We start from the raw sequence: 56282 nt of genomic DNA on the forward strand, positions 1-56282 counted from the left end.
AGCGGTGGCCACAGCATGAACACACGGCCGTTTTTTTCGGCGCCTGAGGGTGATCACTCGGGCGTACCGATCACCGAAAACACCCTTGAGCGTCGCCCCGGCCGAGAAGCCCGGCAGCGAAAACAGTTCACGCACTGTGCGGGGAGATTTCATGTCATGATCCTGTCAGCCAAACGGAACCACTTTGGGCACGGCCTCGATGGCCGCAAGACACCGGGATTATGCGGGTCCGGGGCACTTTATGCCCATCAAACCACCCACACGATTCCGCGATGACCCAAAAGACCTTCTTCGGTCTGACCTACGAGGGCAGCCAGTCGGTGTTGATCTTCGTGCTGGAAAAGAAGCTCTCCGTCACGGTGCTCAAGAAGCTCACCAAGGACCTGGAGCTGGACAAGCATAGCAAGGGTGTGGTGTTCACCATCCCGCTGGAACACATCGCCGGTATCGACGTGGGCCAGATCGAGCGCTTCGAGGAGCGCATCAAGGACGAGATCTAGAACATTCATTGACAGGATTTACAGGATGAACAGGATTGTCTCTGGATCGGATATTTTTTAATCCAGTCAATCATGTGAATCCTGTCGATTTTTCCATTCGTGACAAGACCTGGTGGTGCCCCAGGAAAAGGTGAAGCCCATGCTCGTCAAGGACATCATGCAGCCCAAGGTGGTTACGGTCTCTCCGTTTGCCACCATCCGCGAAGCCATGCAGCAGATGAAGCGCCATGGCGTGAAATCCCTGGTGGTGGAGAAGAAGGATATCCACGACGCCTACGGCATCATCACCTACACCACCATCCTGCGCACCATCGTCGCCGAGGAAGGCGACATCGATCTCATCAACGTCTACGACGTCTGTTCCAAGCCGGTGATCTCGGTGTTCAGCGAGATGGACGTCAAGCACGTGGCCCGTCTCATGGTCAACCAGGGTTTCCGGCGTCTCGTGGTGCTGCGGGACAACGAACTGGAAGGCATCGTGACCATGAACGACATCGTCACGGCCATCCTGGAGATGGCTGAACACTAGGCGCCGTCGCCCGGTCTTCCCCCGGTGCGATTGATGCGCGCCACCTGGTCCCGGGAGTCCGTGTCGCCGTTGTAGTTCCATGAAGACACGGGGCAGCCCCGCTGCCCGCAACGGAAGCCCATGCCGTGAGCCGCAATGGAAGGTCCAGATCCCGGCAGTTGGCAGGCCGCGTCGCGCTGCGGATCGTCCTGATATACCTGGTCCTGGGCGTCCTGTGGATTGCCCTGTCCGACCGCGCCCTGGTCATGCTGGTGGATGATCCGGTGCTGCTCACCTGGCTGCAGACCTTCAAGGGCTGGGCCTATGTGCTGGTCACCGCGCTGCTGCTCTACGGCCTGATCGCCTGGCAGATGCACGTCCTGGCCCAGGCCAACGTGCGGCTCGAGGAGCGCGGGCGCCACATCGCGCGGCTCAACCGAGTTCACGCCATGCTCAGCGCCATCAATGGCGCCATCCTGCGCATCCGTGACAGTGATTCCCTGACGCGCGAGGCCTGCCGCATCGCCGTCGATACCGGCGGCTACGATCTGGTCTGGTTGGGTCTGGTGGATGCCGAGGGTCGGACCCTGCGCCCGGTGGCCAGCGCCGGTGATGCCCTGGCGTGTCTGGACGCTCTGTGCCTGCGCATCGCCCCAGACGATCCCGGGGTGCACGTGATGGCCGGTGATTTGCACGCGGGCCGTCCCTTCGTGATCAACGAGATGGTGGCCGTGCCGCCCATGGATGAATGCCACAGCCGCGCCGTCGCCCAGGGATTCCGGTCCATGGCCGTGGTCCCCTTCCTCAACGGGCCGCGGCTGATGGGCGTGCTGGGATTCCTCTCCAGGCAGGTGCCGGTCAGGGACGGGGCGGTGTTCGACCGGGATGAGCTTCAGCTGCTCACCGAGGTGGCGGCCGATACGGGCCTGGGTCTGATGATCATCGAGCAGGCCCAGGCCCTGGAACGATCCAGCCGCTTCGACCCGCTGACCGGGTTGCCCAACCGGATGCTTCTGGAGGAACGCATTTCCCAGGCCCTGCTGCGCGCCAGGCACCACCGTCGTTACATCGGCGTACTGGCCCTGGAGGTGCTCGGGCTGCGCGCCGTGACCGATTCACTGGGTCGTCAGCAGGGGGACCGACTGCAGCAGGCGGTGGCGAAACGTCTGCTCAGCCGCCTGCGCGAGGGTGACACCGTGGCGCACCTGGGCAATGGCGAGTTCGCACTGCTGCTCTGCGACCTGCGCATGGGCATGGATGTCTCGGAGGTGGCCGACAAGCTGCTGGAGCCCTTCGAGCTGGAGATGGGCGGAGATCTGCCACCGCTGCATGTGAAGCTCTCCGCCGGGGCGGCGGTCTTCCCGGGGGACGGGGAATCGGCGCCGGAGCTGCTGCAGCGTGCCGGGGTGGCCCTGCATGAGGGGGGCGCCCAGTCCCATGCCGGGCGCTGCGTGTTCTACGCGCCGGAGATGGATGAGCGCGTGCGGGAATACCACGGCCCTGGACAATGAGCTGCAGGGCGCCCTGCAGCGGGGCGAGATGCGGCTGTACTACCAGCCCATCGTCCGGATCCGGGGCGCCGAGGTGATCGGTGTCGAGGCCCTGCTGCGCTGGGAGAACCGCCGGTTCGGCAACGTCTCCCCGGCGCGCTTCATCCCCATGGCGGAACACTCGGGCCTGATCCTGTCTCTGGGCGAGTGGGTGCTGGAGCAGGCCTGCGCCCAGATCGCCCGCTGGCGCGGGGAGGGATGGCGCCGTCTGTCCATGAGCGTGAATCTCTCGGTCCGTCAGTTGCTTGCGCCGGGCTTCGAGTCCCTGGTGGCGAAAACCCTGGCCCGCCATGGCCTGGACAAGGACGATATGCCCCTGGTGCTGGAAGTCACCGAGACCGCGGTGATCGAGGACATGGAACAGGTCTCCGAGGCCCTGTTCCGGCTCAAGCGCCTGGGCATCGCCATGCATCTGGACGACTTCGGCACCGGCTATGCCTCCCTGAGCTACCTGCATCGTCTGCCGGTGGATGCGCTCAAGATCGATCAGAGCTTCGTGCGCGGGCTGGGTAGCGACCCGGTGGCGGAGAACCTGATCAGGACCCTGGTGGCCCTGACCGACCGTCTGGATCTGAGCCTGGTGGCAGAGGGGGTGGAGACGGAGCAGCAGCGGGACATGCTCAGGCAACTGGGATGCGACGTGGCCCAGGGTTACCTGTTCTCCCGCCCGGCGCCCGCCGAGGAGGTGCAACGGTTGTTTTCCACACTGGCCACCCGAGGCGGTTAGGCCTTCAGCCCTCCCAAGGCCCTAGGAGCCTGTCGGACTTAGGCTGCGCCTACTGCGCCGGTGGGAGAGCGGTCCTTTTTTCCGATCCTTTTCGTCAAATAGCGACGGCTATTCTCCTCAAACGATCGAAAAAATGGCCTCACTCTCCCACTCGGCTCGCTACGGGCACCTAAGTCCGACAGGCTCCTAGGCACAAACCCCCATGTCCGAGCCCGAGCCCGATTCCGATACCGCAGACACCCTGGAGACACTGGGCCCTGCCGTTTGCGGCGCTGCTGGCCACGTTGCTGCCCTGGAGGTTCGCCTTCGACGTCGGAATCTTCCGACGAACGGTTGCTGTATCCCGAGGCGCCGAATCCTTTGTCGTAGCCGAAATCCCCTATAATTTGTGAATTGAATCAACCTTTTCTCCCCGGGGATGCCGTTGTCACGGACGAAACTGCCCAAGATGCACACGCTGCTGGCGGCCGGATGGCTGGCCGTCTGTCTGGGACTCTGGGCGGGTCCCGCCGCTAAGGCCGAGTCCGCGGACATGCGCGTCGGACCGCCCACGTTGGGTGTTTTCCCCTACATGAGTCCCGCCGTGCTGGCGGCCCGCCACGGCCCCCTGCGGGCCTGGCTGGCCGAAGAACTGGACGCCCCGGTCAATCTGGTCACGGCCCCCGATTTCGCCACCTTCGCCCGTCGTACCTGCCGGGGCGATTACACGCTTGCCCTGACCGCACCCCACCTGGGGCGCCTGGCCCAGCGGGACTGCGGCCAGGTGGTGCTGGCGGTGACCGGTAACCGCTCCTCGGCGGTGTTCGTGGCGCGCCGTGATGCCGGGCTCACCAGCCTCGCGGACCTTCGCGGCCAGACCCTGCATGCCCCGCCTGAATTGGCGATCGTCCATCAACTGGGCGTGCAGGCGCTGAGCGAGGCGGGACTGGTGCCCAGCCGGGACCTGCGCGTCGAGACGGCGCAGTCCCACAGCAGTGCCCTGCTGGCGGTACTTCACCAGGGGGGTGTCGGTCTGGTGGGTCTGCCCACTTGGCTGGATGCCCAGCGGACCGGGCGGGGTGAGCTGGTGGAGGTCCATCGCACCGAGGAGATCCCGGGCTTCGTGCTGCTGGGCAACCCCACACGCCTGCCGCCCCAGCGCCTGATTGCCTTGTCCAGGGATCTGTTCGCCCTGCATGCCGAGCCCGCCGGCCATCGCTATTTCCAGGGGTCCGGCCTGGTCCGGTTCATGCCGCCTGACCCGGGGCTGCTGGAGGGGCTCGATCCCTTCGCGGACCGTGCCGCCCGCGTGCTGGGTGACGGCTGATGGCCCCCCTGTTCAAATGTGATGTCATTGCGCGCACGCTGGGCGTGCACGCCGACCGTCCCGGGGTGGTTTCATGAGCCTCTGGCATTGGCTCCAGGGGTCGCTGCAGCGCAAGCTCAGTGTGAGCCTGGTGATGATCCTGGTGTTGTCGCTGGGCCTGGCGGTATTCGTCGGCCTGCGACAGGTGGATCGCTTTGCCGAGGCGCAGTTTCGAGCGCAGCAGGGTGATCTGCCTCTCTGGGTCAACGCGGCCTTCAGTGCCCGGGTCTTCGAGCAGGACTACGCCGTGCTGGCAGACCTGACACAGCGCATGGTCGCCACCCCCGGCGGCGCGGTGGTCTACGTGCAGGTGGAGGACCTGTCCGGGCGCATCTACGCCAGCGCGGGTTCGGTATCTGACCGGGTGCAGGCCGGGCAGGCAGCGGAGTTCGGCCAGTCTTCCATACATCATGTCCATATACCGCTGAGTCTTGGCGGGATAGAGGTGGGACAGGTCTTCATGGGGCTGTCCACGGAGGCGGAAGAGGCGGCCCGCTCGCGCCTGCTGCGGGACAGTCTGCTGGTGGTCCTGGTGGTGCTGCCTCTGGGGCTGCTGCTACTGGGCACGGTTGGTCACCGCATGGTGAGGCGGGTCGCGCATCTGGCCGCGAGCGCCCGGGCCGTCAGTGCTGGTCAGTACGATGTGTCGCTCCCGGTCAAGGGGCATGACGAAGTGGCCCAGCTGGCCGAGGCGTTCCGGGCCATGATCTCCTCGGTGCGTACCCGGGAGACGGAGCTGACCGAAGCCCATCGTCAGGCCATTCGCCTCACTGAACTCGCCCGCCAGGAACAGGGGCGCCTGCGTTCCCTGCTCTCGGCCATGAATATCGGCGTGCTGTTCGAGACCCCGGACCACCGGGTGGAGTACTACAACCCCGCCTTCCTGACCATCTGGGGTATCGCCAGGGAGACCAATCTCGCAGGCATGCCCACCCGGGACGTGCTGGAACTGGCGGCCCACTACGAATCCCGTCCGGACCACAGCTCGCGTCACATCCTGCAGGTCATGGACACCCATGAATCCAGCGAGCGCTTCGAAACAGAGCTCAAAGACGGTCGCCTGATCACCCAGATCTCCTACCCGGTGCTGGACGAGAGCGGCAACAGCCTCGGCCGCCTGTGGATCTACGAGGACGTGACCCATGAACGTCAGACCGCCGAGCAGTTGCTCTACCTGGCGGAGCACGACGCGCTCACAGGCCTGTGCAACCGCCACTGCTTCGAGCAGCGCCTGGAGAAGGCCATGGCCTCCGCCCTGCGCCACCACAACCGGCTCGCGCTGCTGTACTTCGACCTGGACGAATTCAAGGCCATCAACGACAGCTTCGGTCATCGTGCCGGCGATGCGGTGCTGGTGCGTGTGGCCAGTGAGCTGATGCCGGTGGTGCGCGGTGGCGACATGCTGGCGCGGGTCGGCGGCGATGAGTTTGCCTTGCTCACCCAGATCGACTCCATCGAGGATGCCCGGCACCTCGCCGCCCGGCTGTGCAACACCGTGGCCAAGATCCCGTTCCGTTTCCGGGGCACGGGGGTGCGCAGCACCGCCAGTGTCGGCATTGCCGTGTATCCGGAGCACGGGGAGATGCCAGAGGACCTGGTGGTGCGGGCAGACATCGCCATGTACCAGGCCAAGGGTCTGGGCAAGAACACCTGGTCGCTCTATGACCCGGAGCGGGACCGTTCCGAGGCGGTGGCCGAGCGCCTGAGTTGGGGCGATCGCATCCGCATGGCCCTGGAGCAGGATCTGCTTTTGCTCCATTACCAGGGCGTCTACGATGCAACCACCGGGGAACTGGCGCATATGGAGGCCCTGGCGCGTATCCGCGACCCCAGGGATCCGGAGCAGCTGCTCATGCCCGGGCAGTTCGTACCCATCGCCGAGAAGTCCGGACTCATCCTGGCCATCGACCGGCGGGTGCTGGAACTGGGTATCGCACTGCTGGCCATGAACCCTGAGATGCCACCCCTGGCGGTGAATATCTCCGGCCGCTCCTTCGACGATCCGGCCCTGGCCGATACCATCCGTGAGCTGGTGCTGGGTCACCAGGTGGACCCAGCGCGGCTGATCATCGAACTGACCGAGACCGCGGCGGTGTCCGAAATCCAGGAGGCCCAGCGCTTTATCGAGGCCATGCACCGGCTCGGCTGCAAGGTGTGCCTGGATGATTTCGGCGCCGGCTTCTCCTCCTTTGCCTACCTCAAGTACATCGATGTGGACATGCTCAAGATCGACGGCATGTTCGTGCGCGACCTGCCTCGCAACAGGGAGAACCAGGTATTCGTGCGCGCCATGGTGGATGTGGCCAAGGGGCTGGGCAAGCGCACCGTGGCGGAATTCGTCGAGGACGCCGCCACCCTGGAGATGCTGACTCGGCTCGGCGTGGACATGGCCCAGGGTTATCACCTGCATCGTCCCGGCCCTGAGCTGTTGCGCAAATCCGCCTGATCCCGGGCCGCCTCGCTTGTACCCCGAGGGGTCAAGCGAGTATCTTCATCGCCATGAACCTTCACGAATTTCAGGCCAAGGCACTGTTCCGCGAATATGGCATCCCCGTGCCCGAGGGTGTGGCCGTGAGCGATCCCGCCGCCCTGGGCGAGGTGATCAGTTCCCTCGGCGGTGATGCCTGGGTGGTCAAGGCCCAGGTGCATGCGGGTGGACGCGGCAAGGCGGGCGGTGTGCGCCTGGTCAAGGGCTCCAGGGAACTGGAACATGCCGTGAGCGAACTGCTGGGTGGGCGTCTTGTCACCCACCAGACCGGTCCCGCGGGACTGCCCATCAACACCGTGCTGGTGGAATCCCTCACCGACATCGGCCGGGAGCTGTATCTGAGTCTCCTGGTGGACCGTGCCCGGCGCCGGGTGGCCATCATGGCCTCCGCCGCCGGCGGTATGGACATCGAGACCGTGGCCGCCGAGAGCCCCGAGAAGATCATCACCCTGCACGTGGATCCGGCCGCCGGCTACATGCCCTACCAGGGCCGCCGCGTGGCCTTCGCCCTGGGGCTCGAAGGACCGCAGGTCTCCGCCCTGGTGAAGCTGCTGGGCCAGCTCTACCGGCTGTTCGTGGACAGCGATGCGAGCCTGGTGGAGATCAATCCGCTGGTGGTCACCAAGGCCGGGGAACTGGTCGCCCTGGACGCCAAGATCAACCTGGACGACAACGGTCTGTACCGCCACCAGGAACTGGCCGAACTGCGCGACGAGACCCAGGAGGACCCCCGTGAGGCCCGTGCCCGGGAGCACGAGCTCAATTACGTGCGCCTGGACGGCAACATCGGCTGCATGGTCAACGGCGCAGGCCTGGCCATGGCCACCATGGACCTGATCAAGCTGCACGGCGGCGAGCCCGCCAACTTCCTGGACGTGGGCGGCGGCACCACCGCGGCCCGGGTGGCCGAGGCCTTCAAGCTGATCCTCTCCGACGAGGCCGTGAAGGCGGTGTTCGTGAACATCTTCGGCGGCATCGTGCGCTGCGACCTGATCGCGGAGGGCATCATCAACGCCGTGAAAGAGGTCCATGTGACCGTGCCCGTGGTGGTGCGACTGGAAGGCACCAACGTGGACAAGGGCAAGCAGATGCTGGCCGAGAGCGGCCTGAACATCATCACCGCCGAGTCCCTCACCGATGGTGCCAGGCGGGTGGTGGCGTCGGTCCAGTGAATTCAAAATTCAAGATTCAACATTCAAAGGAAAACGAGAGGACATGGAATGTCTGGTGCTCGATTCGAGGATCTTGAGGTCTGGAGACGTGCGAGGACGCTCACGGCTTCCGTCTATGCGTTGACGCGTGACGGTGCCCTTTTCAGCGATCAAGTGCTTTGTCGCCAGATGCGTCGCAGCGCGGTCTCGGTGATGTCCAACATCTCGGAAGGGTACGAGCGGGGTGGGAATCGCGAGCTGATCAATTTTCTGTCCATGGCCAAGGGTTCGGCTGGAGAATTGCGTTCCCAGATTTATATTGCTCAGGATGCGGGCCTGCTGGACACGCAGCGGGCCGGGCATTTGAGGAATGAATGTGTTGAAATCAGTCGCATGCTCGCCGGCTTCATCCGTTACCTGCAATCTGGCAGATATAAAGGTCACAAATACCGGATTCAGCAATCCCACCTTTGAATCTTGAATCTTGAATCTTGAATTGCGCGAGTCCCCACCATGTCCATTCTCGTCGATAGCCAGACCAAGGTGATCTGCCAGGGCTTTACCGGCAAGCAGGGCACCTTCCACTCCGAGCAGGCGATCGCCTACGGCACGCGCATGGTGGGTGGTGTCACGCCGGGCAAGGGCGGTCAGAAGCACCTGGACCTGCCGGTGTTCGACACGGTCCATGACGCGGTGCGTGACACCGGCGCCGAGGCCACCATGATCTACGTGCCGGCGCCGTTTGCGGCGGACGCGATCCTGGAGGCCATGGACGCGGGCATTCAAGTGATCGTGTGCATCACCGAGGGCATCCCGATGCTGGACATGCTGCGGGTCAAGGCGGCCCTGGCCCACAGCGACGCGCGCCTGATCGGACCCAACTGCCCCGGCGTGATCACCCCTGGCGGCTGCAAGATCGGCATCATGCCCGGCCACATCCACCAGCCCGGCCGGGTGGGCATCGTGTCCCGTTCCGGGACGCTCACCTACGAGGCGGTGAAGCAGACCACCGACGCGGGTCTGGGCCAGAGCACCTGCGTGGGCATCGGCGGCGACCCCATCCAGGGCATGAACTTCGTGGACTGCCTGGCGCTGTTCCAGGCCGATCCGCAGACCGAGGGCATCATCCTGGTGGGTGAGATCGGCGGCACGGCGGAGGAAGAAGCGGCCGCCTACATCAAGGCCCACGTCACCAAGCCCGTGGTCGCCTACATCGCCGGCGTCACCGCACCGCCCGGACGGCGCATGGGCCATGCCGGTGCCATCATCTCCGGCGGTCAGGGCACGGCGGAACAGAAGTTCGCCGCCCTGGAGGCCGCCGGCGTCTCCGTGGTGCGTTCGCCTGCCGAGATGGGCGAGCGTATGAAGACGCTGCTGTGAGCGGCGAATTCAAAATTCAATATTTAAAATTCAAAGGGAGGATCACGCCCGCGTTCTCCGTGACGGTCGATCGCGGCTGTGCCCGTCCTTTGAATGTTGAATTTTGAATATTGAATTGTCTTCCCCCATGACCGACACCCTGAAAATCGCCCTGGCCCAGGTGGACCTGCTGGTGGGTGACGTGGAGGGCAACGCCGAGCGCATCCGTGACTGGGTCTTCAAGGCCCGGGACGAACTGGGCGCGGACCTGGTGCTGTTCCCGGAACTGGCCATCACCGGTTATCCCCCCGAGGACCTGCTGCTGCGCGCCAGCCTGCACGCGCGCACCGAGCGGGCCCTGCACAAGCTGGCCCACGAGGTCCGGGGTATCGACGTGGTGCTGGGCGCGCCCGTGAGCGATGAGCGCGGCCTGCACAACAGCGCCCTGCTGCTGCGCGACGGCGCCATCGCCGCCCGTTACGACAAGCAGATCCTGCCCAACTACAGCGTGTTCGACGAGAAGCGCTATTTCGTACCCGGCCACGAGGCCTGCGTGATCCAGGTGCGCGGCGTGCCCCTGGGGCTCACCGTGTGCGAGGACATCTGGCAGCCGGAGCCCGCGGCCCGTGCCCGGGAGGCGGGCGCGCGTCTGATCCTCAACATCAACGCCTCCCCCTATCACCGGGGCAAGCGCGAGGAGCGCCTGCAGACCCTGCGCGCACGGGTGCGCGAAACGGGCCTGCCGCTGCTCTATCTCAACCTGGTGGGTGGCCAGGACGAACTGGTGTTCGACGGCCAGTCCCTGGTGGTGGGTGGCGAGGGCGAGGTGCGCCAGTCCCTGCCCGCCTGGCATGAGTGCCTGTCCCTGGTGATTGTGGACTGCCCGCCGGGCGATGCCCCGCTGCAGCCCCGGGCCGGTGAGCAGGCGCCGATTGCCGACGAGGCGGCCGAGCTCTACCAGGCCCTGGTGACCGGGGTGCGCGACTACGTCTCCAAGAACGGTTTCAGGGGCGCGGTGCTCGGACTCTCCGGCGGCATCGACTCGGCGCTGACCCTGTGCATCGCCGTGGATGCCCTGGGCGCGGACGCGGTGGAGGCGGTGATGATGCCCTACCGCTACACCGCCTCCATGAGTGTGGAGGATGCGCGCAGCCAGGCCCGCACCCTGGGTGTGCGTTACCGGGAGATCCCTATCGAGCCCATGGTGGAGGCCTTCCTGACGGCGCTCGCCCCGGAGTTCGAGGGCCTGCCCCGGGACACCACCGAGGAGAACATCCAGGCCCGTTGTCGCGGCGTGATCCTCATGGCCATCTCCAACAAGACCGGCCGCATGCTGCTCACCACCGGCAACAAGAGCGAGATGGCGGTGGGCTACGCCACCCTGTACGGGGACATGGCCGGCGGTTTCGCGCCGCTCAAGGACGTTTCCAAGCTCTGGGTGTTCCGCCTGGCGGAGTACCGCAACACCCTCGGTGCGGCCATCCCGCGCCGGGTGATCGAACGCCCGCCGTCCGCCGAACTGGCGCCGGGCCAGCAGGACTCCGACAGCCTGCCGCCCTACGAGGTGCTGGACCCGATCCTGGAGCGCTTCGTGGAACAGGATCAGTCCGTGGAGCAGATCGTGCGCGCCGGCTTCGACGAGGCCACCGTGCAGCGGGTGGCGACCCTGGTGCTGCGCAACGAGTACAAGCGCCGCCAGGCACCACCCGGCGTGCGGGTCACCCGCCGCGGCTTCGGCAAGGACCGGCGCTATCCGATCACCTCCGGGTACGGAAGATTGTTAAGTTGAAGACAGACACAAGCTGCCAGAGAAAAGAGCCAAGAGGGTCAAGCCCTTTGCCCTGGTACCTGGTAGCGAGTACCTTGTCCTGAACCAGACATCGTCAATTTGGGGTATGCGAACATGAAAAAGATCGAAGCCATCATCAAGCCCTTCAAGCTCGAGGACGTGCGCGAGGCGCTGATGGAGATCGGCGTCACCGGCCTGACCGCCACCGAGGTCAAGGGCTTCGGCCGCCAGAAGGGCCACACGGAGCTCTACCGCGGCGCCGAGTACGTGGTGGATTTCATCCCCAAGGCCAAGCTCGAGGTGGTGGTGGACGACGACAGGGTAGATGTGTGCGTGGACGCCATCGTCAAGGCCGCCCGCACCGGCAAGATCGGTGACGGCAAGATCTTCGTCACCCCGGTGGAGCGCGCCATCCGCATCCGCACGGGGGAAGAGGGGAGCGAGGCGATTTAGCAAGTGGTTAGTGGCTAGTGGCTAGTGGCTAGTGACAAGGAAAACCTTTGCTTCCCTGAGACCGAATCAGATCGAAGCCGCGGCTTTCCTTGCCACTCGCCACTTGAGACTTGCTACTTGTAAATCACCAGTTCATCCAGCCTTCTGCGCGGCGTGACCTCCGGCAGCTCCGCCGGATAACCCACGCACAGCAGCGCAATGGGGCGCTGCGTCTCGGGCAGGTCCAGCTGTTCGGCGACCTGCGCCTCATCGAAGTAACCGACCCAGGTGGAACCCAGTCCGGCGGCGACCACGGCCAGCTGCGCGTAGGCGCAGGCGATGGTGGCGTCCTGCAGGGCGAACAGGTCCCGTCCCCGTTCGCCGTACTTGCGTGCCGAGCGTTCCGCCTCGGTGCAGAACACCAGCACCACCGGGGCCTCGGCGATGAAGGCCTGGTCGTGGGCGGCCCGGGCGAGGGCGGCACGCAGGGCGGCGTCACGCACCGCCACGACGACGTAGGCCTGCAGGTCACCGGCCGAGGGTGCGGCGATGGCGGTCTCCAGGATGGCGTGAAGCTTTTCATCCTCCACCGGCATGTCCGCCTGGTAACGGCGGACCGAGTGGCGATGGCGCACGGTCTTGAAGAAGTCCCACATGGCCTGTGTCCTGTCTGGGGTTTCAGCGGTTCTGCAGTCGGGCGGCCCGTTCCGGATCGTTCAGGGCCAGGACCCGCAGGGCATCGTCTGCCAGGTCGTTCAGCTCCAGCTTGCGATAGGCGCGCACCATGACCTCCAGGGCGTCCAGGTTGGAGTCGGCCTCCGGGTAGGTCTCAATCACGGTGCGGGCGCGCTGGGCGGCGGCGAGCCACGCCCCGCGACGCATGTAGAAGTCCGCCACGTGCAGCTCGTGGGCCGCGAGCATGTTGCGCAGGTAGATCAGGCGCTGGTGGGCATCCTCGGCATAGCGGCTGTCCGGGAAGTTGCCCACCAGGGTGGAGAAGTCATCGAAGGCCTGGCGCAGGTGGGCCGGGTTACGACTGCTGGGATCCCGGGGGAACCAGCGCTGCAGGTAGCCCTGGCCGCGGTTGGCGTTTATCAGGCCCTTGAGATAGTAGGCGTAGTCCACGTAGGGATGACGCGGGTTGATCTGGATGAATCGGTCGGCGGCAGCCAGGGCCATCTCCGGCTCATCGGCCTTGTGATAGGCGTAGGCTACCTCCAGCTGGGCCTGCTGGGCGAAGCGGCTGAAAGGGAAGCGGGCCTCGAGGCTCTCGTAATATCCCACTGCCTGGTCGAAGTTGCCCCGGTCCAGGGCCGCGCGGGCCTCGGTGTAGAGCTGGCTCGCGGACCAGTCGCGGGTGGGATCCTGGCGGTTGGCGCCGCAGCCGGCGACCAGGGTGAGGGACAGCAGGGAGACGAGCAGGAGCAGGATGAACTGACGCATGGGTGTCATGGGGCACCGGGACTGGAATAATGGGCGGCAGTATAACAAGGGAAACGCTGAATAACTCGGCGTTTCCGCGCGCCAGGGACGGCCCGCCCGCGAATCGAACACCTAAGTGTTTGATTCGCGTAGCCGCGTCCGGGCGTGTACCGGGCGCGGCGCGCACTGAACAAGTCCTGGACGGACTTGTTCAGTGCTTCCCAACGAGAGGGCTGTGAGCTTGTCCGGAGAGCTTGAAATCATTCATTTACAGGGGGAAGTGCCCGAGGCGCTGTCCGGCCAGAGGTTGGACGCCGCCCTGGCGCGCATGTTCCCCAGCTATTCCCGCAGCCGCATCCAGCAGTGGATGGAGGCGGGCTGGGTGCGTGTGGACGGCGAGACGCCGCGCCGCCGGGACACCGCCCTGGGCGGTGCCCGGGTGGTGATCGAGGCCCGGGTGGAGGCGGCTTCCGAGGACCGGGCCGAGGACATTCCCCTGGAGGTGATCTACGAGGACGACAGTCTGCTGGTGATCAACAAGCCGCCGGGCCTGGTGACCCATCCCGCCGCCGGCAACCGGGAGGGCACCCTGGTCAATGCCCTGCTGCACCACGCCCCGGATCTCGCCGCGTTGCCCCGGGCGGGCATCGTGCACCGCCTGGACAAGGAGACCTCCGGCCTGCTGGTGGTGGCGCGCACCCTGGAGGCCCACACGGACCTGGTGCGCCAGCTCCAGGCGCGCACCGTGGGCCGGGAATACCTGGCCCTGGTGCAGGGCGTGATCGTGGCGGGCGGCACCGTGGATGCCCCCATCGGACGTCACCCGGTGGACCGCAAGCGCATGGCGGTGGTCGCCGGCGGCAAGGAGGCCATCACCCATTACCGGGTGGAGGCGCGCTTCCCCCACCACACCCTGCTGCGGGTGAGACTGGAGACCGGCCGCACCCACCAGATCCGCGTGCACATGGCCCACATTCATCATCCCATCGTGGGCGATCCGGTCTACGGCGGGAGACTGAAGGTTCCCGCAGGCTTGTCCGAGGCGGAGCAGGCGGTCCTGCGCGGCTTCCGTCGCCAGGCCCTGCATGCGGCGCGCCTGGAACTGGTGCATCCCGTCACCGGCGAGGAGATGGGCTGGGAGGCGCCCATGCCGGAGGACATGGCAAGACTCCTGCGGAGTCTTGAAGGATGAAGGTGGAAGGATGAAGGATGAAACAAGGCTCACCCCGATCTTCGTACCTGTCAAACCCCGCGGCAGGCCAAGCGTCTGAGGGCTCTTGGGTTTGCTTGATTCATCCTTCGTCCTTCATCCTTCATCCTTCATCCTTACCGTCATGGACTTCATTATTCCCAACTGGCCCGCCCCCGATCGTATCGGCGCCGCCTCCACCACCCGCCAGGGCGGCGTGAGCCGGCCGCCCTACGACAGCTTCAACCTGGGCGATCACGTGGGTGATGACCCCGCCGCCGTCGCCGCCAATCGGGCCCTCCTGGTGGACGCGCTGTCCCTGCCCGCCGATCCCCTGTGGCTTACCCAGGTCCACGGCACCACGGTGGTGGATGCGGCGCGCGGCACGGCCGGGGAGAATGCCGATGCGTCCGTGGCCTTCGAGCCCGGGGTCGTATGTGCGGTGATGACCGCCGACTGTCTGCCGGTGCTGTTCTGCGACGTGGCGGGGACGAAGGTGGGCGCCGCCCATGCGGGCTGGCGGGGTCTGCATGCCGGGGTGCTGGAGGCCACGGTGCAGGCCCTGGGCGGTGGCGAGGACCTGATGGTCTGGCTGGGACCTGCCATCGGACCCAGTGCCTTCCAGGTGGGCGCCGAGGTGCGCGAGGCCTTCCTGGACGCAGATCCGGGTGCAGCCGGGGCCTTCCGGCCCGATGGCGAGCGCTGGCGCGCGGACATCTATACCCTGGCGCGGCGTCGACTGGCCGCCTGCGGCGTCAGGTCCGTGCAGGGCGGTGGCCTGTGCACCTACGCCGAGCGCGAGCGCTTCTTCTCCTACCGGCGCGACGCGACCACCGGGCGCATGGCCAGCCTGATCTGGATCAGGTCCTGATCCACCTTCATCCCTGCATGACTTGAATTCCCGCCAGGCTTACCCATCTTAGGGGTATTGCCAAAATTGCCCTGCGAGAATTCAGCTCATGCGAATGGACAAGCTCACCAGCAAGTTTCAGATGGCCCTCCAGGATGCCCATTCCCTGGCCCTGGGGCGTGATCACCAGATGATCGAACCGGCGCACCTGATGATCGCCCTCCTGGACCAGGAGGGCGGCACGGTGCGGCACGTGCTGACCCAGGCCGGTGCCAACGTGAACCTGCTGCGCTCCCAGCTGGGGGAGGCCCTGGAGCGCCTGCCCAGCGTGCAGGGCGCCGAGGGCGAGGTGCATCTTTCCAACGACCTGGGCCGCCTGCTCAACGTCTGCGACAAGCTGGCCCAGAAGCGCAAGGACCAGTTCATCTCCTCGGAGCTCTTCCTGCTCGCCGCCCTGGAGGACAAGGGCAGCCTGGGTGAACTGCTCAAGAAGGCCGGTGCCGACAGGCAGGCGGTGGAGAAGGCCGTGGAGGCCATGCGCGGCGGCCAGCGGGTGGATGACCCCAACGCCGAGGAACAGCGCCAGGCCCTGGAGAAATACACCATCGATCTCACCGAGCGCGCCGAGCAGGGCAAGCTGGACCCGGTGATCGGCCGCGACGACGAGATCCGCCGCGCCATCCAGGTGCTGCAGCGGCGCACCAAGAACAACCCGGTGCTGATCGGCGAGCCCGGCGTGGGCAAGACCGCCATCGTCGAGGGGCTCGCCCAGCGCATCGTCAACGGCGAGGTGCCCGAGGGCCTCAAGCACAAGCGCCTGCTGTCCCTGGACATGGGCGCGCTGATCGCCGGCGCCAAGTTCCGCGGCGAGTTCGAGGAGCGCCTGAAGGCCGTACTCAATGACCTCTCCAAGCAGGAAGGCCGCATCATCCTGTTCATCGACGAGATCCACACCATGGTGGGCGCCGGCAAGGCCGAGGGCGCCATGGACGCGGGCAACATGCTGAAGCCCGCGCTGGCCCGCGGTGAACTGCACTGCATCGGCGCCACCACCCTGGACGAGTACCGCAAGTACATCGAGAAGGACGCGGCCCTGGAACGCCGCTTCCAGAAGGTGCTGGTGGACGAACCCTCGGTGGAGGACACCATCGCCATCCTGCGCGGCCTGAAGGAACGCTACGAGGTGCACCACGGCGTGGAGATCACCGACCCGGCCATCGTCGCCGCCGCCATGCTCTCGCACCGCTACATCACCGACCGCCAGCTGCCGGACAAGGCCATCGACCTGATCGACGAGGCGGCCAGCCGCATCCGCATGGAGATCGACTCCAAGCCCGAGGAGATGGATCGCCTGGAGCGGCGCCTGATCCAGCTGAAGATCGAGCGCGAGGCCCTGAAGAAGGAATCCGACGAGGCCTCCCGCAAGCGCCTGGATACCCTGGAAGGGGAGATCGACAAGCTGGAACGCGAGTTCGCGGACCTGGACGAGATCTGGAAGGCGGAGAAGGCCGCGCTCTCCGGCACTGCCCATATCAAGGAGGAGCTGGAGCGGGCGCGCCTGGAACTGGAGACCGCGCGCCGCGCGGGCGATCTCGCGCGCATGTCGGAACTGCAGTACGGGCGCATCCCGGAGCTTGAGAAGCAGCTGGATATGGCCGCCCAGGCGGAGATGCACGAGATGCGCCTGCTGCGCAACAAGGTGAGCGACGAGGAGATCGCCGAGGTGGTCTCCCGCTGGACCGGCATCCCCGTGTCCAAGATGCTGGAAGGCGAGCGTGAGAAGCTGCTGCGCATGGAGGAGGCCCTGACCACCCGGGTGGTGGGCCAGAGCGAGGCGGTTAAGGCCGTCTCCAACGCCATCCGCCGCTCCCGTGCGGGGCTGTCCGATCCGCGCCGGCCCAACGGCTCGTTCCTGTTCCTGGGCCCCACCGGCGTGGGCAAGACCGAGCTCACCAAGGCTCTGGCCGCCTTCCTGTTCGACACCGAGGAGGCTATGGTGCGCATCGACATGTCCGAGTTCATGGAGAAGCACTCCGTGGCCCGCCTGATCGGCGCGCCCCCGGGCTACGTGGGCTACGAGGAGGGCGGTTATCTCACCGAGGCGGTGCGCCGCAAGCCCTACAGCGTGATCCTGCTGGACGAGGTGGAGAAGGCCCATCCGGACGTGTTCAACGTGCTGCTGCAGGTGCTGGACGACGGCCGGCTCACCGACGGCCAGGGTCGCACCGTGGACTTCCGCAACACGGTGATCGTGATGACCTCCAACCTGGGCTCCCAGATCATCCAGGAGATGGCCGGCGAGGAGCACTACGAGGCCATGAAGGCGGCGGTCATGGAGGTGGTGGGCAGCCACTTCCGCCCGGAATTCATCAACCGGGTGGACGAGGTGGTGGTGTTCCATCCCCTGGGCCGCGAGCAGATCCGCTCCATCACCAGCATCCAGCTGGACGACCTGCGCAAGCGCATGGCCGAGCGGGATCTCAAGCTCGAGGTCTCCGAGGCCGCCCTGGATCGCCTGGGCGAGGCGGGCTTCGACCCGGTCTACGGTGCCCGGCCGCTCAAGCGCGCTATCCAGCACCAGGTGGAGAACCCCTTGGCCCAGGCCATCCTGTCCGGCCAGTTCCTGCCCGGCGACACCGTGCGCGTGGACGTGGCCGGCGACGGGCTGACGTTCTCCAAGGGGGGTTGAGGCGAAGAGCCGCAAGACCGAAAAGCCGAAAGCCAACCGCGAAGGACGCGAAGGTTTGTGCAAAGGACGCGAAGGAATTCTCTTCCACTAGAAGTCCTTGGCGCCCTTCGCGAAAACCCTTGCGTCCTTCGCGGACCCTGCGTTTTCCTTGTGTGAATTCCGCCCGCGCCGGCCATCTGTATTAGACTTGCCCGACCATTTAACCCGGGAGTCCGATCCATGAGCGATGATGCATTGCAGTTGTCCGGTGAACTGGTCCAGCGGATCCAGGACACCCTGTCCGCCAATGACCTCCGTTGCAAGGACCCCCTGGTGGCGGTGCAGTACCTGGCGGCGGTGACCGGTTACATGCTGGCCAGCCAGTCCATGGCCGAGGACCAGAAGCGGGACTACCTGGAGCAGCTCACCGGTTTCCTGCACCACGTGTTCAACGACGTGGTCTCCCAGCAGCGCAAGCCCGCCGCCCCGCCGGCCCAGGAGGCCTCGGGGGTCTGGAGGCCGGGGGACGCTTGATTGAAGTTGGAAGGGTGAATTGGGAAGTGGGAAGTAAAACAACTTCGCACTTCCCAATTCACCCTTCCTACTTGTTCTTCCTGCCCTTGTTGGTCCTCGCCAGTTCCCGCAGCATCGCCTCCTGCTCGTTGAAGGAGGGGATGTGCTTGCGCCCGGACTCGCCCGCATCCTTGCCCACGGGCTGGTGGCCGGCCCGTTCCGATTCCTTGATGCGCACGTATTCGTCCAGGCCCGCGTCGTCGTCGGTGTAGCGGCCCCGGAATCCCTGGGGCGGGCGGGCGCCGGGCTTGAGGAAGTGCTGCATGCGCAGGGCCTTGTTGTAGGCGGTCACACGCCGGTCGATCCACACCAGGTCGAAGGCGGCGAACAGCAGGGCCGGCACCAGGCCCGCGAGGATCCAGACCGGGCCCAGGGTCAGTGCCAGAGCCAGGCCCAGCAGGCTCAGGCCCAGGTAGGCGAACCCGCCCCGGCGCTCGGCCAGGTAAAAGCGGTGCAGGCCCAGGGGAAACAGCACCAGCAGGCCGTAGGCCACCGGGCGGCGTTTCATCTCCTGGGCCAGGGTCATGTTCAGGCGCTGCAGGCCGGCGCCTTCCAGGTCCAGTTTCTTCCAGGCTTCGCTCATGTGGGCTTGTATTCCGGGGCTTGGGGCGAGGGAGGAGTGTAGCGGTCGACGGCCCGTCTGCCCATTGACCCCGGTGGTTCGGCGGTTACTGTGGCATTGCCGTGCTTGCGGCTATGCTAATATTCAGCCGATTAACCATACTTATTGCCAAGCACAGGGTATCAGGGTCTTTCATGGCTGATCGCCGACTACAGGTCTTCTACACCGTGGCGCGTTTGCTGTCCTTCACCAAGGCGGCGGATGCCCTGCACATGACCCAGCCCGCGGTCACCTTCCAGGTGCGCCAGCTGGAGGATTACTTCAACACCCGGCTGTTCGACCGTACCCACAACCGGGTCAGTCTCACCGAGGCCGGGCGTACCGTCTACGAGTATGCCGAGCGCATCTTCGAACTCTACTCGGAGATGGAGAATTCGGTGCGTGAGCTGACCGGCGACGTGAGTGGTGCCCTGACCCTGGGGGCCAGCACCACCATCGCCGAGTACATGCTTCCCTCCCTGCTGGGGGACTTCAAGAAGAAGTACCCGGAGATCAACATCCGCCTCAAGGTGTCCAACTCCGAGGGCATCGTCTCCATGGTGGAGAACAACATCATCGACCTGGGGGTGGTGGAATCACCGGTGAGCAACCGCAACCTGCTGGTGGAGGTGTGCCAGCAGGATCAGCTGGTGCTGGTGGTGCCGCCGGACCATCCCCTGGCCGGGGAGAAACAGGCCACCCTGGAGCAGATCCTCTCCCAGCCGTTCATCTGCCGGGAGGAGGGCTCCGGCACCCGGGAGGTGATCGTGGAGTACATGGCCAGCCAGGGCGTGGACAAGAACGCCCTGGGGGTGTGCCTGGAACTGGGCAGCCCGGAGGCCATCAAAGGTGCCGTGGAGGCGGGCATGGGGGTCTCCATCCTGTCCCGGGCCACGGTGGAAAAGGAGCTGGCGCTGAAGCGCCTGGTGGCCATCCCCCTGGCGCCCCCCTTGGAGCGTCCCTTCTCCTTCGTGCGCCAGCGGCAGAAATTCCGCCTGCGGGCCATGGAAGAATTGCTGGAATTTGCACGCAATTATTGCCAGGTCCATGCTGGCGATCTCCCGCGCACCGACGCCTGATCCGGCGCATCCGCGACATTTGCACAGATCGCCACGGAGTCTTTGATGAAGAACTATCTGGTCGTTCAGCACACCTATTCCGAATTCCTCGGCCTGGTGGAGAGCCAGCTGGAGAAGCGTGACATCGGCTTCAGCTACTTCCGCCCCTTCGTGGGCCAGGAACTGCCCGGCTCCGCCGCCCAGTTCGACGGCCTGTGGCTGCTGGGCGGCGCCTGGCCGCTCACCGACGAGGAGCACAATCCCCAGGTGAGTGATGAGCTCAACCTGATCAAGGTGTTCCAGAAGGCCGGGCGGCCCATCGTGGGCCTGGGCATGGGTGGTCAGCTGGTGGCCATGGCCGCCGGCGGCACGCCGAAGGCAGAACCCATGCACACGGCGAAATTCGTCACCGCCAGCAAGACCACTGCCGGCGAGGGCGACCCTATCGCCGAGGAACTGGACGGGCGCCGGGTGCTGGTCATGTACAACGGCGACGTGGACCTGCCCGAAGGCCTGGAGCCCATCCTGGTGGACGAGGATGGCCACTGGCTGGCCGTACGCCCGGACCCGCTCAGCTATGGACTGCTGTTCCGCCCCGAGATGAAGCCCGGCATGCTGGAGGACATCATCATGGAGGCCAGGCACAACCCGCCGCCCCACATCGGTGAATTGCTGGGCGAGGCGCGCATGGAGTGGAGCCAGATGCAGGAGACCACCGCCCTGGTGCTCAAGGGCCTGGTGACCGGATTGTCCCTGATGCAGGAACGGCGCAAGATGCCGGTGTTCAATCTCAAGGTGGAGACCCAGTGATCCCATCCGTTGGCATGACGGCCGGCGCCGGCGAACAGGGCAAGCGCCTGCTCAAGCTGTTCCGCGAACTGTCCGAGGAACAGCAGCGCACCCTGCTGTCCTTTGCCGAGTTCCTGGCCAGCCAGGAGCAGCCGGCGCCGAAGGAGATCCCCGAGCCCGAAGCCATCCCCCGTCCCGAGGGGGAGAGCGTGGTCAAGGCCATGAAGCGCCTGTCCGCCACCTATCACATGCTCGACAAGTCCAAGCTGCTCAACGAGACCTCCGCGCTCATGGCCCAGCATGTCATGCAGGGCCGGCCTGCCCACGAGGTGATCGACGAGCTGGAGGTGGTCTTCGAGATGCACTACAAGCGCGTCACCGGGCGGGAGTAAGGACAGGTGATCGGGCCCCTGCGCGCGTGGTACGACCGGCATTTCTCCGACCCCCAGGTGGTCATCCTGGCCCTGTTGCTGATCTTCGGCACGGCCGTGGTGGTGTTCGCCGGGCGGCTCATCGCGCCGCTGCTGGCCAGCCTGGTCTTCGCCTACCTGCTGGAAGGCGCGGTGCAGAAGCTGCAGCGCTGGCACGTTCCGCGTCTGGCGGCCGTGATCCTGGCATTCGTGGTGTTCGTCACCCTGTTCATCATCACCCTGCTGGGTCTCATTCCGCTCCTGTCCCAGCAGATCACGCAGCTGGTGCGTGAACTGCCGGTGATGATCGCCCAGGGGCAGAGCGTCCTGCTGCAATTGCCGGAGCGCTATCCCCAGTTCATCTCCGAGGAGCAGGTGCGCGATCTGATCGTGGCCATCCGCGCGGAGACCACCCTGCTGGGCCAGCGCATGGTGAGTCTGTCCCTGTCCTCGGCCATGCACTTGGTGACCTTCCTGGTGTATCTGATCATCGTGCCCCTGATGGTGTTCTTCCTCCTCAAGGACAAGGAGGCGATCCTCGCCTGGATCACCGGCTTCCTGCCCCGGGACCGGGGCCTGGCCAGCGAGGTCTGGGCCGAGGTGAACGTGAAGATCGCCAGCTACGTGCGCGGCAAGTTCATCGAGATCCTGATCGTGTGGGCAGTCACCTTCGTGACCTTCACCCTGTTCGGTCTGGACTACGCCATGCTGCTGTCGGTGATGGTGGGATTGTCGGTGATCATCCCCTACATCGGCGCGGCGGTGGTGACCATCCCCGTGGCCCTGGTGGCCTATTTCCAGTGGGGCCTGTCCAGCGAGTTCGTCTGGGTGTTGGTAGCCTACGGCGTCATCCAGTTCCTCGACGGCAACGTCCTGGTGCCGCTGCTGTTCTCGGAGGTGGTCAACCTGCACCCGGTGGCCATCATCGCCGCGGTGATCGTGTTCGGCGGCCTTTGGGGCCTGTGGGGCGTATTCTTCGCCATCCCGCTGGCCACCCTCATCCAGGCGGTGATCCGTTCCTGGCCGCGGCACGGTGAGGTGCCGAGCTCGGAAGAAAAGGCCTGAAATTCCCTTTGCCGCGGAGACGCGGAGGCGCAGAGGAAAGAAAATGGACAGGATTAACAGGATTTTTCAGGATTGAAAGGCCACAGTATTTAATCCTGTAAATCCGCTTGTATCCTGTTAATCCTGTCCATTGTTTGAGTAGTTACTCTGCGCCTCCGCGTCTCCGCGGCAATCATTCCATCCTTACAGCCCATCCTTATAGCGTCGCCGACGCGTAATCCGCCAGCCGTGAACGTTCGCCCCGGGTGAGGGTGATGTGGCCGCTGTGGGCCCAGTCCTTGAAGCGGTCCACCACGAAGGTCAGGCCCGAGGTGGTCTCGGTGAGATACGGCGTGTCGATCTGGGCGATGTTGCCCAGGCACACCACCTTGGTGCCGGGGCCGGCGCGGGTGATGAGCGTCTTCATCTGCTTGGAGGTGAGGTTCTGGGCCTCGTCGAGGATGATGAAGCGGTTGAGGAAGGTGCGACCGCGCATGAAGTTCAGGGAACGGATCTTGATGCGGCTCTTGAGCAGGTCGTTGGTGGCCGCCCGTCCCCAGTCGCCGCCCACCTCGGACTTGGTGAGCACTTCCAGGTTGTCCATGAGCGCGCCCATCCACGGCGTCATCTTCTCCTCCTCGGTGCCGGGCAGGAAGCCGATGTCCTCGCCCACGGGCACCGTCACCCGGGTCATGATGATCTCCTTGTAGAGATTGTCCTCCAGCGTCTGGGCCAGGCCCGCCGCCAGCGTCAGCAGGGTCTTCCCGGTGCCGGCGGCGCCGACCAGGGAGATGAAGTCGATCTGCGGGTCCATGAGCAGGTTCAGGGCGAAGTTCTGCTCACGGTTGCGGGCGTTGATGCCCCAGACCGTGTGGCGCGGATTCATGTAGTCCCCGGCCACCTCGATCACCGCCTCCTCGCCCGTCACCTCCCGGACAATGGCGGTGAAGGGTTCCTCGCCCTCCAGGTGCAGGAACTGGTTGGGATGCCACTGGGTCACCATCGGCCCGTGCAGGCGGTAGAAGGTGCGGCCGCTTTCCTGCCAGGAGTCCATGCGCTTGCCGTGCTGTTCCCAGAAATCGGCGCTCAGTTCGCAGCGTCCGCTGTAGAGCAGGTTGACGTCGTCCAGCACCTGGTCGTTGTAGTAGTCCTCCGCGTGGATGCCGATCACCGCCGCCTTGATGCGCAGGTTGATGTCCTTGGACACGAGGGTGACGTCCACGTCCGGGCGCTCCTGCTGCAGGGCCAGCGCGGTGCCCAGGATGGTGTTGTCCGGGGTGTTGCCCGGCAGGCTGTCGGGCAGGCTCACGGGCATGGCGCGGGTCTGGAAGAACAGCCGGCCGCTGCTGCCGAATGAACTCTCGGCCAGGCTCTCGCTCACCAGGGGCAGGCCCTTGGCGATCTCCGCGTGGGTGGCGTCGGCCATCAGTTCATCCACGAAGCGGCTCACCTGGCGCACGTTGCGCGCCACTTCAGAGACGCCCTTCTTGCTGCGGTCCAGCTCCTCCAGGACCACCATGGGCAGGTAGATGTCGTGTTCCTGAAAACGGAACAGGGCGGTGGGGTCGTGCATCAGCACGTTGGTATCCAGGACGAACAGACGTTTGCCGCGGATTTCTTTCTTCACCATGGAAGGGCTCCTGGCTCTGTGTGCGTGGACTGTGGGTGCGTGGATACAAAAACGCCGCAGAACCCCGAGGGGCGCTGCGGCGTGTGGAACGCGTCGGGCTAGATCTGCGCGGGGTTCGCGGCATGTGCGGTGTCAAAGCTCCTTGATGGCCTCCAGGACCTCGTCTACATGACCGGGCACCTTCACCTTGCGCCATTCCCGGCGTAGTACGCCGTTCTTGTCGATCAGGAAGGTGCTGCGTTCGATGCCCCTCACCTGTTTGCCATACATGTTTTTCATCTTGATGACGTCGAACAGGGTACACAGGGATTCGTCCTCGTCGGAGAGCAGGTCGAAGGGGAAGCCGTACTTCTCCTTGAACTTCTCGTGGGACTTGAGGCTGTCACGGGAGACACCCAGCACCGCCACGCCCTGCTTGGCGAGCCTGGCGTACTGCTCGGTGAAGTCCTTGCCCTCGGTGGTGCAGCCGGGGGTGTCGTCCTTGGGGTAGAAGTAGATCACCACGTGCTGCTTGCCCTTGAAGTCCGAGAGACGCACGGTCTTGTCGCCGGTGGCGGGGCGTTCGAAATCCGGGACGGGCTTGTTGAGGGCGACTTGGGGCATGAGGGGCCTCTTCTGGTGTTGGTTGTCCAGGTGCTGGCAAGTGAGAAGTGTGAATTGGGAAGTGGGAAAGAAAGCCTTTACTTCGCACTTCCCAATTCACACTTCGTACTTGCTCATCCTTTGATCGGTTCGATCACCCCATCCAGGTTCAGTTCATCGCAGAAATCCAGGAAATCGTCCCGCAGGCTGGCGATGTGCTCCGTGGCGGGCAGTTCCACCGTCAGGTGGGCGGCGAACATGGGGGTGGCCGTGTGCGCCGCGTTGTAGGCGTGGGTGCTCATCTCCTGGATGTTGATGCCCCGGGCGGAGAAGAACCCTGCCAGCTGGTGCACGATACCCGGCTGATCCAGGGCCACCACGTCCACGCCGTAGGGCAGGGCCCGGGCGCTGGGGGGGCGTTGGGTGGTGCGCTGGCTGATGATCTCCAGGAACTGCTGCTTGCGCAGCTGGTCCAGGGCATTGTCGAGCTTGCTGAGGGTGTTCCAGTTGCCCGAGGTGAGCATGATCACGGCGAAATGACCGCCCAGCACGCTCATGCGGCTGTCCTCGATGCTGCAACCGCTCTCCAGTACCGCCTTGGACAGGCTTTCCACCAGGCCGGGACGATCCTCGCCGATGGCGGAGATGACCAGATGGGTGCTGTGCTTGGGGTCCGGTGTGCGGGTCATTGAGAATCTTCGGGCTCGGATGGAAGGTTGCTTAAGAGTATCAGTTCACAGACCCGGGGCGCCATGCCCGCCTGAACGGCCCGCGAACAGGGGTCTTGCTTGATCCCGCAGGGGTGCGGTGAGTACCATGTCCCACTTGGTCTGGCCTCGGAGGTTTCGATGTTTCACGGCAGTATGGTGGCCCTGGTGACGCCCATGGAGGCAGACGGTTCCGTCTCCGACGCGTCCCTGGCGGAGCTGGTTGAGTTCCACATTCAGAAGGGCACCGACGCCATCGTCGCCGTGGGCACCACCGGCGAGTCCGCGACCCTGGATTTCGACGAGCACTGCGAGGTCATCCGCAAGGTGGTGGATCTGGTGGCCGGGCGCATCCCGGTGATCGCCGGCACCGGCGCCAATTCCACCTCCGAGGCCATCGAACTGACCCGCTGCGCGATGCAGGCCGGGGCCGATGCCTGCCTGCTGGTGACCCCCTACTACAACAAGCCCACCCAGGAAGGCCTGTACCTGCACCACAAGGCCGTGGCCGAGGCGGTGCCCATCCCGCAGATCCTCTACAACGTCCCCGGCCGTACGGCGGTGGACATGCACAACGACACCGTGGTGCGCCTGGCGGAGATCTCCAACATCGTCGGCCTGAAGGACGCCACCGGCGACCTGGACCGTGCCCGGGACCTGGTGGCCCGCTGCGGCGAGAAGATCGACCTCTACAGCGGTGATGACGCCACCGCCATGGAGTTTCTGCTGCTGGGTGGCAAGGGCGTGATCTCGGTCACCGCCAACGTGGCGCCCGCCGAGATGCACCAGATGTGCGAGGCGGCGATGCGCGGTGATCGCGCCGCCGCCGAGGCCATCAATGCCCGTCTCGACCTGTTGCACCGCAACCTGTTTCTGGAAGCCAATCCGATCCCCGTGAAGTGGGCCCTGGAGCAGATGGGTCTGATCCCCCCGGGGATCCGCCTGCCCCTGACCCGCCTGTCCGAACGCTTCCATGCCCCCGTGCGCGAGGCCCTCGCCGCCGCGGGCATCACCCTCAACGCCTGATACCCGAATCCATGTCCCTGAAGCCCTTGCTGTCCAAGTCGTTCCCTGTCCTTGTCGTTTCCCTCCTGGTCATCAGTCTGAGTGCCTGCGGCATGTTGGGCGACCGACGCGATACCGCCCATCACGACGCCACCAGCGGCCGTGCCCTGGAGGTGCCGCCGGATCTGCTGCCGCCGGAGGTGGACGCCACCTACCGCATCCCGGCCCGGGGCGATGGCCGCGTCAGCGCCGTGGAGGCCGAGCGCCGTCAGCAGCCTTCGGGCATCCTGGGCGCCGGAGTCCCCGCCGATGGCACCGTCGCCGAGGTGGCGCCCCGCGAGCTGGGCGATGTGGCCGTGCGCCGCGACGGCGCCGTGCGCTGGCTGGAGATCCGCGCCGAGCCCGAGCAGATCTGGCCCTCGCTGCGCGCCTTCTGGCAGGCGCAGGAGTTCGAGCTGCGCCGGGACGAGCCGCGCATCGGCATCATGGAGACCGACTGGAAGGAGACCCGACTGGGCGCGCCCGTGACCGGTTTCCGGGCCACCCTGGGCCGCACCCTGGGCACCCTCTACGACGCGGGTCTCCGCGATCAGTACCGCGTCCGACTGGAGCGGGAGTCCGAGGGCGTGACCGCCCTGTTCCTGAGCCATCGGGGCGTGGAGAGCGTGGCCACCACCCAGGAAGGCGCCGGCATGCGCTGGGTGCCGCGGCCCGCGGATCCCGAACTGGAGGCGGAGATGCTCACCCGCCTGCTGGTGTTCCTGGGCCAGGAGGATGCCGCGGCCCGCACCGCCCTGGATGCGGCCGATCACGGCACCCAGATACGTGAGCGCGAGGTGGATGGCCAGCCGGGCATCGAACTGAGCGGCGAGTTCACCTCCGTGTGGCGCCGGGTGGGCCTGGCCCTGGATCGCGCCGGCCTGCTGGTGGATGACCAGGACCGTAGCCGTCGCGTCTTCCACGTGACCTACAACCCCGACACGGCCACCCAGAGCGGCTTCTTTAGCCGCATGTTCCGGCGCGAGACCCTGGACGCGGGCGCCCGCTACCAGATCCACCTGGTGCAGGAGGGCGACTGGACCCGGGTGACCGTACGCAGTCGCGAGGGCGAACTGCTGCGGGCCCCCGAGGCGCGCAACGTACTGGTGCGCCTGCAGGAAGAACTGCGCTAAGCCCGCCCTCATGGCGGCGGGCAATCCGGTTCGGGGCATCCGTTTCGCCTCCCTGGGCAGCGGCAGCCGCGGCAACTGCCTGGTGGTGCAGGCGGGCCGCACCCGGGTGATGGTGGACTGCGGTTTCTCGGTCGCGGAGACCGAGCGCCGCCTGGCCCGCCTGGGCCTCGCCCCCGAGGACATCGACGCCGTACTCATCACCCACGAGCACAGCGATCACGTGGGCAGCGCCGCGGCCTTCTCGCGGCGCCACCGCCGCCCGGTGTGGTTGACCGCCGGCACCTACGATGCCCTGCGCGATACCGACTTCCACGCCCTGCGCATCATCCATGCCCACGAGCCCCTGGCCCTGGGCGATCTCGCCATTGATCCCTACCCGGTGCCCCACGATGCCCGGGAGCCCTGCCAGTTCCTGTTCAGCGACGGCGACCGCCGCCTGGGCCTGCTCACGGATGCGGGCTCGGTGACGCCCCACATGCGCCGGGTGCTGGATGGCTGTCACGCCCTGCTGCTGGAGTGCAATCACGATGTGCAGATGCTCGCCACGGGCCCGTATCCGGAATCCCTGAAGCGGCGCGTGGGGGGTGACTTCGGCCACCTGGCCAACACCCAGGCCGAGGCCCTGCTGGCGGAGATGGATACCGGCCGGCTCACTCACCTGGTGGCCATGCACCTGTCCGAGAAGAACAACACCGAGGCCCTGGCCCTGGAGGCCCTGTCACGGGCACTGGGCTGTACACCCCAGTGGCTGGACGTGGCGCGGCAGGAGGAGGGGTTTGGCTGGAGGATGGCCTGAAGTCGGAGCCAAGGGGGGTAAGTACGAAGTGTGAATTGGGAAGTAGGAATTGAAGTAAGAAGTGGGAATTTGGAAGTGCGAAGTAATGGCCGTTAATTCCTACTTCCCAATTCACACTTCGTACTTAGCTGTCCTTGTCCTTCTCGATCAGCGCATACGCCGAGTGGTTGTGGATGGACTCGAAGTTCTCCGATTCCACCGCGTAGGCGCGGATGCGCTCGTCGGCGTTCAGGCGGGCGGCCACGTCGCGCACCATGTCTTCGACGAACTTGGGGTTGTCGTAGGCACGCTCGGTGACGTGCTTCTCGTCGGGGCGCTTGAGCAGGCCGTAGAGCTCGCAGGAGGCCTCGCTCTCCACCAGGTCGATCAGTTCCTCGATCCACACGAACTCGCCCACCCGGGCGTTGATGGTCACGTGGGAGCGCTGGTTGTGGGCGCCGTAGTCGGAGATCTTCTTGGAGCAGGGGCACAGGCTGGTCACCGGCACCACCACCTTGATGTTCATCTGTGCCACGCCGTCGTGGATCTCGCCGATGAAGCTCACGTCGTAGTCCATCAGGCTCATCACGCCCGAGACCGGCGCGCGCTTGTTGACGAAGAACGGGAAGTTCATCTCGATGTGGCCGGAGCCGGCCTCGAGGCGTTCGGCCATCTCGTGCAGCATCTGCTTGAAGGACTGCACGGTGATCTCGTATTCGTGGTTGTTGAGGATCTCCACGAAACGGGACATGTGCGTGCCCTTGAAGTTGTGGGGCAGGTTCACGTACATGTTGAAGCGCGCCACCGTGTGCTGCTCGGCACCGGTCCGGTCGCTCACCCGCACCGGGTGACGGATGTCCTTGATGCCCACCTTGTTGATGGGGATCTGGCGGGTGTCGGCGCTGGCCTGCACGTCGGGCATGCCGCCGGAGATGGCCTTGGGTGCGATGTTGCTCATGGGATTCGTTGTCCTCGGTGTGTCCGGGGCAGTGTCGCTTTCGACACTAGTCTTCAGTGTAACGGACGCAGGCCCGCTCGGTTTCCCACAGGGTCAGCGCGTGCATGCGCCGGTGCGGGCCGTTGATTCTTGCCGCCATCTCCCGGAAGAACCAGGCGGCGATGTTCTCCGCCGTGGGATTGACCTCGGTGAAGGGCTCCAGTTCATTGAGATAGCGGTGGTCCAACCGCCCGGCGATCTCCCGGGCGATCTGCTTGATGTCCCGGAAGTCCATGCCCATGCCGATGTCGTCCAGGCGCGTGGCGATCACCTCGGCCTCCACCTTCCAGTTGTGACCGTGCATGCGCGCGCAGGCGCCGGGGTAGTCCCGCAGCGTGTGGGCGGAGGCGAAGTCGGTGAGGACCTTGAGGGTGTATTGGGCGGCCATGTTTACAATGTAATAACTTAGCAAATTACTTGGAGATTACCCGAGTGGGCGCGGACTGGCAATCGTCACGCCCGGACCGGGACGGTACGTCGTCCAGGCGCGCGCGCACGGCCGCGAGGATGCCCTCGGCATCCAGGCCGGCCTCGGAGAGCAGTTCTTCCCGGCTGCCGTGATCCTGGAAACGGTCCGGCAGGCCCAGGTGCAGCAGGGGCACGCTGATGCCCCGGGCGGACAGGCTCTCGGCCACGGCGCTGCCGGCGCCGCCGGCCACCACGTTGTCCTCCAGGGTCACCAGCAGGTCGTGGCCCTCGGCCATCTCCCGCACCAGGGCCTCGTCCAGGGGCTTGACGAAGCGCATGTTGACCACCGTGGCATCCAGGGGTTCCGCCGCCGCCAGCGCCGCCGGCAGCACGGCGCCGAAGGCCAGCAGGGCGACGCTCCGGCCCTTGCGGCGCAGTTGCGCCTTGCCCACGGGCAGGGTGTCCAGGCCCGGATCGATGGCCGCGCCCGGTCCCTTGCCTCGGGGGTAGCGCACCGCCGCCGGGCCGTCCAGGTGAAAGCCGGTGCTCAGCATGCGCCGGCACTCGTCCTCGTCGGCGGGGGCCATGACGGTCAGGTTGGGCACGCAGCGCAGGTAGCTCAGGTCGAAGCTGCCCGCGTGGGTGGGGCCGTCGGGCCCCACCACGCCGGCCCGGTCGATGGCCAGCAGCACCGGTAGGTTCTGGATGGCGATGTCGTGGATCAGCTGGTCGTAGGCCCGCTGCAGGAAGGTGGAGTAGATGGCCACCACCGGCTTGAGCCCGTCGCAGGCCATGCCGGCGGCCACGGTCAGGGCGTGCTGCTCGGCGATGCCCACGTCGTGATAACGCTCGGGGAAACGCTGGGAGAATTCCACCAGCCCGGAGCCCTCGCGCATGGCCGGGGTGATGCCCACCAGGCGCGCATCGGCCTCGGCCATGTCGCAGAGCCACTGGCCGAACACCTGGGTGTAGCTGGGGCTGGAGGGCGCCTTGCCGGCGGCCAGTCCCTGGCTGGGATCGAACTGCCCCACGCCGTGGTAGCCGCAGGGGTCCTGCTCGGCGGGCGCGTAGCCGTGGCCCTTGCGGGTGACCACGTGCAGCAGGCGCGGGCCGGGCAGGGCGCGCAGGTTCTTCAGGGTCTTCACCAGGGACGGCAGGTCGTGGCCGTCGATGGGCCCGTAGTAGTTGAAGCCCAGCTCCTCGAACAGGGTGCCGGGCACGATCATGCCCTTCATGTGCTCCTCGGCGCGGCGCATGAACTCGCGCATGGGGGGCATGTGGTCCAGCACCCGCTTGCTGCCCTCGCGCACCGTGGAATAGACCTTGCCCGAGAGCAGGCGCGCCAGGTAGTTGTTCATGGCGCCCACGTTGGGGGAGATGGACATCTCGTTGTCGTTGAGCACCACCAGCAAGTTGGCCTTCTGGTCGCCGGCGTGGTTCAGGGCCTCGAAGGCCATGCCCGCGGTCATGGCGCCGTCGCCGATGATGGCCACCGCGTGGCGGTCCTCGCCCAGCTGCCGGGCGGCCAGGGCCATGCCCAGGGCGGCGCTGATGGAGGTGCTGGAATGGCCCACGCCGAAGGTGTCGTAGGGGCTCTCGGCGCGCTTGGGAAAGCCGGCCAGGCCACCCTTCCTGCGCAGGCCGGGCATGGCCTCGCGGCGGCCGGTGAGGATCTTGTGGGGGTAGCTCTGGTGGCCCACGTCCCAGACCAGGCGGTCGTCGGGGGTGTTGAACACGTAGTGCAGGGCGATGGTCAGCTCCACCGTGCCCAGGTTGGAGGCCAGGTGCCCGCCGGTGCTGGAGACCGACTCCAGCAGAAAGGCGCGCAGTTCCCCCGCCAGGGCCTGCAGCTCGGCTGCGGGCAGTTCACGCAGATCCGAGGGCGACCCGATGCGGGACAACAGGGGATAGGACTCAGGCTGGCTCATCAGGGGCTTGCACGACGGGAAAGGGGTCAATTATCGACCCCGCCGGGGGAGTCATGCAAGAAATGGGGGAGGCGTGAGGGGATAGTGTAAGGCGTAAGGGGGAGACGTGAGGAGTAGGGGTTTTGCGCCTCGCGCCTGTCCCCTCTCCCCTCACGATCAGTGAATGCGCTCGACGATATACCGGGCGATCCAGCGTAGCAGGTCCGCCTCTGCTCCGAAGCCCTCCAGGGCGCCCAGTGCCTGATCCACCAGTTGGCGGGCAGTCTGGCGGGATTCCTCCAGGCCGATCAGGGCGGGGTAGGTGGGCTTGTTCAGGGCCTGGTCGGCCCCCTGGGTCTTGCCCAGGGTCGCGGTGTCGCCCTCCACGTCCAGGATGTCGTCGCGGATCTGGAAGGCCAGGCCCACGCACTTGGCGAAGCGGTCCAGGTTCTCCAGGCGGGCCTCGTCCACCTCGGGCGCGCTCAGGGCCCCGAGCAGGACGCTGGCGCGGATCAGGGCACCGGTCTTGTGCACGTGCATGTCTTCCAGCTGGGCGATGTCCAGCTGCTTGCCCACCGAGCCCAGGTCGATGGCCTGGCCGCCGGCCATGCCCCGGGACCCGGCGGCACGAGCCAGGGTTTCCATCATGCGCAGGCGCCGGGCCGGGTCGTCGAGCATGTCCGGGTCCATGGACAGGATCTGGAAGGCCAGGGCCTGCATGGCGTCGCCGGCCAGGATGGCCATGGCCTCGTCGAAGGCCTTGTGGCAGGTGGGCTTGCCACGGCGCAGGTCGTCGTTGTCCATGGCCGGCAGGTCGTCGTGGATCAGGGAGTAGACGTGAATCAGCTCCACGGCGCAGGCCGGGCCGTCCAGCCGCTCGGGCGCCACGCCCAAGGCTTGGCCTGCGCCATAGACCAGCACCGGCCGCACCCGCTTGCCGCCGCCCAGTGCCGAATAGCGCATGGCCTCGTGCAGGCGGGCGGGGTGGGTGGTCTCGGAAGGGATCCAGCGGTCCAGGGCCTGTTCCAGGCGCGCCCGCAGGGCGGAGATGTGCTGTTCCATGTTTGTCGGGTTCATTCGCCGTCCCCATCCTCGGCATCAGGCGTATCCAGGGGCACTTCTTCCCCCTCACCGGTGAGCAGGCGCACCTTCTGCTCCGCCGCCTGCAGGGCCTGCTGGCACTGACGCGCCAGGGCGATGCCCCGCTCGAACTCGGCCAGGGAGGCCTCCAGGCTCAGTTCGCCCTGTTCCATGCGTTCAACCAGGGCCTCCAGTTCCCCCAGGGCCTGCTCGAAATCCGCCGGTGCGGAAGGTGCGTTTTTCTTGGCCAAGGTCAATCTCCGCTAAAAGGGTCTAGAGTATAAAGAAAGGGTCTCGGCATGACAGCCGGGCAGGCCCGGGCTTGAAATCAGGCCCGAATGCCACCAAGGAATCGGATGGCTTGTGAAGTCTCCTCTGCAAGTCCCCTCGGGACCGGCCGGAATGGGCCGTTGCCTGTTGACAGTGATTTAGACTTGGTCTAATTTATCGGCACGATTTAGAACGATTCTAAATCGTGCGTTTTCCCACTCAACCCACAGTTTGAAGATGGAGAACCACTATGGAACTCAAAGGCAGCAAGACCGAGCAGAGCCTGAAGGAGGCCTTTGCTGGCGAATCCCAGGCCAACCGCCGTTACCTGTACTTCGCATCCAAGGCTGACGTGGAAGGCTATAACGACGTCGCCACCGTGTTCCGCTCCACCGCCGAAGGTGAGACCGGCCACGCCCACGGCCACCTGGAATACCTGGAAGCCTGCGGCGACCCCGCCACCGGCCTGCCCTTCGGCAGCACCGAGGCCAACCTGAAGACCGCCATCGCCGGCGAGACCCACGAGTACACCGACATGTACCCGGGCATGGCCAAGACCGCCCGTGAAGAGGGTTTCGACGAAGTGGCCGACTGGTTTGAGACCCTGGCCAAGGCCGAGCGCTCTCACGCCAACCGCTTCCAGAAGGCCCTGGATTCCCTGGGCTCCTAAGCGGCACCCGCCAGGGCCGGTTCGCCGGCCCTGGTTTTTTCCCCTACAGAATTCATCCAAGGCAGCCAGCAAGAGAGGCCGAGATGTCCGCACCGATTGAAGGTCAGAGAGAAGGAAGCCTGGAAGCGCCCACCCGTCACCCCCTCAATTGGCGCGACCCGGAGTTCTACAACGAGGAATCCCTGTTCACTGAACTGGAGCGGGTGTTCGACATCTGCCACGGTTGCCGCCGTTGCGTGAGCCTATGCAATTCCTTCCCCACCTTGTTCGACTTGGTGGACGAATCCGAGACCATGGAAGTGGACGGCGTGGCCAAGGAGGACTACTGGAAGGTGGTGGATCACTGCTACCTGTGTGATCTGTGCTACCTGACCAAATGCCCCTACGTGCCCCCGCACCCGTGGAACCTGGACTTCCCCCACGTGATGCTGCGCGCCAAGGCCGTGCGCTACAAGAAGGAAGGCGCCAAGGCGAGCCACAAGCTCATGTCCTCCACCGACACGGTCGGCAAGCTCGCCGGCATCCCGGTGGTGGCCCAGGCGGTCAACGCCGCCAACAAGATGAAGCCGGTGCGCAAGGTGCTGGACAAGGTGATGGGCGTGCATCCCGACGCCATCCTGCCCGAGTACCACAGCAACACCGGGCGCAAGCGTCTGAAGAACCACAGCTCCAGTAACACGCCCGAGGCCGTGGGCCGGACCCGGGGCCAGGTGGCCCTGTTCGCCACCTGCTACGGCAACTACAACGAGCCGCACATCGTCGAGGACCTGGTCAAGGTCTTCGAGCACAACGGCATCCCCGTGACGCTCGCCGAGAAGGAGCGCTGCTGCGGCATGCCGAAGCTCGAGCTGGGTGACCTGGAGGCCGTCGAAGACGCCAAGAACCACAACATCCCGGTGCTGGTGAAGGCCATCGACGCGGGCTACGACATCGTCGCCCCGGTGCCCTCCTGCGTGCTCATGTTCAAGCAGGAACTGCCGCTCATGTACCCGAATGATCCGGACGTGCAGAAGGTCAAGGCGCACATCTTCGATCCCTTCGAGTACCTGATGATCCGGCAGAAGGAAGGCAAGATGAACACCGAGTTCAAGGAAAAGCTCGGCAAGATCGCCTACCACGCCTCCTGCCACCTGCGCGTGCAGAACATCGGCCTGAAGACCCGCGAGGCCCTGGAACTGGTGCCCGGCACCGAGATCGACGTGATCGAGCGCTGCTCCGGCCACGACGGTACCTACGCGGTGAAGAGCGAGTTCCACGAGATCTCCATGAAGATCTGCCGCCCGGTGGTGAGCCGGGTGCAGAAGGCCGAGGCGGATCACTACTCCAGTGACTGCCCCATGGCCGGCCACCAGATCGAGAACGGCCTGGACGGCGACATGGCCCCAGAGCATCCGCTGACCCTGCTGCGCAAGGCCTACGGTCTGTAAGGCGGGAAACGACGAGCAAAGGAGAAGACAGATGGCGAACGAAGGCTATCACGAGCCCATCGAGGAGCTGAGCGACGAGACCCGAGACATGCACCGGGCGATCGTCTCCCTGATGGAAGAACTCGAGGCGGTGGACTGGTATCAGCAGCGCATCGATGCCTGCAAGGACGAGGAACTCAAGGCGATCCTCGCCCACAACCGGGACGAGGAAAAGGAACACGCCGCCATGGTGCTGGAGTGGATCCGTCGTCGCGACAAGACCTTCGACAAGGAGCTGCGCGACTACCTGTTCACCGACAAGCCCATCACCGGCCTGGAACACGAACACAAGGGCTGAGGGCTGCCGAGCAGCGCCGATCGAACGGCCGGCCCGGAAGCGCCCTGGCCCCAAAGCCAACAATGAGGTGATTTCATGATGGACAAGCTGACCCGAGACGATCTGTATTCCCTGGAGAAGTATGCCGAGGTGCGCCCCCAGTTCCGCGCCGAGGTGATGAAGCACAAGCGTGACCGCATCGTCCCGGTGGGTCCCAACGTGACCCTGCATTTCGAAGACCGGCTGACCATGCAGTACCAGATCCAGGAGATGCTGCGGGCCGAGCGTATCTACGAGTCCGAGGGCATCATGGAGGAGCTGGAGGCCTACAATCCCCTGATCCCCGACGGCAGCAACTTCAAGGCCACCATGATGGTGGAATTCGATGACGTGGAAGAGCGCAAGGTCGCCCTGGCCAGGCTCATCGGCATCGAGGACAAGACCTGGGTGCAGGTCAGCGGCTTTGACAAGGTCTATGCCATTGCCGACGAGGACATGGAGCGGGACACCGAGGAGAAGACCTCCTCCGTGCACTTCATGCGCTTCGAGCTGACCCCCGAGATGGTCAATGCCGTCAAGTCCGGGGCCGCCATCAGCGTCGGTATCGACCATGACAACTACCGCCACCAGGTGGAACCCCTGCCCCAGGGTATTCGTGATTCTCTCGCCAAGGATCTGGCATAAAAAACTGTGGTGATTGGAGCACTGGAAGTCGGGGCCGTAAGGCCCCGTTTTTTTGTGTCAGTACTTTGTACTTTGTGCTTTGTACTTTGTGCTTTGTGTATGGCTTGGGCAAAGACCTGCCGAGGACGGGTAGTGATCAGGCGCGCTGGCGCGGTTTCATGCCGTGCTGGATGAGTCCCTGCAGCAACAGGTAGAGCAGCAGCCCATTGACCATGTGCCAGAGGAAATGGGTGCCGAAGGGCAGGGCGTTGCAGAGGAACAGGTCCGCGATACGAAACCCCAGGGACAGGGCGAACAGGCCGCTGCACAGGAGCAGGCGTTGCCACAGGGGATGCCTCCAGAGATGCAGCCACGCGGCCATGCCGAGCAGGAACAGCAGTACCGGCAGGTAGCCCACGGACTCGTTCAGAGCCCCCGCCGGCAGGATGCCCATGGTTGCCAGGGTCACGAGCTGGTAGAGGACGACCACGCCCAGGATCCCAAGCCAGGAAAGACCCGCGATGCGCCACAGGAAGCTGACGAGAAAGGTGTGGATGAACACCACGATGGGACCCGCATCCAGCAGGTAGGCCCAAGGCGCGGCCACGGTATGCCAGAGCAGACTGCCGACGCCGATCACGGCCACCAGCACGATCAGCGTCCCGATGTCCGGCTGGGACTTCCAGGAGGTGCCGGGCTGCCTGCGCCACGCACGCCAGGCCATCCAGGCGGCGATGAGGAAGGCGGCATTGGTGATGGCGTTGAGGGGCTCGGCCCAGAGCCCTTCGGCGCTTCGCTCGCAATATTCCGGCAGTCTCATGCCGCAGTAGAAGGGTGGTGAGACGTGCGGGCTAAAGGACCAGCTTCTCCTTGATCTTGTCCACGCCCGCCTTGGCGCAGGCATCATCCACCTCACCGCTCGGTCCACCGGACACACCGATGCCGCCGACGATGGACCCGGCCTGTTCGATCAGCACGCCGCCGCCGAGCACCACCACGCCGGGCAGGTCGCGGATGCCGCTGGAAGGCTGGCCTGGCTGGGAGATGTCCATCAGGTCGGTGGTGTTGGTGCGAAAGCTCACTGCCGTCCAGGCCTTGCCGATGGCCGTGTCAGGGGTGTGGGCGCCGGCGAAACGATCGCGCAGAAGCACCTGGACATTGCCGCCACGGTCCACCACCGCAACGGCCACCTGGACGTTCTGGCCGCGGCAGTGCTCGAGGGCCGCCTGTGCGGCCTCCAGGGCCACTTCGGGAATCAGCACGGGGTAACTGAAGGTGCCCCGTTCCTGGGCAATAACAGATGTTGATGCCACGGCCGCCAGGGCGGCTGAGATCAGCAGGGTGCGCATCATGGTCCTATCCTCCTCGTCGCCGGCAGGTGTCGGCGCATGCCAGGGAGTCTAGTCCCGATGATTACGGGCATCGCCGCATTGTGCGGGATTGTGAACGCTTACCACGGGTTACTTGATGCAAGTCAATTAGTGTGGCGGGCGGTGGAACTCAGAGGACGTCCAACGCCTGCTCGAGTCGCGACACCCCGATCACCTCCATGCCCTTGATGGGCTTGCGCGGCGCATTGCCGGCGGGGACGATGGCGCGGGTGTAGCCGTGTTTGGCGGCCTCCCGCAGGCGTTCCTCGCCGTTGGGCACGGGGCGGATCTCGCCGGCCAAGCCCACCTCGCCGAACACAACCAGTTCCTGGGGCAGGGGGCGGTTGCGGAAGCTGGACAGGGCGGCGACCAGCATGGGCAGGTCGGCGGCGGTCTCGGTGACACGTACGCCGCCCACCACGTTGACGAACACGTCCTGGTCGAACAGGGCGATGCCGCCATGGCGGTGCAGCACGGCGAGCAGCATGTTCAGGCGGTTCTGTTCCAGGCCCACGGTGATGCGACGGGGCTGGGCGGCGTGGCTTTCGGCCACCAGGGCCTGCACCTCCACCAGCAGGGGTCGGGTGCCTTCCCGGGTGACCATGACCACGCTGCCGGGCACCGGGTCCTCGTGGCGGGACAGGAAGATGGCCGAGGGGTTGCTCACGGGCTTCAGGCCGCTGTCCACCATGGCGAACACGCCCAGTTCGTTGACCGCGCCGAAGCGGTTTTTCACCGCGCGCAGGACCCGGTAGCGCCCGCCGGGATCGCCCTCGAAATACAGCACCGTGTCCACCATGTGCTCCAGCACCCGGGGTCCGGCCAGCTGGCCTTCCTTGGTGACGTGGCCGACGATGAACAGGGCCGTGCCGGTCTGCTTGGCGAAGCGCACCAGCTGGGCGGCCGATTCCCGCACCTGGGCCACGGAGCCCGGGGCGGACTGCAGCTGTTCCGTATAGAGGGTCTGGATGGAGTCCACCACCATGATGTCGGGGCGGGCCTGCTGGGCGTGCTGGATGATGCGCTCGGCGCAGGTCTCGGTGAGGAGCTTCAGGTCCTCGTAGGGCAGGCCCAGGCGCCGGGCGCGCAGGCTCACCTGCTGGGGGGATTCCTCGCCGGTGACGTACAGGCCGTTCATGGCACCGCCGTCCGCGCCGGTCATGATGGCAAGCGTCTGCAGCAACAGGGTGGACTTGCCGATGCCGGGATCGCCGCCGATGAGCACCACGGAGCCCTGTACCAGCCCGCCGCCCAGCACCCGGTCCAGTTCCGAGAGTCCGGTGCCGCTGCGCGGTTCCGCCTCCACCACCACGTCGCCCAGGCGGCGGATGGTGGCGGCCTCGCCGGCGTAACCGGCGAAGCGCGGGCTCGCCGCGGCCGCGGGCGCCGAGGCGATGGTCTCCTCCAGGGTGTTCCAGGCGCCGCAGTCGGCGCATTGCCCGCCCCACTTGGGGTGCACGGCGCCGCAGGCGGTGCAGTGATACTGGGTCTTCGCCCTGGCCATGGATCAGTTCGCCTCAGGCCCGCGGCCGGCCCGGTAGCCGGCCAGGCGTGGGCCGATGCGCGCGGTCTTCACGGCGTTGTTCTTCACCTGCACGATCTCGATGGGATAGCCGTCGATGAGCACGCTGGTGCCCGCCTCGGGGATGGTCTCCAGATGCTCGATGATCAGGCCGTTCAAGGTGCGCGGGCCTTCCAGGCTGAAGTGGGCGCCGATCATGCGGTTGAGCTCGCGCAGGTGCACGCCGCCGTCCACCACCCAGCTGCCGTCCTCCTGGGGCATGACGTCCGGGGACAGGGCCGCGGGGTCGGTGGTGAACTCGCCGACGATCTCCTCCAGCAGATCCTCCAGGGTCACCAGCCCCTGGATGTCGCCGTATTCGTCCACCACCAGGCCGATGCGCCTACGCTCGCGCTGGAAGTTGAGCAGCTGGCGGTTGAGCGGCGTGCCCTCGGGGATGAAGTAGGCATCGCGCAGGTTCTCGCGCAGGGTTTCCTTGTTCAGCTCCCCCTGGAAGATCAGCGGCAGGACGTTGCGCACATGGATGAAGCCCAGCACCTGGTCGATGTTGCCCTGGTAGACCGGCATGCGGGTGTAGCTGCCGGTGAACAGCTGCTGTTCGATGTCGTCCCAGTCGTCCTCCAGGTCGATGCCCTGGATCTCGTGGCGGGGCACCATGATGTCCTCCACTGTGGCCTTCTCCAGGTCCAGGATGTTGACCAGCATCTTCTGGTGCTTGCTGGGGATCAGGCCGCCGGCCTCGTTGACCACGCTGCGCAGCTCGTCCGAGCTGAGGGCATGCTGGTCGATGTCCTTGAGCCGCACGCCCAGTGCCCGCAGCAGGCCGTTGGCGATCAGGTTGATGACCCAGACCAGGGGATAGAGGATCTTGAGCAGGGGGGTGTAGACCCAGGCGGCCGGGTAGGCGAAACGTTCCGAGTGCAGGGCGCCCAGGGTCTTGGGGGTGACCTCGGCGAACAGCAGCAGGGCCAGGGTGAGCAGACCGGTGGCGATGGCGATGCCCACGTCCCCGTAGAGACGGAAACCGATGTAGGTGGCCAGCTGGGTGGCGAGGATGTTGACGAAGTTGTTGCCCAGCAGGATCAGGCCGATGAGCCGGTCCGGTTTGTCCAGCAGCCGCTGCGCCCGGCGCGCGCCCCGGTGTCCCGCCTGGGCCAGGTGGCGCATGCGATAGCGGTTGAGCGCCATGAGCGCCGTTTCGGAACCGGAGAAGAACGCCGAGCAGGCCAGCAGGGCGATGAGCACCGCGAACAGTGCGCTTAAGGGGATCTCAGCCAAGGCGGGGTGCGGGGGATTGGGCTATGCAGATCATTTAATCGATTCGAGGCTGATTATTCAAGAATTCAAAATTCAAAATTCAAAATTCAATGCAAGGTTGGAGTCTCGCCAAAGCGTTGGGACCAGAGCCTATTCCTTTGAATTTTGAATCTTGAATTTCGAATCGCCTCCTTATCTCCCCAGCACCAGTTCCAGCACCAGCTTGCTGCCGAAGTAGGCCAGGACCAGGGCGCCGAATCCGCCCAGGGTCCAGCGGATGGCGATGCGCCCGCGCCAGCCGAAGCGCCAGCGACCGAACAGCAGGGTGCCGAACAGCAGCCAGGCGGCGATGGAGAGCACCGTCTTGTGGGCCACCTGCTGGGCGAACAGGTCTTCCAGGAACAGGAAACCGCTCGCCAGGCTGGCGCTCAGGAACACGAACCCCAGGCCGATGATCTGGAACAGCAGGCTTTCCATCATGGCCAGCGGCGGCAGGGCGCGGATGAAGCCCCGGGGGTGATGGTTGTGCAGGTGCTTGTTCTGGATGGCCAGCAGGATGGCCTGGATGGCGGCGATGGCCAGCAAGCTGTAGGCCAGCAGGGAGGTCAGGATGTGGATCTGCAGGCCGGCGGGCAGGGCGGTGGCGGTGCCCGTCCCGCCCAGGCTCAGTTCCAGGGCCAGGGCCAGGGCGGCGAAGGGCAGCAGGATGATGCCCAACAGTTCAAGGGGGTGGCGCAGGCTGGCGATCCACAGCAGCAGGGCGATGAGCCACGCGGACAGGGACAGGGCGTTGAAGAAGCCCATGTCGATGCCGCTGGGGCTGAAGGCGTCGCCGTAGATGGTGGCGCCGTGCAGCAGCACCGCCAGGGCCCAGACCGCGAGGACCGGCCAGCGGGCGGGCGGTTGCGGCTCGTGCGCCACCTTGCGGCGCAGGCGCAGGGCCAGCATGAGGCTGGCGCCGAGGTAGAGCAGCGTGGCGATGAATCCGGCGATCATGGACATGGAGCGGTGCGGGGTCCCTGGGTCATGGCGTGGGTCGAGGCGAGCCTTGAGGTCAAGGAACGGATGATTGCACAGGCTCGGCCGCGGTTGAAGGGTGGTCAGGGTGTCGAGTGGCTCACAGACTTGGCACTTTGCCCGTCTAGTGCGACCTGTTGCGTGGCCATGACAAGAAACTGCGTGCTACTTTGTCTCAATTCCTAATAACAAGCTCCGGCGCCGGCGTCTTTTCCGGTGACCCCGGGCGGATCGGTTGCAGGATCATGGCATGCGCGTAGAGGTGCTCGGTTGCAGTGGCGGGATCGGCGGTGGCCGTAGGACCTCGGCGCTGCGTGTGGATGACGACATCCTGCTGGACTGCGGCACCGGGGTGGGCGACCTGTCCCCCGACGAGCTCAGCCGGATCCGCCATGTGTTCCTGACTCATCCCCACATGGATCACGTGGCCTGTCTGCCCATGCTGGTGGATACCCTGTTCACCCAGCTCAAGGAGGCGCCGCTCACGGTCTATGCCACGCCGCCGTGCATCGAGATCCTGCAGGCACACATCTTCAACTGGCAGGTCTGGCCGGATTTCCAGACCCTGCCGGCCCCGGACTCCCCGGTGGTGCGCTTCCGTCCCGTGGAATGGGGCGAGACCGTCACCCTCGGCTCGCGGCGCATCGATGTGCTGCCGGCCACCCACACCGTGCCCGCCTGCGGCTACCGGGTGGAGGGCAACGGCGGGGCCTTCGCCTATACCGGTGACTGCACCAGCAACGACAGCCTGTGGAAGGCCCTGAATGCCCACGACCACCTGGACCTGCTGGTGGTGGAGTGCGCCTTCGGGGACAGCGAGATCGATCTCGCGCGCCGGGCCGGACACTACTGCCCCGAGCTGCTGGTGCATGATCTCGCCAAGCTGGGTCATGACCCGCGTATCTGTATCACCCACCTCAAGCCGGGAGAGGAGGCGCGGGTGTTCGAGCAGCTGCGCAGGCGGGCGCCCCAGCGGGCCCTGCTGCAGCTTCGCGGGCGCGAGGTTTTCCAGCTCTGACGCCTCACATATAATATCTCCCCCGGCGCTCCTGCCGGATAACGCATTCACGGCGGCCACCTGGGTCAACTATCTGGGCCAGGCTGGCCCCGATCCCGGGACCGATCCCCATGTTCGAGAATCTCACCGAGCGCCTGCAAGGCACCGTCAAGCGCCTGCGCGGCCAGGCACGCATCACCGAGGACAACATCCAGGACACCCTGCGCGAGGTGCGCATGGCCCTGCTGGAGGCCGACGTGGCCCTGCCGGTGGTGCGCGAGTTCATCAGCCGGGTCAAGGAACGCGCCCTGGGCCAGGAGGTGCTGTCCAGCCTCACCCCGGGCCAGGCCCTGATCAAGATCGTCAACGACGAGCTGATCAGCGTCATGGGTCAGGCCAACGAGTCCCTGCAGCTCAACGTCCAGCCCCCGGCGGTGATCCTCATGGCCGGCCTGCAGGGCTCGGGCAAGACCACCACCACCGCCAAGCTGGCGCGTCTGCTCAAGGAGCGCCACAAGAAGCGCGTGGCGGTGGTCAGCTGCGACGTCTACCGCCCGGCGGCCATCAAGCAGCTGGAGACCCTGGCCGGCGAGATCGACGTGGAGTTCATCCCCAGCTCAGGCGGCGAGGACCCGGTGGCCATCGCCAGCCGCGCCCTGGACCAGGCCCGCAAGAAGTTCTTCGACGTGCTCATCGTGGACACCGCCGGCCGCCTGCACGTGGACGCGGACATGATGGCCGAGATCCAGCGTCTGCACACCGCCGTCTCCCCGGTGGAGACCCTGTTCGTGGTCGACAGCATGACCGGCCAGGACGCCGCCAACACCGCCAAGGCCTTCAACGACGCCCTGCCGCTCACCGGCGTGGTGCTCACCAAGGCCGACGGTGACGCCCGGGGTGGTGCAGCCCTGTCGGTGCGCCAGATCACCGGCAAGCCCATCAAGTTCCTGGGCGTGGGCGAGAAGACCGGCGCCCTGGAGCCCTTCCACCCGGAGCGGGTCGCCTCGCGCATCCTGGGCATGGGCGACGTGCTCAGCCTGGTGGAGGAGGCCACCCGCCAGGTGGACCAGGACAAGGCGGCCAAGCTGGCCAAGAAGCTCAAGACCGGCAAGGGCTTCAACCTGGAGGACCTGCGCGAGCAGCTGAGCCAGATGCAGAAGATGGGCGGTATGGCCTCGCTCATGGACAAGCTGCCCGGCATGGGTCAGATCCCGGAGGCGGCCAAGAAGCAGGTCAACGACAAGGAGCTGGGGCGCATGATCGCCATCATCAACTCCATGACCCCCGGCGAGCGCCGCCACCCGGACCTGATCAAGGGCTCCCGCAAGCGCCGCATCGCCGCCGGCTCCGGCACCCAGGTCCAGGACGTGAACCGCCTGCTCAAGCAGCACATGCAGATGAGCAAGGCCATGAAGCAGTTCTCCAAGGGCGGCATGGGCAAGCTGATGCGGGCCATGAAGGGCAAGCTTCCCGGCGGTGGTCTGCCGTTTTAAACAAGAGTCGAATATGACAACCCTCTTGTCTCCTGGATCTTGTATCTTGCCTCTCCAATCTGTATATTTGCGCGTTTCTCCGGGCTGGGGTCTTTTCCCCCGTTCCCGGTTGCGTGCAGACACATTATTTAAGGCGTATAGCTGATGGTAACGATTCGACTCGCCCGTGGCGGTGCCAAGAAGGCCCCCTTCTACCACATCGTGGTCACCGACTCCCGTAGCCCCCGCGACAGCGGCTACATCGAGCAGCTGGGTTACTTCAACCCCGTGGCCCGTGGTCAGGAAGTGCGCCTGCACATGAACCAGGAGCGCATTGAGCACTGGGTGTCCAAGGGCGCCCAGACCTCCGAGCGCGTGGGCAAGCTGCTGGCCGAGTTCCGCAAGCAGAATCAGGCCTGACAGGCCTGGACGCCGCGCACGCCGGCATGGAACGGCGTTCCATCGTGCTGGGCCGGGTGACCGGCCTTTACGGCGTTCAGGGCTGGGTCAAGGTGTTTTCCGAGACCCGGCCCCGTGAAGAGATCGTCCGCTACAACCCGGTCCTGCTGGGACACGCGGGGCAGTGGCGGGAAACCCGGGTGGTGGGCGGCAAGGCCCACGGCAAGGGTGTGGTGATGAAGTTCCAGGGTTGCGAGGACCGCGACGCGGCCGCGGCCCTGATGGGGCAGGAGATCGCCGTCTGGCGTGAACAGCTGGCGCGACTGCCGAAGGGCGAATACTACTGGGCCGACCTGGTAGGGCTCGAGGTGGTCACCACCGGGGGCGAGTCGCTCGGTGTGGTGGACAGCCTGTTCGAGACCGGGGCCAACGATGTGATCGTGGTCAAGGGTGAACGGGAACGGTTGATCCCCTACGTGCGCGGTGAGTTCGTCCGCGACGTGGACCTGGAAGCCGGCACCCTGACGGTGGACTGGGACCCGGAGTTCTAGTGTCCTGAGTCAGAGATTCGTTGCATTTCAGCGGGCCTGTACGGGATGCGCGGCAAGGCGCTCGAGCGAAGGACGGGCAGGCCCATTCGAGCGAGAGCAACGCGGCCGAGCACCCGTACAGCCCGCCCGTAGGGAGCCCCGCACAAGACCCAATGCGGCGTTGCGGTCCTTGCCAAGGGCTTGCCATTGCCTGCGGCCCGCGCCTTGCCTTGGGTCTTGTGCGGGGCTCTGAAATGCAACGAATCTCTAACTCAGGACACTGGGCCCGTGCGCATCGACGTGGTGACACTCTTCCCGGATCTGGTGAACTGCGTCTCGGGATGCGGGGTCACGGGACGGGCGGTGGAGCGGGGCATCCTGGACCTGCACTGCTGGAACCCGAGGGACTACACCGAGGACCGGCACCGCACCGTGGACGACCGGCCCTATGGCGGCGGCCCCGGCATGGTGATGAAGGTGGAGCCCCTGCGGCGCGCCATCCGCGATGCCCGGCAGGCGGACCCGGTCCCACCCCTGGTGGTCTACATGAGCCCCCAGGGACGCAGGCTCGACCAGGGCGCCGTGCAGCGGCTGGCCGATCTGCCCCGGCTGATCTTGATTGCCGGACGCTACGAGGGCATCGACGAGCGTCTGGTGGAACTGGAAGTGGATGAGGAATGGTCCATCGGCGACTACGTCCTCTCCGGCGGCGAACTGGCCGCCATGGTGGTGATCGACGCTTGCGCCCGGCTGTTGCCGGGGGCGCTGGGCGACGAGGATTCGGCGCAGCAGGATTCGTTCATGACGGGCCTGCTGGACTACCCGCACTACACGCGCCCGGAGGTCTACGAGGGGCGGGGTGTGCCGCAGGTGCTGCTCGGCGGACATCATGCCGAGATCGAGCGCTGGCGGCGCAAGCAGGCCCTGGGCCGGACCTGGCAAAGGCGCCCGGACCTGCTGGAACACAGGGTTTTGGACGAGGCGGATCAACGCCTTCTGGATGAATATCGACGCGAGCTCGCAGATGCGGATCGCAGCAAGCAGTGACTGACAGGGGTCAAACCATGAGCAAGATCATTCAGCAGCTGGAAGCGGAACAGATGAACCGCGAAGTGCCTGACTTCACCCCCGGTGACACCGTGGTGGTGCAGGTCAAGGTGAAGGAAGGCAACCGCGAGCGCCTGCAGGCCTTCGAGGGTGTGGTCATCGCCAAGCGCAACCGCGGCCTGAACTCCGCGTTCACCGTGCGCAAGATCTCCCACGGCGAGGGTGTGGAACGTGTGTTCCAGACCTACAGCCCGGCGGTGGCCGAGATCCAGGTCAAGCGTCGCGGTTCCGTGCGTCGCGCCAAGCTCTACTACCTGCGCGACCTGACCGGCAAGGCTGCCCGCATCAAGGAAGACATCAAGCGCGGCTGATCCCGAGCCCACCGTAAAAAAACGCCCCGACCGGGGCGTTTTTTTTGTCCGTAGGGTTTGCAATCCGTCCATGGTCGCTGCCACGTTGTGGGTTATGCTTTTGACCACTGACCACTGACCACTGACCACTGACCACTGACCACTGACCACTGACCACTGACCACTGACCACTGACCACTGACCTGTGTCCATGCCACGCCTCCTGCTGCTACTCCTGATCCTCCTGACTCCCCTGTCCCATGCCGACCCGGTCGTCGACGAAGCCATGGGACTTGCCCGTCTGGGAGCCGCCGATCTGGCCCTGGCCATCTTGGATCGCCACCCACCGGATCGCCTGACCCACCCGGACCGCTGGATGGCCAGGGAGCGGGCGCGTCTCGAGATCCTGGGCATGGAGCAGCGCTGGCAGGGGGTGGTGGACCGTGCCGCACGCCTGCCGGCCGGTCTGCCCCGGGAGTTCCTCATCTGGGCCCGGACCCGGGAGGCCCATGCCCTGCTGTCCCTGGGGCGTGGCGAGGCGGCCCGCTCGGTGCTGCGGGACCTGATCTGGTTCTCCGGGGATGCGGTCAGCGAGGCCTGGCTGGATGCCTGGCGCGGCATGCTGGCGGAGAGCTACTGGCAGGACGGGCTGGGTGACGATGCGCTTTCCACGCTGCGCCGCTGGCGCCAGGATCGGGGCGAGGCGGCGCAGATCCCGCTGCAACTGGAGGCCCGTGTACTGCTGGACCAGGGGCAGGGCGAGGAGGCGGCGCACATCCTGGAGCGGGAAACCGGCCACGAGGCCCGCGCCCTGCGGGCGCTGGCCTTGCTGCGCACCGGCAGCCGTCCCGCCGAGGATCTGCATCGGAGCATGACCCAGGCGGCGGCGACGGCGGACCTGCCCGCCCCGGATCGTGCCCGTTACCTGGCCGTGGCCGCCCTGGCGGCCGCCGAGACCACGGACCTGGCGCGGCGCGTGGAGGCCCTGGAGCGGGCCTTCGCCGTGCAGGGGCGACTGCCCCGGGAGGAGCAGATGCTGCGCCTGGACAAGGATGCCCTGTGGCTGGCCTATCTGGACCTCGGGGAATCCCTGGGCAACGAACGCCAGTTGCTGATCGGCGATGACGACGCCTGGTTCGCCCTGGCGGACAGCCTGGGCAGCCGGTCGAGGATCCAGGCCCGGGCCCTGTTTGCGGTGGTGGGTGTGCGTGGCGTCGATCCCGAGGGTCGCGCCACCGCCCACCGGCGCCTGGGTGAAAGCCTGCTCGATCGGGATGACGGCGCCGAACTGATGGACGTGCTCTACCTGGAGGGCGGGCGCTTCCCGACCCCAGAGGACGTGCCCGCCCCGGTGCGTCACCTGCTGGCCGAGCACGCCGTGGACCGGGGCGATCTGGATACCGCTTCACGCCTCATGGCGGGACTGTCCCGGCCGCCGGAAGGGGTGGACGGCTTCGAATGGGGCCTGCGCCGGGCCCGGGTGCTGATCCTGGGGGGGCAGGAGGAGGCGGGCATCGACGCCCTTTACGACCTGCTGTCCGGGGTGCGGCAGTTCGACGCCGAGCGGGCCGACCGGTTCCTTCAGGTGCTGTTCGATCTGCAGACCCTGCGCCGTCATGATGCCGCCGTGCACCTGTTCCGGGCCGTCGCGCCCCGGCTTACCGACGCCCGCCAGGCCCGGGAGGTGCTCTACTGGGAGGCGGACTCCCACCAGGCCCTGGGCCAGCACGAGGAGGCGGCCCGGCTGTACCTGCGCTCGGCGGGGCTGGGGGACGGGCCCTGGGACCCCTGGGGCATGACCGCCCGGTTCCAGGCCGCCGGGGCCCTGGCGGAGGCGGGGCATGTGTCCGATGCCCGTGCCCTGTACCTGGACCTGCTGCGGGTCACCCGTGAGCCGGAACGCCGTGTGCTGCTGCGTCAGCGCCTGCAACAGCTGGACCTGCGCTGAGTCCCCATGTTTGCCGGGGTCATGATATGCGTTCATGCCCTCGGATGGCGCCGCTGGTCTGGCGTCTCGGCATCAGCTAAAGATTTTCCCTGGTTGTGCCGATAGCATGAGGTACACAGAACACTAACGATCCCCCGGCGTCTGCATCCGCACGGATGGCGCAAAAAACGATGGGGGACAGACCACCGGAGTCCGACATGTTCAGCGCCCTCGCCAGGTTGTCCATCCGCTTCAAGCTGCTGGCAGGTTTCGCCTTCGTCCTTGCCATCCTGCTCATCGTCTCCCTCATCGGTCTGCGCGGTCTGCAGGCTACCCGGGTCATGGTGGACGAGATGGTGGGCGAGGTGCAGCCGGTGACCCTGGCCGCCATGGAGGTGGACAGCGCCCTGCACAACGCGGCCTCCTCCCTGGGCTTCTACCTGATGAGCAAGGAGGACGTGCATCGAGACGCCTACGACGCCAACTTGGCGCGCCTGAGGGAGGCGGTATCCGGCCTGGCGTCCGCCCCCCTGGTGCAGGCCGATCCGGAACTCAACCGGCTTGTGACGGCCATCGCCGCGGAGGCCGAGTCCTTCATGGGGTACCGCGACGAGATGGTGGCGGTGGCCACCGATCTCAGCCTCAACATGCCCGCCATGGAGATCTCCGCGGTCCGGCTCAACCCGTTTGCCCAGGAGTACCTGCAGAACATCTCCCAGATGGCGGCCACGGAGATGAGCGAGGATCTCAGTGAGACACGCAGGGAGCTGTTCAACGACTTCCACGAGGTGCGTTACGGCATGAGCAACATCATGGCCGGCATCCGGGGATTCGTCGCCTTCCGCGACACCGCCTCCCGCGAGAACACCCAGCTGTATCTCAATCGCAACCGCAGCCTGCTGCAATCGATCCAGGAGCGTGGATTCCTGCTCAACTTCGAACAGGAGATGGGCCTGGAGGAACTCGTTCGCCTTCAGGCCGAGCTGGAGGAAGGTCTGGCCGAATTGTTCCGTGTGCACGGCAGTGACCAGTCCCATCGCGATGCCTACCTGATCCGCACCCAGGTGGGTCCGCTGCTGTTGCAGAGCAAGGAGCGCATCAACGATCTGGTGTCGCGTCTGGAGGGGCGCATCCAGGTCACCAGCGAGGCCCTGGTGGACCAGGGGCAGACGGCGCAGCGCGTCATGCTCACCTTCCTGCTCATCGGCCTGGCCCTCGGCGTGCTGGCGGCCATCGTGCTGGCCGGCGCCATCGTGCGTCCCCTGCGCCAGGCCATCGTCGCCATGGAGGACATCGCCCAGGGCGAGGGCGACCTGACCCGCACCCTCAAGGAACAGGGCGGCCCCGAGCTGTCCGCCCTGGCGCGCGCCTTCAACCAGTTCGTGGCCAAGATCCGCAACGCCATGAGCCAGGTCACCGATGCGGTCTCCCAGCTCTCCAGTGCGGCGGAACAGATGTCAGTGATCTGTGCCGAGACCAACGAGGGCGTGGAGCGTCAGCGCAACGAGACCGACCGGGTCGCCACCGCCATGAACGAGATGTTCAGCACCTCCCAGGAGGTGGCCGGCAGCGCCGGTGCTGCGGCCGATGCCACCCATGCCGCCGATCAGGCCGCGCAGGACGGCGAGCGCATCGTCAACGAGGCCATCGCCTCGATCACCGACCTGGCCCATGAGGTGGAGAACGCCGCCGGCGTGATCGACAGCCTGGGTCAGGACGCGGAGAAGATCGACTCGGTGATGGATGTGATCCGCGGCATCGCCGAGCAGACCAACCTGCTGGCGCTCAACGCCGCCATCGAAGCGGCGCGCGCCGGTGAACAGGGCCGTGGCTTTGCGGTGGTGGCCGATGAGGTGCGCACCCTGGCCTCACGGACCCAGGAGTCGACCCGCGAGATCCAGCAGATGATCGAGCGCCTGCAGGCCGCTTCCCGCAAGGCAGTTGAGGTGATGGAATCCGGGCGCAAGCGCGCCCACGCCACGGTCGAGGCCGCCCACGGTGCAAAGACGTCCCTGGGCACCATCACCGGGGCGGTCAAGACCATCAACGAGATGAATACGCAGATCGCCGTGGCCTCCAGGGAGCAGAGCCAGGTGGCCGAGGAGATGAACCGCAACGTGGTCAACATCAGCGACGTGGCCGAGGTCAATGCCCGTGCCGCCGGTCAGGTGGCCTCGGCCACCCAGGATCTGTCCCGTCTCTCCGCCGAGTTGCGCGGGCTGGTATCCCAGTTCAAGCTCTAGCCCGCATATCTCACCGGTCGGACACCGGCGGACGCGAATCCTTCGCCTGCTTCCGCGATCCCGGTGAGATATGCGGGCTAGCAGGTTGGCTGGGAGATCACCATGGACCATGATGCCGTGATCCAGACGCCCGTCGGGCGTCTGGGCATTCGTTGCGATGGTGGCAAGCTGCTGAGCGCCATCGACTATCTTTCCGACACGACACCGCTTTGTGCGCCGCGTCATGACTTGTCCGCGGAAGTGGCGCGTCAGCTTCGTTGTTACTTCGACGATCCCGCGTTTCGTTTTGATCTGCCGCTGGCCGAGCTGGGTACGCCCTTTCAACGCCGGGTCTGGTCGGCCTTGCTTGAAATCCCTTGTGGTGAAACACGCAGCTACGGCGAGATCGCCCAAGCGCTTGCCAGTGGTGCGCGCGCCGTGGGCGGCGCCTGCGCGCGCAATCCGCTCATCATCGTGGTGCCCTGTCATCGTGTGGTGCCCGCGGGTGGCGGACTGGGCGGTTACGGAGGCAGTACGCGGGGTGCGGAGGTGGACATCAAGGCCTGGTTGCTGCGCCATGAGGCGCGTGATGCGAGAGCCTGCATTCACCGCGCGCACAAATAATTTCATCAGACAGCGAATAAATGCGGGGCTTGCAGCGTCATTGTGGTGTCGTGCTGCGGTGAATCGAGTGCTCACGCTATATTAGAAAATGCTGTTGTTTTTCTGTTTCTTGACATTGCACCAGTGCTTTATCAGGCTATAGCCCAGTCATGAGCAGGACGTATCGGGAGAGGGCACGCTCATGACTGCAAATAAGAAAACAGAAAGTTTTGGGAGGTTGGTATGCAAGTAGTCTGGGCTGTGTTCGCGGTGGCACCCACGCCATGCAGCGAGTGGTCCGCATCTTAGGCCGTCACTCCAACATTGTTTTCGTCACATAAAAACTGTGGCACGGCCAATCCAGGTCTCCTGTCCGTTTCAAGATCAACATGGAATGCAATCCTGGACCAGACAGGTTGTCTTGGGATGGTCATCCCTGCCGCGAACGAAGTGAATCTATAGATGGAGGTTTCCATGTTTAAGAAAGCCTTGCTGGCGTTGCCTCTGGCCCTGACCGTTGGGGTCTCGGCTCACGCTAAGGATCCGGTGGAAGTGCTTCAGGGGTTGATCAATTCCATCGACTCCCCCTACCTGACCCAGAGTGAACAGAACCTGATGATGATGCCGGACAACCCTGCCCTGTGGGTTGCCGAGGATGGCAGGGCGCTGTTCCACACGCCTCGCGGCCCCAACAACGTCTCCATGGAGGCCTGTGACTTCGGCAAGGGTCCTGGCGTGCTGGAAGGCGTGTATGTCGAGATGCCCCGTTACTTCGCCGATACCGGTCGCGTGATGGATCTGGAGACCCGCATCGTCCACTGCATGACCACCGTGCAGGGCTTCCCCGCCGATGATCCGGCCGTGCGTGCGCGTCATAACAACGACTCCGACCACATGAAGCTGCAGACCTACATCGCCAGCTACTCCAACGGCATGCCCTGGAATCCGCCCCTGAGCCATCCACTGGAGAAGGCCCTGCGTGACGCCGGTGAGCAGATGTTCTTCCGCCGTGCCGGTGCGCTGGACATGAACTGTGCCACCTGCCACAGCCAGACCGGCAAGCGCATCCGTGCATCCGTACTGCCCAACGCCAACGTGCCCCAGGAGTGGACCAAGGCCGTTTCCTGGCCCGCCTTCCGCGTGGGTCATGACCACGTGCGCAGCTCCCAGCACCGTGTGCGCGGCTGCTACTGGCAGATGCGTCAAGGCCAGATCGTGGCCGGTTCCGACGCCTCCATCGCGCTGATTTCCTACTGGACCGATCTCGCGCGCGGCCAGCCGGCCATCCTGCCTGACATGAAGCGCTGATCCCGGACGCAACAGGAGATAGAAAATGATGTTGATCAAGAAAACCACCCTTGCGGCCGGTGCCGCCGCCCTTGCGGCCCTGCTGATCGTTGGCTGCGCCGCCACCGATACGGCTGACACCGCCACGGCGGCCAAGCCGGACTACACCAAGATGAGCTCCAAGGAACTGGCCGAATACCTCATCTTCGAGGCCGGCGGCTTCCGTCTGGATCAGCCCACCCAGGAAGGCACCACGGTGCGCGAGCGTCAGACGCAGGACAACCTGCAGAAGATCTGCTCCGAGACCCGTAACCAGCCCTCCCCGGAGCAGGCCGGCCAGATCATCGCCGATGCCCGTGCCTCCATCACCTATCCCGAAGGTGGCATCCAGCTGGGTGACTGGCGCAAGGGCCGCGAACTGGCCTGGTCCGGTTTCGGCTTCCGCGTGGGCCACAACAACGACGACCACAGCCGTCGTGAAGTGGGCGGCAACTGCTACAACTGCCACCAGATGGCCACCGACCGTGTCGGCGGTAACCTGGGCCCCAGCCTGACCGGCTATGGCAAGAGCCGTGGCAACAACGACGCCACCCGTCGTTTTGTCTACGAGATCATCTACAACGCTCATGCCTACTTCCCCTGCACCAACATGCCTCGCATGGGTGCCAACGGGCTGCTGAGCCAGCAGGCGATTGCCGACATCATGGCCTACGTGCTTGATCCGGATTCCCCGGTCAACAAGTAAGCACCTGATGTCCTAGCTGTCGCTTCGGCGTTCAGCGAAGCCTTGAGGCCACCGGCGTCAGCCGGTGGCCTTTTTCGTTTCTGTGTCTCTGTACTGGACGTGAAAAATAAGTAATTAATCGAATACTTATTCTTGTTGACAAGATCCGGCGTTGGCGCATATTGATGCCACCGCTGTAACCGGGCCTCGCTTCAGTTCGAGGCTCTTGCTGCGGTTGCTCCGTCGGCAGGACGTGGTTTTCTGTCGGTGGTGTGACGACTGTGGTATCCTCGACAGTGCTGTCCCCCCCCCGTTCTGCCTCAACGAGACCCGGCCCGCCCCAGGGACCGGGAACTTGTGCGGTGCACATCATCCCCCTTAACCGAAGTCACCGTTGTGGTGGAGGTTTTTCCATGATGAAGAAAGTGTTGCTGGCCTTGCCCGTGGCCCTGGCGATCGGCGTCGCGGCCCATGCGCAACCGGCGAAGGATCCCGTGTTGGTGCTCGAGGCGTTGATAGGCAAGGTGGATTCAGCCTACCTGACCCAGAGCGAGCAGAACCTGATGATGATGGCGGACAATCCCGCCCTGTGGACCATGGAGGATGGCAAGGCCCTGTTCCACACCCCCCGGGGCCCGAACAACGTCTCCCTGGAAAGCTGCGATTTCGGCAAGGGCCCGGGCGTGCTGGCGGGTGCCTACACGGAACTGCCCCGCTTCTTTGCCGATACCGGGCGGGTCATGGACCTGGAAAGCCGCCTGGTGCATTGCATGATGACCCTCCAGGGCTTCCCAGCCGATGACCCCGCGGTGCGCGTGCGCGACGGCTCCAACTCGGACCACATGAAGCTGCAGACCTATATCGCTGCCCAGTCGAGTGGCATGCCCTGGAATCCGCCCATGAAGCATCCCCTGGAGAAGGCCATGCGTGATGCCGGCGAGTACATCTTCTATCGCCGCAGCGGCACCATGGACTTCAACTGTGCCACCTGCCACACCCAGACCGGTAAGCGCGTGCGCGCCTCGGTGCTGCCTAACTCCAGCATTCCAGAGGAGTGGACCAAGGCAGTCTCCTGGCCTGCATTCCGCGTGGGCCACGACCACGTGCGCAGCAGCCAGCACCGGGTGCGTGAGTGTTACTGGCAGATGCGTCACGCGGTGCCCATCGGCGGTTCCGATGCCACCATCGCGCTGATCTCTTACTGGACCGATCTCGCGCGCGGCCAGCCGGCAATCCTGCCTGACATGAAGCGCTGATCCCGACGCAGACTGGAGACTTGATATGATGACCCTGAACAAGACCCGCTTTGCGGCCGGACTAGCCGCGATCACGCTGATGCTGCTGGTCACTGCCTGTGCTGGACCCGAGTCCGGCAAGGCGGATGCATCCGGCAAGGTCGACTACACGAAGATGAGCGCCAAGGAACTGGGCGAGTACCTGATCTTCGAGTCCAACAGCTTCCGCCTGGACATGCCCACCCAGGAGGGGACGACCGCCCGGGAGCGCATGATGCAGGATGACCTGCAGATGCTGTGCTCCCAGACCCGCAACCAGCCCAGCCCCGAACAGGCAGGCCGGATCATTGCCGAGGCGAGGGCCTCGATGAAGTATCCGGAAGGTGGTATCCAGCTGGGTGACTGGCAGCGGGGCGGCAACCTCGCCTGGGGTGGTTTCGGCTTCCGCCTCGCGGATCAGTCCGACGACCACAGCCGGCGTGCAGCGGACGGCGCCTGCTACAACTGTCATGCCCTCTCACCCCAGCGTACCGGTGGCTCCCTGGGGCCGAGCCTGACCGGTTATGGCAAGAGCCGCGGTGACAGCGAGGCCACGCGTCGTTTCATCTACGAGATGATCTACAACCCCCACGCCTATTTCCCCTGCACCAACATGCCGCGCATGGGCTACAAGGGCGTGCTCAATGAACAGGCCATTGCCGACATCATGGCCTACCTGCTGCACCCGGATTCCCCGGTCAACAAATAACAGGACGATCGTTGCGCAGGGATGCGCCGCATTGATGAGCCGCCGGTGCTTTGATACATGAGCCGGCGGTTTTCTTTTGTCAGCAGATGTGGTCTAGAGCGACGGTGACGGTGTGTGCCTCGTCGCCTGCCTGTCGCGATGTGCGTGACCTCCAGGCCTGCCGCGCTTGCGCATGGGGCGGCCTGCTGATCGGGAGCCTGCGGCTGACGACGGGCACGGCCCGCCCTATGTGTCTGCTGATGCGCATTCAAAGACAAGATATTTGCCGTGCACGACACTAAAATGGCGGCATGCGCGTATTGTTGTTGCCAATCCTTCTCGCCTGTCTCGGTGCAGGCCTAGTCCTGGCCCAGCCAGCCCCGGTGCCCGAAGAAGGTGCCGACAGCATCGCCGACTACCGGCGCATGCTGCGGGAGGGCAATCCCGGAGAATTGTGGGTGGCACGGGGGCAGCAGCTGTTTCATGCCCCCCGCGGTCCCAATGCCGTCTCCCTGGAGGCATGTGACCTGGGCCTGGGCGCTGGTGTGCTGGATGGCGCCTATGCCGCCCTGCCGCGCTATTTCGAGGACGCGGGCCGGGTGCAGGACCTGGAGTCCCGGCTGGTGCACTGCATGGTGAACCTGCAGGGCTTTGACCGGGCGCAACTGCTCCAGGATGCCTTCTCCACCGGCGAGCGGGAGTCGGACATGGAGGCTCTGGCGGTCTACGTAGCCTCCCGCTCCAATGGCATGCCGCTGGACGTGCAGCTGGAACATCCCCGGGAACTGGAGCTGTATCGCATCGGCGAGACCCTGTTCCACCGGCGCAGCGGACCACTGGACATGTCCTGCGCCACCTGCCACAGCCGGGAGTCCCGCCGTATCCGCCTGCAAACCCTGATGAACATCAACAGCCCCGTGCAGGTGCGCGAGGTGATGGGCAGCTGGCCCACCTACCGGGTGTCCCACGGCACGGTGCGCACGCTCCAGCACCGCATGTGGGACTGCCACTGGCAGATGCGCCTGCCCGATGTGGAGTATGTCTCCGATGCCACCGTGGCGCTGATCCTGTATCTCACCGAGCAGGGCAGGGGAGGGGTCATCGATGTGCCCAGCATCCGTCGCTGAGCGTGCCCTGGGCGCAGCTGCCCTGGTCCTGCTGATCATGCTGGCCGGCTTCTCCGCGACGACACAGGCGCGCGGCCTGAGCGCCCTGGAGCGCCAGGTGGAGGCGGTGATCCGCGACAGCTGGGGCGATCTCTCCGGCCAGGAGGCCCGCCGCCTGGTGCAGGACGACACGCAGCTGGATTGCAGCCGCGCGCGCAACCAGCCGGGTCCCGCCCTGAGCGAGGAGATCCTGAGTCGGGAACGGGCGCGCATCCGCTATCCCGAGGGGGGGCTCAGGCCGGGTGACCCGGTGATGGGTGCGGAACTGGCCCGCAGCGGTTACGGCGGCCGGGTGGGCGCGCGGCGTCCCGATGACCCGGGCCGTGCCAATGGCGGCAACTGCCAGGCCTGCCACATGCTCGAACCCC

55 protein-coding genes and 3 pseudogenes (1 of these 58 running past the window's edge) are annotated in these 56282 nt (G+C 65.6%); 42 read left to right on the forward strand and 16 right to left on the reverse strand.

Features of this window, described 5'->3' with window-relative positions:
- Positions 1 to 278: 278 nt before the first annotated feature.
- From D580_RS15125 to D580_RS0103340, 12 genes and pseudogenes are all read left to right on the forward strand, one after another.
- Positions 279 to 500 (forward strand): annotated as a pseudogene (locus D580_RS15125) (transcriptional regulator); the annotation flags it as partial.
- A 139-nt stretch (positions 501 to 639) separates the two neighbouring features.
- Positions 640 to 1029 carry a CBS domain-containing protein gene (locus tag D580_RS0103295; protein ID WP_026289667.1) on the forward strand — a complete coding sequence of 130 codons (390 nt, stop codon included), beginning with the start codon at positions 640 to 642 and terminating at the stop codon, positions 1027 to 1029.
- A 158-nt stretch (positions 1030 to 1187) separates the two neighbouring features.
- Positions 1188 to 2519 (forward strand): sensor domain-containing diguanylate cyclase, encoded by a 1332-nt coding sequence (locus D580_RS15810; RefSeq protein WP_018953014.1) that lies wholly within the window; start codon positions 1188 to 1190, stop codon positions 2517 to 2519.
- On the forward strand, positions 2482 to 3285 hold the full coding sequence (locus D580_RS15815) for a putative bifunctional diguanylate cyclase/phosphodiesterase (protein WP_018953015.1): 804 nt from the start codon (positions 2482 to 2484) through the stop codon (positions 3283 to 3285). Before D580_RS15810 ends, D580_RS15815 begins: the two co-directional genes overlap by 38 nt.
- 448 nt (positions 3286 to 3733) lie before the next feature.
- Positions 3734 to 4591 (forward strand): phosphate/phosphite/phosphonate ABC transporter substrate-binding protein, encoded by an 858-nt coding sequence (locus D580_RS0103310; RefSeq protein WP_018953016.1) that lies wholly within the window; start codon positions 3734 to 3736, stop codon positions 4589 to 4591.
- Between the two features lie 619 nt (positions 4592 to 5210).
- Positions 5211 to 5339, forward strand: a pseudogene (locus D580_RS17040) (HAMP domain-containing protein); the annotation flags it as partial.
- Positions 5340 to 5360: 21 nt separating this feature from the next.
- A pseudogene (locus D580_RS0103315) lies at positions 5361 to 7076 on the forward strand (putative bifunctional diguanylate cyclase/phosphodiesterase); the annotation flags it as partial.
- Positions 7077 to 7129: 53 nt separating this feature from the next.
- Positions 7130 to 8290, forward strand: a complete 1161-nt coding sequence (gene sucC / locus D580_RS0103320; RefSeq protein WP_018953018.1) for an ADP-forming succinate--CoA ligase subunit beta — start codon at positions 7130 to 7132, stop codon at positions 8288 to 8290.
- Between the two features lie 48 nt (positions 8291 to 8338).
- Positions 8339 to 8743 carry a four helix bundle protein gene (locus tag D580_RS0103325; protein WP_018953019.1) on the forward strand — a complete coding sequence of 135 codons (405 nt, stop codon included), beginning with the start codon at positions 8339 to 8341 and terminating at the stop codon, positions 8741 to 8743.
- 39 nt (positions 8744 to 8782) lie between these two features.
- Positions 8783 to 9649, forward strand: a complete 867-nt coding sequence (gene sucD / locus D580_RS0103330) for a succinate--CoA ligase subunit alpha (protein WP_018953020.1) — start codon at positions 8783 to 8785, stop codon at positions 9647 to 9649.
- Positions 9650 to 9776: 127 nt separating this feature from the next.
- Entirely contained in the window at positions 9777 to 11417 is a 1641-nt protein-coding gene (locus D580_RS0103335) for an NAD+ synthase (RefSeq protein ID WP_018953021.1), read from the forward strand.
- A gap of 114 nt (positions 11418 to 11531) precedes the next feature.
- Positions 11532 to 11870 (forward strand): P-II family nitrogen regulator, encoded by a 339-nt coding sequence (locus tag D580_RS0103340; RefSeq protein ID WP_018953022.1) that lies wholly within the window; start codon positions 11532 to 11534, stop codon positions 11868 to 11870.
- A gap of 113 nt (positions 11871 to 11983) precedes the next feature.
- On the opposite strand, the gene D580_RS0103345 is transcribed toward D580_RS0103340, so the two are convergent.
- Both D580_RS0103345 and D580_RS0103350 read right to left on the reverse strand, forming a co-directional pair.
- Positions 11984 to 12505, reverse strand: a complete 522-nt coding sequence (locus tag D580_RS0103345) for a nitroreductase family protein (protein ID WP_018953023.1) — start codon at positions 12503 to 12505, stop codon at positions 11984 to 11986.
- Positions 12506 to 12527: 22 nt separating this feature from the next.
- A complete protein-coding gene (locus tag D580_RS0103350; RefSeq protein WP_018953024.1) occupies positions 12528 to 13292 on the reverse strand; it encodes an outer membrane protein assembly factor BamD in 765 nt (254 codons plus the stop codon).
- A gap of 220 nt (positions 13293 to 13512) precedes the next feature.
- Between D580_RS0103350 and rluD the strand changes: the two genes are divergently transcribed.
- The 4 genes from rluD (at position 13513) to D580_RS0103370 (ending at position 18512) form a co-directional block, all read left to right on the forward strand.
- A complete protein-coding gene (gene rluD / locus D580_RS0103355) occupies positions 13513 to 14463 on the forward strand; it encodes a 23S rRNA pseudouridine(1911/1915/1917) synthase RluD (protein WP_081617233.1) in 951 nt (316 codons plus the stop codon).
- A 142-nt stretch (positions 14464 to 14605) separates the two neighbouring features.
- Positions 14606 to 15331, forward strand: coding sequence for a peptidoglycan editing factor PgeF (pgeF, locus tag D580_RS0103360; protein WP_018953026.1), 726 nt, complete (start codon positions 14606 to 14608; stop codon positions 15329 to 15331).
- Positions 15332 to 15425: 94 nt separating this feature from the next.
- Complete coding sequence (gene clpB / locus D580_RS0103365) at positions 15426 to 17999, forward strand: ATP-dependent chaperone ClpB (protein WP_018953027.1); 2574 nt, start codon at positions 15426 to 15428, stop codon at positions 17997 to 17999.
- Between the two features lie 219 nt (positions 18000 to 18218).
- On the forward strand, positions 18219 to 18512 hold the full coding sequence (locus tag D580_RS0103370) for a hypothetical protein (RefSeq protein ID WP_012637397.1): 294 nt from the start codon (positions 18219 to 18221) through the stop codon (positions 18510 to 18512).
- Between the two features lie 67 nt (positions 18513 to 18579).
- On the opposite strand, the gene D580_RS0103375 is transcribed toward D580_RS0103370, so the two are convergent.
- The gene (locus D580_RS0103375; protein ID WP_018953028.1) at positions 18580 to 19134 is read right to left on the reverse strand and encodes a hypothetical protein; all 555 of its coding nucleotides are present in this window, start codon (positions 19132 to 19134) and stop codon (positions 18580 to 18582) included.
- Between the two features lie 173 nt (positions 19135 to 19307).
- On the opposite strand from D580_RS0103375, the gene D580_RS0103380 reads away from it, so the two are divergent.
- Genes D580_RS0103380 through D580_RS0103395 form a run of 4 tightly spaced genes read left to right on the forward strand, consistent with a single transcriptional unit; the run spans position 19308 to position 22474 of the window.
- Positions 19308 to 20231: a selenium metabolism-associated LysR family transcriptional regulator gene (locus D580_RS0103380; RefSeq protein ID WP_018953029.1), complete on the forward strand. Its 924-nt coding sequence runs from the start codon at positions 19308 to 19310 to the stop codon at positions 20229 to 20231.
- A 45-nt stretch (positions 20232 to 20276) separates the two neighbouring features.
- A complete protein-coding gene (locus D580_RS0103385) occupies positions 20277 to 21020 on the forward strand; it encodes a type 1 glutamine amidotransferase (RefSeq protein ID WP_018953030.1) in 744 nt (247 codons plus the stop codon).
- 14 nt (positions 21021 to 21034) lie between these two features.
- The gene (locus D580_RS15135; RefSeq protein WP_018953031.1) at positions 21035 to 21391 is read left to right on the forward strand and encodes a hypothetical protein; all 357 of its coding nucleotides are present in this window, start codon (positions 21035 to 21037) and stop codon (positions 21389 to 21391) included.
- Between the two features lie 6 nt (positions 21392 to 21397).
- A complete protein-coding gene (locus tag D580_RS0103395) occupies positions 21398 to 22474 on the forward strand; it encodes an AI-2E family transporter (protein ID WP_018953032.1) in 1077 nt (358 codons plus the stop codon).
- 196 nt (positions 22475 to 22670) lie between these two features.
- On the opposite strand, the gene D580_RS0103400 is transcribed toward D580_RS0103395, so the two are convergent.
- The 3 genes from D580_RS0103400 to D580_RS0103410 form a co-directional block, all read right to left on the reverse strand.
- A complete protein-coding gene (locus tag D580_RS0103400; RefSeq protein ID WP_018953033.1) occupies positions 22671 to 24083 on the reverse strand; it encodes a PhoH family protein in 1413 nt (470 codons plus the stop codon).
- 132 nt (positions 24084 to 24215) lie between these two features.
- Positions 24216 to 24716: a peroxiredoxin gene (locus tag D580_RS0103405; protein ID WP_269208092.1), complete on the reverse strand. Its 501-nt coding sequence runs from the start codon at positions 24714 to 24716 to the stop codon at positions 24216 to 24218.
- Between the two features lie 83 nt (positions 24717 to 24799).
- Positions 24800 to 25354: a glycine cleavage system protein R gene (locus tag D580_RS0103410; RefSeq protein ID WP_018953035.1), complete on the reverse strand. Its 555-nt coding sequence runs from the start codon at positions 25352 to 25354 to the stop codon at positions 24800 to 24802.
- 159 nt (positions 25355 to 25513) lie between these two features.
- On the opposite strand from D580_RS0103410, the gene dapA reads away from it, so the two are divergent.
- The 3 genes from dapA (at position 25514) to D580_RS0103425 (ending at position 28345) form a co-directional block, all read left to right on the forward strand.
- Entirely contained in the window at positions 25514 to 26398 is an 885-nt protein-coding gene (gene dapA / locus D580_RS0103415; RefSeq protein WP_018953036.1) for a 4-hydroxy-tetrahydrodipicolinate synthase, read from the forward strand.
- A 92-nt stretch (positions 26399 to 26490) separates the two neighbouring features.
- Entirely contained in the window at positions 26491 to 27549 is a 1059-nt protein-coding gene (bamC, locus tag D580_RS0103420) for an outer membrane protein assembly factor BamC (protein WP_231363482.1), read from the forward strand.
- Positions 27550 to 27559: 10 nt separating this feature from the next.
- Positions 27560 to 28345, forward strand: coding sequence for an MBL fold metallo-hydrolase (locus tag D580_RS0103425; protein WP_018953038.1), 786 nt, complete (start codon positions 27560 to 27562; stop codon positions 28343 to 28345).
- 124 nt (positions 28346 to 28469) lie between these two features.
- Here D580_RS0103425 and folE2 read toward each other — a convergent pair whose 3' ends face one another.
- The 5 genes from folE2 to D580_RS0103450 form a co-directional block, all read right to left on the reverse strand.
- Positions 28470 to 29282, reverse strand: a complete 813-nt coding sequence (gene folE2 / locus D580_RS0103430) for a GTP cyclohydrolase FolE2 (protein ID WP_018953039.1) — start codon at positions 29280 to 29282, stop codon at positions 28470 to 28472.
- Positions 29283 to 29328: 46 nt separating this feature from the next.
- Positions 29329 to 29709 carry a 6-carboxytetrahydropterin synthase QueD gene (gene queD, locus D580_RS0103435; RefSeq protein ID WP_018953040.1) on the reverse strand — a complete coding sequence of 127 codons (381 nt, stop codon included), beginning with the start codon at positions 29707 to 29709 and terminating at the stop codon, positions 29329 to 29331.
- A gap of 25 nt (positions 29710 to 29734) precedes the next feature.
- Positions 29735 to 31657, reverse strand: a complete 1923-nt coding sequence (gene dxs / locus D580_RS0103440; RefSeq protein WP_018953041.1) for a 1-deoxy-D-xylulose-5-phosphate synthase — start codon at positions 31655 to 31657, stop codon at positions 29735 to 29737.
- 156 nt (positions 31658 to 31813) lie between these two features.
- Positions 31814 to 32713 (reverse strand): (2E,6E)-farnesyl diphosphate synthase, encoded by a 900-nt coding sequence (ispA, locus tag D580_RS0103445; RefSeq protein ID WP_155999693.1) that lies wholly within the window; start codon positions 32711 to 32713, stop codon positions 31814 to 31816.
- Positions 32710 to 32967 carry an exodeoxyribonuclease VII small subunit gene (locus tag D580_RS0103450; RefSeq protein ID WP_018953043.1) on the reverse strand — a complete coding sequence of 86 codons (258 nt, stop codon included), beginning with the start codon at positions 32965 to 32967 and terminating at the stop codon, positions 32710 to 32712. The genes ispA and D580_RS0103450 overlap by 4 nt, the downstream gene beginning before the upstream one ends.
- 269 nt (positions 32968 to 33236) lie before the next feature.
- Between D580_RS0103450 and D580_RS0103455 the strand changes: the two genes are divergently transcribed.
- The 4 genes from D580_RS0103455 to D580_RS0103470 all read left to right on the forward strand — a co-directional run bounded on the left by D580_RS0103455 (position 33237) and on the right by D580_RS0103470 (position 36083).
- Complete coding sequence (locus tag D580_RS0103455) at positions 33237 to 33656, forward strand: rubrerythrin family protein (RefSeq protein WP_018953044.1); 420 nt, start codon at positions 33237 to 33239, stop codon at positions 33654 to 33656.
- Positions 33657 to 33739: 83 nt separating this feature from the next.
- Entirely contained in the window at positions 33740 to 35083 is a 1344-nt protein-coding gene (locus D580_RS0103460) for a heterodisulfide reductase-related iron-sulfur binding cluster (RefSeq protein WP_018953045.1), read from the forward strand.
- 31 nt (positions 35084 to 35114) lie between these two features.
- Positions 35115 to 35420, forward strand: coding sequence for an encapsulin-associated ferritin-like protein (locus tag D580_RS0103465; RefSeq protein ID WP_018953046.1), 306 nt, complete (start codon positions 35115 to 35117; stop codon positions 35418 to 35420).
- Between the two features lie 75 nt (positions 35421 to 35495).
- Positions 35496 to 36083 (forward strand): DUF3501 family protein, encoded by a 588-nt coding sequence (locus tag D580_RS0103470; RefSeq protein ID WP_018953047.1) that lies wholly within the window; start codon positions 35496 to 35498, stop codon positions 36081 to 36083.
- Positions 36084 to 36219: 136 nt separating this feature from the next.
- On the opposite strand, the gene D580_RS0103475 is transcribed toward D580_RS0103470, so the two are convergent.
- The 5 genes from D580_RS0103475 to D580_RS0103495 form a co-directional block, all read right to left on the reverse strand.
- The gene (locus D580_RS0103475) at positions 36220 to 36882 is read right to left on the reverse strand and encodes a ceramidase domain-containing protein (protein WP_018953048.1); all 663 of its coding nucleotides are present in this window, start codon (positions 36880 to 36882) and stop codon (positions 36220 to 36222) included.
- 31 nt (positions 36883 to 36913) lie between these two features.
- A complete protein-coding gene (locus tag D580_RS0103480) occupies positions 36914 to 37414 on the reverse strand; it encodes a GlcG/HbpS family heme-binding protein (protein WP_018953049.1) in 501 nt (166 codons plus the stop codon).
- 148 nt (positions 37415 to 37562) lie between these two features.
- Positions 37563 to 38936: a DNA repair protein RadA gene (gene radA, locus D580_RS0103485; RefSeq protein ID WP_018953050.1), complete on the reverse strand. Its 1374-nt coding sequence runs from the start codon at positions 38934 to 38936 to the stop codon at positions 37563 to 37565.
- Between the two features lie 3 nt (positions 38937 to 38939).
- Positions 38940 to 40232, reverse strand: coding sequence for an HlyC/CorC family transporter (locus D580_RS0103490; RefSeq protein WP_026289671.1), 1293 nt, complete (start codon positions 40230 to 40232; stop codon positions 38940 to 38942).
- Positions 40233 to 40403: 171 nt separating this feature from the next.
- Positions 40404 to 41213 (reverse strand): cytochrome C assembly family protein, encoded by an 810-nt coding sequence (locus tag D580_RS0103495; protein ID WP_018953052.1) that lies wholly within the window; start codon positions 41211 to 41213, stop codon positions 40404 to 40406.
- Positions 41214 to 41478: 265 nt separating this feature from the next.
- On the opposite strand from D580_RS0103495, the gene D580_RS0103500 reads away from it, so the two are divergent.
- The 15 genes from D580_RS0103500 to soxX (D580_RS0103570) all read left to right on the forward strand — a co-directional run.
- A complete protein-coding gene (locus D580_RS0103500) occupies positions 41479 to 42246 on the forward strand; it encodes a 3',5'-cyclic-nucleotide phosphodiesterase (RefSeq protein ID WP_026289672.1) in 768 nt (255 codons plus the stop codon).
- A 110-nt stretch (positions 42247 to 42356) separates the two neighbouring features.
- Positions 42357 to 43718 carry a signal recognition particle protein gene (gene ffh, locus D580_RS0103505; RefSeq protein ID WP_018953054.1) on the forward strand — a complete coding sequence of 454 codons (1362 nt, stop codon included), beginning with the start codon at positions 42357 to 42359 and terminating at the stop codon, positions 43716 to 43718.
- 144 nt (positions 43719 to 43862) lie between these two features.
- Positions 43863 to 44117 carry a 30S ribosomal protein S16 gene (gene rpsP, locus D580_RS0103510; protein WP_018953055.1) on the forward strand — a complete coding sequence of 85 codons (255 nt, stop codon included), beginning with the start codon at positions 43863 to 43865 and terminating at the stop codon, positions 44115 to 44117.
- A 26-nt stretch (positions 44118 to 44143) separates the two neighbouring features.
- Positions 44144 to 44647, forward strand: a complete 504-nt coding sequence (gene rimM / locus D580_RS0103515) for a ribosome maturation factor RimM (protein ID WP_018953056.1) — start codon at positions 44144 to 44146, stop codon at positions 44645 to 44647.
- A 267-nt stretch (positions 44648 to 44914) separates the two neighbouring features.
- Entirely contained in the window at positions 44915 to 45673 is a 759-nt protein-coding gene (gene trmD, locus D580_RS0103520) for a tRNA (guanosine(37)-N1)-methyltransferase TrmD (protein WP_018953057.1), read from the forward strand.
- 17 nt (positions 45674 to 45690) lie between these two features.
- Positions 45691 to 46044 (forward strand): 50S ribosomal protein L19, encoded by a 354-nt coding sequence (gene rplS, locus D580_RS0103525; RefSeq protein ID WP_012637428.1) that lies wholly within the window; start codon positions 45691 to 45693, stop codon positions 46042 to 46044.
- 190 nt (positions 46045 to 46234) lie between these two features.
- The gene (locus D580_RS0103530; protein ID WP_018953058.1) at positions 46235 to 47971 is read left to right on the forward strand and encodes a hypothetical protein; all 1737 of its coding nucleotides are present in this window, start codon (positions 46235 to 46237) and stop codon (positions 47969 to 47971) included.
- A gap of 197 nt (positions 47972 to 48168) precedes the next feature.
- Positions 48169 to 50193 (forward strand): methyl-accepting chemotaxis protein, encoded by a 2025-nt coding sequence (locus D580_RS0103535; protein WP_018953059.1) that lies wholly within the window; start codon positions 48169 to 48171, stop codon positions 50191 to 50193.
- Between the two features lie 102 nt (positions 50194 to 50295).
- Entirely contained in the window at positions 50296 to 50796 is a 501-nt protein-coding gene (locus D580_RS15140; protein ID WP_018953060.1) for a methylated-DNA--[protein]-cysteine S-methyltransferase, read from the forward strand.
- A 453-nt stretch (positions 50797 to 51249) separates the two neighbouring features.
- Positions 51250 to 52083, forward strand: coding sequence for a sulfur oxidation c-type cytochrome SoxA (gene soxA / locus D580_RS0103545; RefSeq protein ID WP_081617231.1), 834 nt, complete (start codon positions 51250 to 51252; stop codon positions 52081 to 52083).
- Positions 52084 to 52108: 25 nt separating this feature from the next.
- Positions 52109 to 52807, forward strand: coding sequence for a sulfur oxidation c-type cytochrome SoxX (gene soxX, locus D580_RS0103550; RefSeq protein ID WP_018953062.1), 699 nt, complete (start codon positions 52109 to 52111; stop codon positions 52805 to 52807).
- Positions 52808 to 53199: 392 nt separating this feature from the next.
- The gene (gene soxA / locus D580_RS0103555; RefSeq protein WP_018953063.1) at positions 53200 to 54042 is read left to right on the forward strand and encodes a sulfur oxidation c-type cytochrome SoxA; all 843 of its coding nucleotides are present in this window, start codon (positions 53200 to 53202) and stop codon (positions 54040 to 54042) included.
- Positions 54043 to 54067: 25 nt separating this feature from the next.
- Positions 54068 to 54769 carry a sulfur oxidation c-type cytochrome SoxX gene (soxX, locus tag D580_RS0103560; protein ID WP_018953064.1) on the forward strand — a complete coding sequence of 234 codons (702 nt, stop codon included), beginning with the start codon at positions 54068 to 54070 and terminating at the stop codon, positions 54767 to 54769.
- Between the two features lie 362 nt (positions 54770 to 55131).
- Positions 55132 to 55875 (forward strand): sulfur oxidation c-type cytochrome SoxA, encoded by a 744-nt coding sequence (soxA, locus tag D580_RS0103565; RefSeq protein WP_018953065.1) that lies wholly within the window; start codon positions 55132 to 55134, stop codon positions 55873 to 55875.
- Positions 55853 to 56282: the 5' portion of a sulfur oxidation c-type cytochrome SoxX gene (gene soxX, locus D580_RS0103570; protein ID WP_018953066.1), read on the forward strand. It continues 281 nt past the right edge of the window; the window shows 430 of its 711 coding nt (coding positions 1–430); the start codon lies at positions 55853 to 55855; its stop codon lies beyond the right edge, outside the window. The genes soxA (D580_RS0103565) and soxX (D580_RS0103570) overlap by 23 nt, the downstream gene beginning before the upstream one ends.

Source organism: Thioalkalivibrio sulfidiphilus, assembly GCF_000377945.1.
GTDB lineage: Bacteria > Pseudomonadota > Gammaproteobacteria > Ectothiorhodospirales > Ectothiorhodospiraceae > Thioalkalivibrio_A > Thioalkalivibrio_A sulfidiphilus_A.

Coding starts and splice junctions, on each gene's coding strand:
- D580_RS0103295 (WP_026289667.1), top strand. CDS start 640: ATGCTCGTCAAGGACATCATGCAGCCCAAGGTGGTTACGGTCTCTCCG.
- D580_RS15815 (WP_018953015.1), top strand. CDS start 2,482: ATGAGCGCGTGCGGGAATACCACGGCCCTGGACAATGAGCTGCAGGGC.
- D580_RS0103310 (WP_018953016.1), top strand. CDS start 3,734: ATGCACACGCTGCTGGCGGCCGGATGGCTGGCCGTCTGTCTGGGACTC.
- sucC (WP_018953018.1), top strand. CDS start 7,130: ATGAACCTTCACGAATTTCAGGCCAAGGCACTGTTCCGCGAATATGGC.
- D580_RS0103325 (WP_018953019.1), top strand. CDS start 8,339: ATGTCTGGTGCTCGATTCGAGGATCTTGAGGTCTGGAGACGTGCGAGG.
- sucD (WP_018953020.1), top strand. CDS start 8,783: ATGTCCATTCTCGTCGATAGCCAGACCAAGGTGATCTGCCAGGGCTTT.
- D580_RS0103335 (WP_018953021.1), top strand. CDS start 9,777: ATGACCGACACCCTGAAAATCGCCCTGGCCCAGGTGGACCTGCTGGTG.
- D580_RS0103340 (WP_018953022.1), top strand. CDS start 11,532: ATGAAAAAGATCGAAGCCATCATCAAGCCCTTCAAGCTCGAGGACGTG.
- D580_RS0103345 (WP_018953023.1), bottom strand. CDS start 12,505: ATGTGGGACTTCTTCAAGACCGTGCGCCATCGCCACTCGGTCCGCCGT.
- D580_RS0103350 (WP_018953024.1), bottom strand. CDS start 13,292: ATGCGTCAGTTCATCCTGCTCCTGCTCGTCTCCCTGCTGTCCCTCACC.
- pgeF (WP_018953026.1), top strand. CDS start 14,606: ATGGACTTCATTATTCCCAACTGGCCCGCCCCCGATCGTATCGGCGCC.
- clpB (WP_018953027.1), top strand. CDS start 15,426: ATGGACAAGCTCACCAGCAAGTTTCAGATGGCCCTCCAGGATGCCCAT.
- D580_RS0103370 (WP_012637397.1), top strand. CDS start 18,219: ATGAGCGATGATGCATTGCAGTTGTCCGGTGAACTGGTCCAGCGGATC.
- D580_RS0103375 (WP_018953028.1), bottom strand. CDS start 19,134: ATGAGCGAAGCCTGGAAGAAACTGGACCTGGAAGGCGCCGGCCTGCAG.
- D580_RS0103380 (WP_018953029.1), top strand. CDS start 19,308: ATGGCTGATCGCCGACTACAGGTCTTCTACACCGTGGCGCGTTTGCTG.
- D580_RS0103385 (WP_018953030.1), top strand. CDS start 20,277: ATGAAGAACTATCTGGTCGTTCAGCACACCTATTCCGAATTCCTCGGC.
- D580_RS15135 (WP_018953031.1), top strand. CDS start 21,035: ATGACGGCCGGCGCCGGCGAACAGGGCAAGCGCCTGCTCAAGCTGTTC.
- D580_RS0103400 (WP_018953033.1), bottom strand. CDS start 24,083: ATGGTGAAGAAAGAAATCCGCGGCAAACGTCTGTTCGTCCTGGATACC.
- D580_RS0103410 (WP_018953035.1), bottom strand. CDS start 25,354: ATGACCCGCACACCGGACCCCAAGCACAGCACCCATCTGGTCATCTCC.
- dapA (WP_018953036.1), top strand. CDS start 25,514: ATGTTTCACGGCAGTATGGTGGCCCTGGTGACGCCCATGGAGGCAGAC.
- bamC (WP_231363482.1), top strand. CDS start 26,491: ATGTTGGGCGACCGACGCGATACCGCCCATCACGACGCCACCAGCGGC.
- D580_RS0103425 (WP_018953038.1), top strand. CDS start 27,560: ATGGCGGCGGGCAATCCGGTTCGGGGCATCCGTTTCGCCTCCCTGGGC.
- folE2 (WP_018953039.1), bottom strand. CDS start 29,282: ATGAGCAACATCGCACCCAAGGCCATCTCCGGCGGCATGCCCGACGTG.
- queD (WP_018953040.1), bottom strand. CDS start 29,709: ATGGCCGCCCAATACACCCTCAAGGTCCTCACCGACTTCGCCTCCGCC.
- dxs (WP_018953041.1), bottom strand. CDS start 31,657: ATGAGCCAGCCTGAGTCCTATCCCCTGTTGTCCCGCATCGGGTCGCCC.
- ispA (WP_155999693.1), bottom strand. CDS start 32,713: ATGAACCCGACAAACATGGAACAGCACATCTCCGCCCTGCGGGCGCGC.
- D580_RS0103455 (WP_018953044.1), top strand. CDS start 33,237: ATGGAACTCAAAGGCAGCAAGACCGAGCAGAGCCTGAAGGAGGCCTTT.
- D580_RS0103460 (WP_018953045.1), top strand. CDS start 33,740: ATGTCCGCACCGATTGAAGGTCAGAGAGAAGGAAGCCTGGAAGCGCCC.
- D580_RS0103465 (WP_018953046.1), top strand. CDS start 35,115: ATGGCGAACGAAGGCTATCACGAGCCCATCGAGGAGCTGAGCGACGAG.
- D580_RS0103470 (WP_018953047.1), top strand. CDS start 35,496: ATGATGGACAAGCTGACCCGAGACGATCTGTATTCCCTGGAGAAGTAT.
- D580_RS0103475 (WP_018953048.1), bottom strand. CDS start 36,882: ATGAGACTGCCGGAATATTGCGAGCGAAGCGCCGAAGGGCTCTGGGCC.
- D580_RS0103480 (WP_018953049.1), bottom strand. CDS start 37,414: ATGATGCGCACCCTGCTGATCTCAGCCGCCCTGGCGGCCGTGGCATCA.
- radA (WP_018953050.1), bottom strand. CDS start 38,936: ATGGCCAGGGCGAAGACCCAGTATCACTGCACCGCCTGCGGCGCCGTG.
- D580_RS0103495 (WP_018953052.1), bottom strand. CDS start 41,213: ATGTCCATGATCGCCGGATTCATCGCCACGCTGCTCTACCTCGGCGCC.
- D580_RS0103500 (WP_026289672.1), top strand. CDS start 41,479: ATGCGCGTAGAGGTGCTCGGTTGCAGTGGCGGGATCGGCGGTGGCCGT.
- ffh (WP_018953054.1), top strand. CDS start 42,357: ATGTTCGAGAATCTCACCGAGCGCCTGCAAGGCACCGTCAAGCGCCTG.
- rpsP (WP_018953055.1), top strand. CDS start 43,863: ATGGTAACGATTCGACTCGCCCGTGGCGGTGCCAAGAAGGCCCCCTTC.
- rimM (WP_018953056.1), top strand. CDS start 44,144: ATGGAACGGCGTTCCATCGTGCTGGGCCGGGTGACCGGCCTTTACGGC.
- rplS (WP_012637428.1), top strand. CDS start 45,691: ATGAGCAAGATCATTCAGCAGCTGGAAGCGGAACAGATGAACCGCGAA.
- D580_RS0103530 (WP_018953058.1), top strand. CDS start 46,235: ATGCCACGCCTCCTGCTGCTACTCCTGATCCTCCTGACTCCCCTGTCC.
- D580_RS0103535 (WP_018953059.1), top strand. CDS start 48,169: ATGTTCAGCGCCCTCGCCAGGTTGTCCATCCGCTTCAAGCTGCTGGCA.
- D580_RS15140 (WP_018953060.1), top strand. CDS start 50,296: ATGGACCATGATGCCGTGATCCAGACGCCCGTCGGGCGTCTGGGCATT.
- soxA (WP_081617231.1), top strand. CDS start 51,250: ATGTTTAAGAAAGCCTTGCTGGCGTTGCCTCTGGCCCTGACCGTTGGG.
- soxX (WP_018953062.1), top strand. CDS start 52,109: ATGATGTTGATCAAGAAAACCACCCTTGCGGCCGGTGCCGCCGCCCTT.
- soxA (WP_018953063.1), top strand. CDS start 53,200: ATGATGAAGAAAGTGTTGCTGGCCTTGCCCGTGGCCCTGGCGATCGGC.
- soxX (WP_018953064.1), top strand. CDS start 54,068: ATGATGACCCTGAACAAGACCCGCTTTGCGGCCGGACTAGCCGCGATC.